This window comes from Lacinutrix sp. MEBiC02404 (assembly GCF_053601575.1).
On the sequence record NZ_JBSHNV010000168.1, the window covers coordinates 1 to 56424 of the forward strand.

Consider the following 56424-nt stretch of genomic DNA (forward strand, 5'->3'; position numbering starts at 1 on the left):
TTAAAAAAAAGAGGAGAGCAGGTAAAAATCAACTTTTATATTTAGCTATAATATGCTTAGAAATCAATAATGCTCTCGTTTTGAATATAAGTGTATCGAGAAGTGCTCCTTCCTTTAGTTAAAGGAAGGTGGGTTTTATTGTAAAATAAAACTCGGATGGTTTGTAGTAAAATAAGCGAAGCGCGTTTTATAAAACGATTACTTCTTCATGATATCCTCCATAATCTTCAAATGATGTGTGGTATGCAATACCAAAAATTTAGTAACTCTTTTTTTATTAATATGCCCGAATAGCGGATGTTTAAAATAAGCGTTCTTGTCTAAGTCGGCTATTGTACTAATATTCGTTTTTGCTAGTTGTAATTGACTAACAAGATCTTCTTTTAAAATGACTTCTGGTGGTTTTACATATTTTGGCGCTTTTGCTTTTCCTCTAGGGAAAAAACCAAGTGTAAAGAATACTTTTCCTAGAAAGCTAAAGTTGTTTTTAAAAGTATTTGGATCGGATTTTTGAAGCGAGATAACAACGCTATTAATTACTTTTAGGCTGTGATCTATATGCCAAGCGATATCACTTTTAGAAACTTTTGGGTTAGAAATAGTGTGATTTTTTAGATGCGATTCTAAGGTGTTAATGGCAAGATTAATTTTTTCTAAAGGCATGAAGTTGTTATTTATAAATGGGAAGATACTTATTTAATAACTAAAATGTGAAATTAGGTATTGGATGTATGCTGTTTTTAGCAAGATGTTTATTCTTAGTGAGCTCTTTCCTTTAGGTAAAGGAAGGTTTGAATTAAAACAAACGAAGTACATTTTTTTAACTCCTCTTTCTTAAAATTTCTAAAGCGGAAATTTTAATTCATTCTCCTCTTTAAAAGAAAGAGGAGAGCCATTAAAAACTGACTTTTATATTTCGCTATAATGTTCTTAGAAATCAAGAATGCTCCTGTTTTAAGTATAAGTGTATCGAGAAGTGCTCCTTCCTTTAGGTAAAGGAAGGTGGGTTTTATATAATAAAACTCGGATGGTTTGTGGTAAATTAAGCGAAGCGCATTTTTAAGATTTAGAATGTTGCAAACAGATTGCCGTGTCGTTCCTCCTCGCAAAGACCATAAATGATTAGCCCGCAATAAGGATTGTAATGGCATCCTTTTTTGAGGCACGAGAAAAAGATATAGTGTAAAGCCTGGTTGGTTTTGGTTTTTTCGACCAAAAGCTAATTGCCCAACTTCTCGATACATCCCGATAAAAATCGGGACACTCGAAGTGACAGCAAAAAAAAATCCCAAACACGAATGCTTGGGATTTTAGAATTTAATTTCAAAGAATGAGATTGCCACGTCGCTAAAAAGCGCCTCGCAATGACATTTTTTTAGTATCTGTAATGCTCAGGTTTGTAAGGGCCTTCAACCGTTACGCCAATATATTCTGCTTGGTAAGGTTTAAGTTCTGTAAGCTCAACACCAATTTTTGCTAAGTGTAATTTTGCTACTTTTTCGTCCAAAGCTTTTGGTAACATATATACATCGTTTCCGTATGCTTCTTTGTTCGTCCAAAGTTCAATTTGCGCTAAAGTTTGGTTTGTAAAAGAGTTAGACATTACAAAACTAGGGTGACCAGTTGCACAACCTAAGTTTACTAAACGACCTTCGGCAAGTAAGATGATATCTTTTCCGTCAATGTTATATTTGTCTACTTGAGGCTTGATAGTATCTTTTGTATGCCCATGCTTTTCGTTTAACCATCCTACTTGGATTTCGTTATCAAAGTGACCAATGTTTGCAACAATAACTTTGTCTTTCATTGCTTCAAAATGCTCAGCACGTACTATATCTTTATTTCCAGTAGTTGTGATAATAATATCTGAATTACCAACAACCGTTTCTAATTTCTTTACTTCAAAACCGTCCATTGCAGCTTGTAATGCACAAATTGGATCGATTTCAGTTACGGTTACAATACTTCCTGCACCTTTAAAAGAAGCAGCAGTACCTTTACCAACATCACCATAACCACAAACGGTTACACGTTTTCCTGCTAACATAATATCTGTTGCACGACGAATTGCATCTACTGCAGATTCTTTACAACCGTATTTGTTATCAAATTTAGATTTAGTAACAGAATCGTTAACATTAATAGCTGGCATTGGTAATGTTCCGTTTTTTACTCGCTCATATAATCTGTGAACTCCAGTTGTAGTCTCTTCAGATAAACCGTTGATTCCATCCGCTAATTCTGGGTATTTATCTAAAACCATGTTGGTTAAATCACCACCATCATCTAAAATCATGTTTAACGGTTTTCTGTCTTCACCAAAAAATAAGGTTTGTTCAATACACCAATCAAATTCTTCTTCTGTCATATCTTTCCATGCATACACAGCAGTTCCAGCAGCAGCAACAGCAGCAGCAGCTTGATCTTGTGTAGAGAAAATGTTACAAGAACTCCAAGTAACATCTGCTCCAAGAGCTTGTAAAGTTTCAATTAAAACAGCAGTTTGAATAGTCATGTGTAAACATCCTGCAATACGTGCTCCTTTTAATGGTTGCGTGTTTTTATACTCTTCACGTAAACTCATTAGTCCAGGCATTTCTGCTTCGGCTAAATCCATTTCTTTTCTTCCCCAAGCCGCAAGCGACATATCTTTTACCTTGTTAGGTACGTAAGCAACAGTTTTTGTACTCATATTATTTTTTATCTTGTTTTAAAATTGCACTTGCCTTTGGCTTTATGGCTTAAATAACTAAATTCGCTATATAAAAATTTGCCAAATTCGCTTTAGACGATGCAAAGATAATCAATAACTTTTAGAATATTAAATGCCTATTTATAAAACTCTTACACCAAACTCACAAACTACTGTTAAAATCTGGAAGATTACAGAGTCTTATGAAGATTTACTAGCGCCTATTACGTTGAATCCAGAAAGCATGCAACGGGTTTTAGGGATGAAAAGTGAATTGCATAGACGTGGTTTTTTAAGTGTGCGCCATTTACTTGCTGCTTTTGGTTATACCGATGCCGATTTAATTTATGATCCGAATGGAAAACCACATTTAAAGGATGGTAAGCATATTTCTATTACGCATTCGTTTACGTTTTCGGCAGTGGTAGTTAGTGATACTGTTGTTGGTATTGATGTGGAAAAGCAACGCGATAAAATTGGTGTCATTGCACATAAGTTTTTAGATTATGAAAATCTGTATTTAGATAAAGAGGCTTCCACTTATATAAATAAACTAACCGTTATTTGGTGTATTAAGGAATCGCTTTACAAATTATTTGCTACTCCGGGATTGAGTTTTTTACAGCATACGTTGGTTATTCCGTTTACCGTGGAAGAAGGAAGTACTATTGCTTGGATTGATTACGAAGGGAAAAAACATAGATACCAAACTACATTTTTTGAGTTTGAAGGTTTTACTTGTGCTTATGCATTACCAGCTTAGATGAAGATATATCAAGACATATTAGTTTCTATTGCTAAAGAGGAAAGGGGTTTAGCGGTTTTAATCGATCCGGATAAAACAAAACCGGAGGACTTAGGTCGTTTTATGCAAAGGCTAAACAACTCTATTGCAACGCATATTTTTGTTGGTGGAAGTACTGTGGAAGCTTTTGTAACAGAAAACCTAGTTCTAGAATTAAAGAAACACACGCATTTACCTATTGTATTGTTTCCAGGAGATGTATCGCAAATTACCAATCATGCCACTGCTATATTATATCTATCTTTGTTGTCTGGTAGAAATTCGGAATATTTAATTGGAAAACACGTAGCCTCGGTATCTAAATTAAGAGATAGCCATTTAGAAGTGATTCCTACCGGTTATTTGCTAATAGAAAACGGAAAAGAAACAGCTGTACAGCGAGTAACACAAACGCAGCCAATGCCAATTAATAATGTACAAGCTATTGTAGATACTGCAAAAGCTGGAGAATTTCTTGGCATGCAGCTTATCTATTTAGAAGCAGGAAGCGGCGCAGAAAAAGCGATTCCTGCATCTATAATTAGTGCGGTAAAAAAAGATTTAAAAATTCCTTTAATTGTTGGTGGCGGAATACGAAGCAAAGAGCAATTAGATACAGCATACCTCGCTGGAGCAGATTTAGTGGTTATTGGTACTGCTTTTGAAGAAGATGAAACATTCTTTAATGAATTAAAAAAATAAATAAATATGGAAATATCTGTAGATCTTACGCTTTCTCCTTTGCAGGATGATTATGAAAAACATGTAATTAATTTTATAAAAGCCTTACGTGATTCCCCATTTAAGGTTTTAGAGAATCCGTTGAGCACCCAAATATTTGGCGATTATGATGCATTGATGCCTTTTTTAACGCAGGAAATAAAACGTTCTTTTCAAGATGTCGATATTTCTGTATTGACTATGAAAGTTGTTAAAACAAATAGAAGTGATTATGAACCACATTTTTGATTTCTTTTTCGGTCAGTATTATGATTATGAAACATTAGATATTGTATTAGAAATTGTTGCTGTTATCTTTGGATTTCTATCGGTATGGTTTTCGAGAAAAAACAACATTTTGGTATTTCCAACAGGAATGATAAGTACTTGTATTTTTGTGTATTTATTATTTAAATGGCAGCTTTTAGGTGACATGATGATTAACGCCTATTACTTTATAATGAGCGTGTTTGGTTGGTACATTTGGACACGTAAAGTAGATGCTAGCCATATGACGCCAATTTCTAGAACTACCAAAAAAGAACAAAAAATAAGTGTAGCTATATTTTTAGCAACGCTAGTTTTTGTTTTTATTATTTATAAAGCATTTGATAAATGGAATGGTTGGGTCGCTTATGTGGACACTATTACTACAGCCATCTTTTTTGTTGGTATGTGGCTAATGGCAAAACGTAAAATAGAAAACTGGATCTACTGGATTATTGGCGATCTTATTTCTATTCCTTTGTATTTTTATAAAGGATTTACCTTTACAAGTTTTCAATATTTAGGATTTACATTTATAGCAATATTAGGATATATAGCATGGAAAAAAAGCTTAAGCAAGAACCAAGTAGCTGCATAAAAGTCGTTTTATTTGGACCTGAATCTACAGGAAAAACAACTTTGTCAAGGCAATTAGCTAGACATTATCATTCGGTTTGGGCACCAGAATACGCTAGGGAATACCTGCAAGATAAATGGAATAACGAGCGTAAGACTTGTGAAGCAAAAGACTTGTTGCCAATTGCTATCGGACAAATGAAACTAGAAAACGCATTAGCTAAAAAAACGGATTCTGTTTTAATTTGCGACACCGATTTACTGGAAACCAAAGTGTACTCAGAAACGTATTATTCAGGGATTTGTGATCCTATGCTTGAAAAATATGCTTTAGAAAACACGTATGATATATACTTTTTAACGTATATTGATACGCCTTGGGAAGCAGATGATTTAAGGGATAAGCCGGAAGAACGTTTAAGTATGTTTCAAGCTTTTCAAGAAACTTTAATAAAGTATGACAGGCCTTATGTTTTATTGAAAGGCGATAAGAAAACACGTTTAGAAATTGCTGTAAAGCATATTGATAAATTACTAAATAAAAAGAAGTGAAATTTACAGAAAAAGATATCCAACAAATAGAATCTAAAAACCTAACTGTAGAAAAAGTTAATACGCAAATACAACTTTTTAAAACAGGTGTTCCGTTTGTAAATTTAAAAGATGCAGCAAATATTGGTAATGGTATTTTAAAGTTTTCTGAAACAGAGAAGAAGGAAGCAATTCAATTTTTTGAAAATAAAAGAAACCATAAAAGCATACTTAAATTTGTTCCTGCTTCTGGAGCGGCAACTAGAATGTTTAAATTCTTGTTCCAATTTATACAAGAGTATGATGGGAAGGAAGAAAGTGTAAATTCATATATTAATAGAAATAAAGCCTCCGAGTTGTCTTTGTTTCTTGTAGGTGTAGAAAAACTCCCTTTTTATAGTGAAGTTCTAACTAAGGTAAAAGAACGTATTCCTAATTTTAATACCCTTTCGCAGGATAAAAAAAAGCTGGAGTTTATTAAAACGATCTTAGAGACAGACAAACTTAATTATGGTTTTTATCCAAAAGGATTACTTCCTTTTCACCAATACAAAGATCATGTTTCCACAGCTTTTGAAGAGCATTTGTTTGAAGCAGCGCTTTACGCATCCTCTAATAATGAAGCAGATTTACATTTCACTATTTCAGAAATACATAAACATATTTTTGATGAAGAGTTTAAGCGAATAGAGAAGATTGTAGAGGCAAAAACGAAAACTAAATTTAATATTTCATTTTCCTACCAATGTCAATCTACAGATACTATTGCTGTAACGCCAAAAAACGAACCTTTTAGAGAAGATAAGGAAGATTTGTTGTTTAGGCCTTCTGGGCATGGCGCACTTTTAAATAATTTAAACAAGTTAGATGCAGATATTATTTTTATTAAAAACATTGATAATATTGTAGTTTCTAAATATGAAAGCGAAGTGGCCGAATCCAAAAAAATGCTTGGCGGTTTATTAATGAAATTGCAGGAACAAGCATTTGTTTATTTAGAAAAACTGGAAGAAAATAACCTTTCGGAATCGGAATTAATTACCATTGCAGAATTCTTAAAAAATGAACTACATGTTGTAATTAATATAGAGTTTGAAAAATATTCTAAAACGTATCAAATTGAATATTTAAAGGAAAAATTAAATCGTCCTATTCGTGTTTGTGGCATGGTGAAAAATGAGGGAGAACCTGGAGGAGGACCATTTTGGGTGAAAGATGAAAGTGGAAATGTTTCCTTGCAAATTGTAGAATCTGCACAAATTGATAAAAAGAATAAAACCCAAAAGAAAATATTAAAAAATGCAACTCATTTTAATCCTGTAGATCTTGTTTGTGGTATTAAAAATTATAAAGGCGAAAAGTTTGATCTGGACAAATATGTAGATCGAAAAACAGCATTTATTACTATGAAAACGAAAACCGGAAAAGACTTAAAAGCTCTAGAACTTCCGGGGCTTTGGAATGGTTCTATGGCACATTGGAATACCATTTTTGTGGAAGTTCCACTAATAACTTTTAATCCTGTAAAAACAGTTACAGATTTATTAAAAGCAGCACATCAAATTAATGCGTAATGTTTAGTGAAAAGCAGTTAATTAGCGAGTTAAATTATAAAGCCATACGAAGTTCTGGTGCTGGAGGACAACATGTAAATAAAGTGTCTTCCAAAATAGAACTAACTTTTAATCTGGAAGATTCTCAAGTTTTTAATGACGAGGAAAAAGAGCGTTTAGAACGTAAATTAAATAAGAGACTAACGAAACAGAATGTGCTCATTATTCAATGTGGTGAAAGTAGAAGTCAACATAAAAATAAAAAAATAGCAATACAACGGTTTCTTCAAATACTACGAGAAGGTTTAGTTGTTCCCAAAAAACGCAAACCAACAAGAATACCAAGAGCGGTAAAAATAAGACGCTTAAAATCAAAACGTTCTAATTCGGAAAAGAAAACCAATCGAAAAAAACCAAACATCGATTAAAAAATTATGGATTATTGCTTGTTAATTATTGATTCTTAATTACATTTGCAGCGTTCTCAAAAAAGGGGTGCTTTTTATAGTTAGTAATCATTTCGATTTTTAACTTGTAACGGCTGAGATCATACCCATTGAACCTAGAACAGGTAATGCTGTTTAGGAAAGTCGTAACACATTTGTGTTACTGTGTCATGCTGAGCTTGTCGAAGCATCTCACAAAAAAAATCAATTAATAACAACAAAAGAATAATTACCTCTTTTTATTCGATTATAAACATAATCGTAATGAAAAACCTATTTCTTTTTTTAACACTTTTAGTGTTAACCGTCAGTGCAAACGCACAAGAAAAACCTCAAGACTCTACAAAACTAGAACAACTAGACGAAGTCTTAATTAAAGCCGTTCGCGTGAACGCAACATCACCAATTACACACACCAACGTAAGTAAAGAAGAGCTTGCAAAACGTAATCTAGGACTCGATATTCCTGTTCTATTAAACTTTTTACCATCGGTAGTTACTACCACAGATGCGGGAGCAGGAATTGGTTATACCTACATTCGTGTTCGTGGTATTAATGCACAATCTACCAATATTACTCTTAATGGTATTCCATATAACGATTCAGAATCGTTAGGGACTTTTTGGGTAAATCTTGGTGATTTTGCTTCTTCTGTAGAAAGTCTGCAGTTACAACGTGGTGTTGGTACATCTAGTAATGGTTCTGGTGCTTTTGGAGCTAGTATTAATGTGTTAACAGATGCGGTTTCAGAAGTTGCAAATGGAGAAATTTCTAATTCCTTCGGAAGCTATAATACCAGAAAACACAATGTGAAATTTAGTACAGGAAAACTAAATAACCACTTTGAAATTGCTGGACGTTTATCACAAATAAAATCCGATGGTTATATCGATAGAGCTTCGTCCGATTTAAAATCGTATTTCCTACAAGGTGCTTATGTAGATGATAATCGTTTAATAAAAGCAATCACTTTTAGTGGAAAAGAGGTCACCTACCAATCTTGGAATGGTTTAGAAGATTTAGACCTTTTAAAAAATGATAGAACTTTTAATACCGCAGGAATGTATACCGACGAAGCTGGTAACCCGCGTTTTCATGAAAATGAAGAAGACAATTACCAACAAGATCATTACCAATTACATTACACAGAACGTATAAACAATAATTGGTCTACAAATTTAAGTTTGAATTATACGCATGGTAAAGGTTATTTTGAGCAATATAAGGAAGATCAAGATTTTGAAGATTATGATTTAGAGGAAATTATGGTTGGTAGCGAAACCATTAATACTACAGATTTAATTCGTAGACGTTGGTTAGACAATGATTTCTATGTTGTTAATGCGAATGCGAATTTTAAGAAAAATAAATTAGATATGATTTTTGGAGGATCGTATAGTACGTATTCTGGGGATCATTTCGGAGAAATTATTTGGGCAAGAAATGCAAGTTCTAGCGAAATAAACGATACCTATTATGATGGAAACGGAAAGAAAACGGACGCAAGTTTCTTTACCAAAGCAACGGTTAAGTTGAATGATAAAATCTCGCTTTTTGGTGATTTACAAGTCCGATTAGTAGATTATAAAACGACAGGATTAACTTCGGATAGAGTTGCTTTAAGAGTGGATGAAAACTATAGTTTTTTTAATCCGAAAGCCGGAATTACCTATGAGTTGAATACAAATAACAACATCTATTTTTCGTATGCCAGAGCAAATAGAGAACCAAATAGAGACGATTTTGAAAACAATGAAACCGTGAAGCCAGAACAGTTAAATGATTTCGAATTAGGCTTTAGACACCAATCGGAAGTGTTTAGTATTAATACCAACTTGTATTATATGTTATATAATGAGCAGTTGGTTTTAACAGGAAATAGAGATAATGTTGGTAATCCAATACGTACCAATAGTGGCGATAGTTACCGATTAGGTTTAGAGATTGAAGCTGCTGTAAAACCGCTAGAATGGTTAACGATACAACCATCTATTACAGTAAGTTCTAATAAAAATAAAAGCACGGTTGTTTCTAGAGATGGTAGTTTAGCAGATTTAGGAAAAACAAATATTTCCTTTTCGCCAGAAGTTGTGCTATCTAACGCATTGGTATTTAATCCAATGAATAATCTTAATCTTTCTTTGTTAACCAAGTATGTTGGTGAACAGTTTATGGGAAACACAGATAGTGAAGCATCTAAATTAGATAGCTATTTTGTAAATGATATTAATGTGTCTTATAAATTAGATACCAATGCATTTGTAAAATCTATTACTTTTTCTGCTTTAGTAAATAATATCTTTAATGAAAAGTATATATCCAACGGGTATTACTACACATATGATGATACTTGGTCTGCACCAGATGCAACGACTACGATGGAAGGAGCAGGTTATTATCCGCAAGCAACCAGAAATTTTTTAGTTGGTGCTACACTGAGGTTTTAAAATCTAAGCATATAATTAGTTTACAGAACTTGTTTCCGAATCTAAAACAAAACGTTCCAGTATTTATACTGGAGCGTTTTTTTAGTTAAGCGGTTTCGTTTATCTTGTTTTTGAATTTATTTTGAGGAAGAAAAACGATTTCCATTTTTGAAGCGGTATACTTATTCCTAAAAACGGAAAATCATAAGTACTTCTGTTAGACAAAAAAAAGCCATTCTAATGAAAGAATGGCTTTCCAATTAATTAACACTTTAATTAATTTTAAAATTCCCAAGGCTAAGATACAAATAATGTAGAATATTTTCTATATAAAATTATATTTTTTTATAATTTAATTTTAGGTAAGAAAAAACTGTTTCCTTTTTTTTAGGGGAAGATGGATTTCCATTGCTAAAAACAGAAAGACGGAAGGATTTATTTTAGTTTGAATAGCATCGGTAAAATTGTAATCCATCCAAAAATAAAAAACCACCTTCTTTTTTTTGGAAACGAAAAGACAGAAAGTTTTTTACCACAAAAGATACTGTTTCATCTAAATAGTTAGTTTTCAATTTATTAATGTTTTAGTTAATTGAAAAATTAACTAGTCTAAGACATAAAATAATATAGAGTATTTTCTATGTAATGTTAGTTTTATTGCTTTTTTATTATTAGGTTTGATAAGTCAATGGTTTAAAAGAATTGCCAAAGCATATACAAATTAAGAATTCTTCAGGGGTATTGCATGAAAACTATCGCATAAAAGTTAAAGATGGGCTATACCATATAGATGTGAAAACTGGAGAAATTCTAGATTTAGAGTATATGGTTTCACCTAAATAATAATAACTATGAAGAATATTTATTTAAAGAGATTTTTGGCTTTTTTGATTGATTTTATTATTGTCAGTTTTATTTATAATATACTTGATGATATGCTTTCGCTATCCTTTGAAATAACAGAATTAACTTTATTTGAAACCAAAATAAAGCTGCGTTTTAGTTTTATGATTTTAACGTTTTATATTTATATCCTATTGTTTGATGTTTTTAATAAAGGGATAACGTTTGGGAAAATGATTTTTAATTTATCTATAGATAATACGGATAGTGATAATCTTGAAGTAGTAGATTTATTAAAAAGATCATTGCTAAAAATACTCACCATAATTATTTTACCAATATCTATTCTTTTGTATCTATTTAAAAATAAGTATCTCTTACAAGATAAATACTCGCCTTTAAAGGTTGTTTAAATGGATAAGGAAGAATACAAGTTAAATCTGGTTAAGTAGAAAAGTACTAAAGGAATAATTTAGTACTTTTTGCTTAAAAAAGGATTATGCAATTGTTGGGGTTCTTTAAAATTTGCACTAATTGTTATAGACCCTAATAATATTACCGCTTACTTCTACAAAATAAGGTTTTAAACCGTATTGCCCTGTTGTACTTCCGTTTGGTTGTCCTGTTAAAATGTCATACACATTCTCGTCATCACAACCACAAGTTGCTAATACGCCTTCTACTGTTAAAACAGAGCAAGATTGGTAGTAATGGTTTGGATCGCTTAATTCAAAAGCAGTATAAGAACTTCCGGAATAGTAAACTACAATACCACTTAACCCAAAACCATAGACTACTGCATGATTACCTGGAAATTTTAAACTATTGTACTGCGGAAAACTTGTGTTTATTGTGGTTCCAGTATCAAAATTTTGATCTGGTAAATATTCGTTAGTGTTGTCGTTATCGTTTTTGCTACAAGCAATTAGCATAAAGCCTGTTATAGCAGTTAAAAGTAACTTTTTCATTAGGTTTTTTTTGTTTAGCAAGGTACAAAAAATGTACTTTGAATTAAATATTTTGTATCTTTCCTCAAGGCATTTAAAATTTTAAAATACTTGTTTGAGCTAAAGTTCTTTTAAGTACATTTTTCCATATGTAATTAAAAATTTTGTACTTTTGTAGTACAATCTCGTGTATGCGAGATTTTTTTATGCGGAACACTTACGCAGATATTGCTTAAGAAGATTTCAGCATCTTTTATATTAAACGACGAAGTTATGAGTAAAGTATCTTATTATACAGCAGAAGGATTAAAAAGATTAAGAGCAGAGCTTAAGCAGCTTAAAGATGTGGAGCGCGTTAAGGCTTCTAGAGCAATTGCAGAAGCAAGAGATAAAGGAGATCTAAGTGAAAATGCAGAATACGACGCTGCAAAAGAAGCGCAAGGTATGCTGGAAATGCGTATCTCTAAATTAGAAGATCAACTTGCTGGAGCTCGTGTTATTGATGAGTCGCAAATGGATAATTCTAAAATTTTAGTGCTTTCTAAAGTGAAAATAAAAAACCAAACCAATGGCATGGAAATGTTATATACTTTGGTTGCAGATGGTGAAGCAGATTTGGCTGCCGGAAAAATATCAGTAAACTCACCTATTGGTAAAGGTTTATTAGGTAAAGTGGTTGGCGATGTTGCCGAAATACAAGTGCCAAGTGGTATTATGAAGTTTGATATTATAGAAATTTCTAGATAAATAATTTCTTTTTTATTTCCACAAAGGTGGAAATCTTTCAAGCAAATTTTTTAGACTCCTATTTTTAACAGAAAACAATTCGGTTTTAAATAGGAATTTTTATATTTACATATAAACCTTTTTTTATGGCTTCTATATTTACAAAAATTGTTCAAGGTGAAATACCTTGTTATAAGGTTGCGGAGACGGATGATTTTTTAGCATTTTTAGATGTGAACCCGAATGCTAAAGGACATACACTTTGTATACCTAAAAAGGAAGTAGATAAAATCTTTGATCTTGATGAAGAAACATATACTGCTTTAATGCAATTTTCGCGTAAAGTGGCCATTGCTTTAGAACAAGCTGTGGATTGTAAACGCGTTGGTGTTTCTGTAATTGGTTTAGAAGTACCACATGTGCATGTGCATTTAATTCCGTTGCATACTATGAAAGATGCAACCTTCCAGCAGAAAACAAAACTAACTACAGAAGAGTTTCAAGATATAGCAAAGGCTATTCAATCGTATTTATAAAAATACTGCTAGTAAAATTCCAGAAAAAACGAATACTACAAATAGCGAAATAAGTAACCAAGCTTTCTTTTTTAGTTTGGTAGACGCTGTTTTGGGTGTGAATGCTTTTTGTTGGTACGCAAAAACACGCTCTATATCTTCGGTCCACATTACAGGAAAAATATCTGTATTACAGGTTTTACAATGTATGGCTTCCGTGGTTTTGTTGGTAATAGATTTATAGAGTGATGTTTCTATAAATTTTTGCTTAAAGGTTAATTGTAAGCCATTGGTGTTATAGCATTCTGGACAATTATTGTTTAAGGCTACTTCCTTTATTGTAATTAGTTTTTTATCCATATTTAAATGCTTTTTAATGCAATTTGCATGGTAGTACCTTTGCCAATTTCAGAACGTAAAACTTTAATTTTACCATCATGAAACTCTTCAATAATACGTTTTGCTAAGGATAGTCCTAAGCCCCAACCTCTCTTTTTTGTAGTATAACCGGGTTCAAAAACAGCTTTGAATTGGTTTTTAGCTAAACCTTTTCCAGAATCTGTAATCTGAATACTGATATTATTTTCTAATTGTAAGATTTCAATTTTAAGTTTCCCTTTTCCTTTCATGGCATCAATACCATTTTTCACAAGGTTTTCAATAGTCCAACTATATAGCTGCTTGTTTAAATTTACGAAAATTTTATTTTCTGGCACTATTATCTCGAAATCAATTAGTTTAGATAGTCTGGTTTTGAGATAATCTGTTGTCGCTAGCGTTTCTTCTACAATATCTGTTTTCTCTAATTTTGGCAAAGAGCCTATTTTACTAAAACGTTCTGTAATGGTTTGTAATCTGCTAATGTCTTTTTCAATTTCTTGAATGTACTCCGGATTGACATTTTCTATTTTTAAAATTTCTGCCCAACCAATTAGAGAAGATAAAGGCGTGCCAATTTGATGTGCGGTTTCTTTTGCCATTCCGGACCATAATTTATTTTCGATGGCTGTTTTATTACTTCTGTAAAAAAAGTAAACTACGGCGCCAAATAAAATAATTATTAACAATAACGCTAAAGGATAATACTTTAGTTTGTTTAGTAAAGGAGAGTTCGCATAATAAAGTGTTTGGTTCACTTCTTTAATATTTATAGGTGTATTCTCTTCGCTAAATGCATGTATTAGTTTGCTTAAATTCTTTTTTACATAAGCCGAATCTGCTTTGGTACCTTTTCCTATATTACTAAAAGAATAAATGGAAGAATCTTTATTTATAACAATAATTGGCGTGGTATTATTGCTCGATAAAATTTTAAAAATTAAATCGGTATTTACATCAATGTTTTCATCAATAGCATTCTCATCAATTACTTTAAATAATTCGTTTTGAGCAAAAGTCCAATTTTCCATTTTAATCCGCTCTTCTGTTTTAAATTTCTGAAAGAAAAGATACGTATTCATTAAAATAAGAGAAATAATAGCAAAGGATGCTATTACAATAACCCATCGAATTAGATTTCTGTTTTTTGAAAAACCCATAATTTAGTTTGAAAATATTTTTAACGGCTATCGGAACTTGTTTCCGGATTGAAATTTTAAATATAATGCAATTCTGTTAATATTATTGTGTAGTTGTTAGTAAATAGGTTTTTTGTTGCGCATCAAAAGCCTTAGTTTTGTAGAAATTATTGTGAACATGTTATCATTCGAACCAAAAGAACTTACTACAGGAAAATTGCATGGGTATTTACTAAGTGCAGTTGCGCCAAGGCCTATTGCTTTCGCAAGTACTATAGATGCTGATGGCAATCCAAATTTATCTCCTTTTAGTTTTTTTAATGTGTTTAGTGCAAATCCACCAATATTAATATTTTCGCCAGCTCGAAGAGTCCGAGATAATACCACAAAGCATACGCTTGAAAATGTAGAGGCTATAAAAGAAGTCGTTATTAATGTGGTGAATTATGATTTGGTGCACCAAATGTCTTTAAGTAGTACCGAATACGCAAAAGGTGTAAATGAGTTTGAAAAAGCTGGATTAACGATGTTAACATCAGACATCGTAAAACCTTTTCGTGTTGCAGAATCTCCAATACAAATGGAGTGTAAAGTAACCGAAATTGTAAAGTTAGGAACCGAAGGAGGCGCTGGAAATTTAGTGATTTGCGAAGTGGTAAAACTTCATGTTTCAGAAGCTGTTTTAAATGAAGACCAATCTATTAATCAAGAATTATTAGATTTGGTAGCAAGAGCAGGAGGAAGTTATTACAGTCGTGCAAAAACTGGTTTTTTCGAAATACCGAAACCACTTTCCTCTTTGGGAATTGGTCTAGATAATGTACCTGAAGAAATTAAAAATAGTACGATTTTAACAGGAAATGATTTAGGCATGTTAGGTAATGTTGAAAACTTACCGGAAGAAAAAAGCATTCAGGCTTTTAAAAATGAACATAATTTAAGTTCTTTACCCACGGAAATAAAACATAAAAAGGCAAAAGATTTTTTAAGTTTTAATGATGTAGAAAGCGCTTGGAAAATGTTATTATCGTAACTTTGCGATATCAAATTAGACGAATATTTAATAATTATATAGAAGATGGAAGTACAAGGAAAAGTAAAAATGATTGGAGAAACTCAAACTTTTGGAAGTAATGGGTTTAGAAAGAGAGAATTAGTAGTAACAACAGACGAGCAATATCCACAACATATACTAGTAGAGTTTGTGCAAGATAAAACAGATCTTTTAAACAACTACAAAGCAGGACAAGCTGTAAAAGTAAACATCAACTTAAGAGGTAGAGAATGGGTTAATCCTCAAGGAGAAACTAAGTATTTCAACTCTATTCAAGGTTGGAGAATTGAAGCTGCACAAGGAGAAAGTGCTTCTGGCGAAATGCCTCCAGTGCCACCAGCAGAAGCTTTTGAGCCGGCAGCAAATGTAAATGAAGAAGATCACGACGATTTACCTTTCTAAAATTCTTTTTAGGTTCCCGTTTTGACGGAAATCTTAAAAAATATGCCTCGAGAACTTAATTGTTGTCGAGGTTTTTTATTTTTACAAAACCATGCAATATTTAACTAGTAAAATAGAATTTCCAAATGTTCAAGAAGCAGACGAAGAAGGTTTGCTTGCCATTGGAGGCGATTTAAGTGTAGAAAGACTTTTGCTAGCATACAAAAGTGGCATTTTTCCTTGGTTTAATGAAGGAGATCCTGTTTTGTGGTGGTCTCCAGATCCTCGATTTGTTTTGTTTCCAGAAAAGCTTAAAGTTTCAAAAAGCATGAAACAAGTACTAAGAAAATCAGATTTTACAGTTACTATTAATCAAGATTTTTTGAGTGTTATTAAAGCGTGTTCTATAGCAAAACGCGAAGGACAATCGGGAACATGGATTACAGATTCTATGGTGCAAGCGTACTTAAAATTACACGAATTAGGCTATGCGAAATCGGTGGAGGTTTGGCAAAATGAGGAACTCGTTGGAGGGCTTTATGGTTTAGATTTAAACAATGGTATTTTTTGTGGAGAAAGCATGTTTGCAAAAGTAAGTAATGCCAGTAAAGTTGCTTTTATAAGCTTTATACAAAACACCAATTATAAACTCATAGATTGCCAAGTATACACAAACCACTTGCAAAGTTTAGGAGCTGAAGATATCTCTAGAGAAGATTTTTTATTTTTCTTAAAGTGATAAAAATCATGTTGTTTGTAATAGATTTTTCTGAAATTAGTGATTAATAAAATATTATGCTAACACAAGAAGATTTTCAACAAAGTAATAACCCAACAGATTTTAAAGAATTACTTCGGAAATCATTATCCGAAGAAGAATATAGAAATCTCATGTATTCTGTTGATTACGAAAACCAATTATTACAACTACAAGCCGAATTAGTAGATTTACAACAATGGGTTGCAAAATATAATAAGCGCGTTTGTGTTATTTTTGAAGGTAGAGATGCTGCCGGAAAAGGTGGTACAATAAGAAGATTTACAGAACATCTCAATCCTCGTTCTATGCGAGTTGCAGCACTTACCAAACCTACAGATGTAGAGCGTGGTCAATGGTATTTTAGAAGATATATTAAGGAATTGCCAAATCCTGGTGAACTCGTTTTTTTTGATAGAAGTTGGTATAATCGTGCCGTTGTAGAACCCGTTATGGGGTTTTGCTCTGAAGAAGAATATAACAAGTTTATGGTTCAGGTTACCGAGTTTGAACATATGCTTTATGAAGACGGTGTAGATATTATAAAATTTTGGTTTTCTATTTCTAAAGAAGAACAAGAAAGAAGATTTGCTTCCAGATTAGAAAATCCATTAAAGCAATGGAAATTTAGTGAAGTGGATAAAGAAGGACAAAAACTTTGGAATAAATACACACATTACAAAGAAGAAATGTTTGGTAAAACACATACTTCATTTAGTCCATGGATAATTTTAAAAACTAATAATAAAAAGGAAGCACGCCTAGAGAGTATTCGTCATGTATTATCCAAATTTGATTATGATGGAAAAGGGAATTCTGGAACCACCACACTTCCAGATCCAAACGTTGTACAACGCTATCACAGAATGATTAAACAAATAGATTAAAGAGGATGAAAATATCGGATAAAAGCTTAAAAAAATTAAACAGTAAAAAGGGGTTGAAGTATTTTTTACTGGATGAGAATATGACAGCAATGAAAGCTGTTCGATTGTTGAATTATGAAAGTAGGCTTAAAAAGTTACAAGTAGAACTCCGGAAATTACAAGAATACGTCGAAAATAACGGAGAAAAAGTAGTAATTATTTTTGAAGGACGTGATGCCGCAGGAAAAGGTGGCGCCATCCGGAGAATTACGGAACACTTAAATCCTCGTGAATTTAAAGTCGTAGCCTTGCCAAAACCAACAGAAGAAGAACTGGGAGAATGGTACTTTCAACGGTATATAAACAATCTTCCTAGAAAAGGAAAAATAGTGTTTTTTGATAGAAGTTGGTATAATCGAGCAGTTGTAGAACCGGTGAATGGTTTTTGTACCAAAGAAGAATATGACATTTTTATGAATCAGGTTAACGATTTTGAACGTATGCTTATTGAATCGGGAACACGAGTTATAAAGTTTTATTTTTCGATTTCAAAAAATGAACAAGCCAAGCGCTTTGCAGATATTAAATCTAGTCCAATTAAAAAATGGAAATTTAGTAAAGTAGATCAAAAAGCATTAGAACTTTGGGATTCGTATACGGATTATAAAAACCTGATGTTTGAAAAAACAAACACAGAAATCTCTCCATGGATTATCATAAAAGCAAATCGGAAAAGTTTGGCTAGAATTGAAGCCATGCAAAAAGTGTTAGAGTTAATTCCGTATAAAACCAAAAAATAAAGATTGTAAGGTAAGCAATGTTTTAAAAGTGAAATTCCAATAGTGAAATTTAAAATTATACTATAGTACTTCGTTACTTCGAGTGATTTCGAAGTATGAGAAATTGTATCGAGAAGTAAAGTTATTCCAATATATGTGCTCGATACTAAATTCTTGAAAATAGAATTTCACTCCGTCTTATGATGGTTTTATCCAATTAGCTAAACTTCTTCATATCTAAAACATCCAATTTCATGATCGTTTATCATGCCAGTTGCTTGCATATATGCATACATCACTGTAGAACCAACAAATTTGAAACCTCGTTTTTTTAAGTCTTTACTAATAGCATCGCTAATTGCGGTATTTGCAGGAGCGTCTTTGTAGTTTTTATGTTTGTTTTTTATTGGTTTGCCATCTACAAAAGCCCAAATATATTTTGAGAAGCTTCCAAACTCTTTTTGAATTTCCATAAATAGTTTTGCGTTGCTAATCGTGCTTCTTACTTTTAATTTATTCCTAATAATGCCTTTGTTTAAAAGTAATTCTTGCACTTTATCTTCGTTGTATTTTGCGATTTTTTTATAATCAAACTGATCAAAAGCATCATGAAAATTTTCCCGTTTTCGTAAAATAGTAATCCAACTTAAACCAGCTTGAAAGGTTTCTAAAATTAGAAATTCAAAAATAGTTTCGTCGTCATAAACAGGAACGCCCCATTCGTGATCGTGATATGCTTCGTATAAATCATCTCCAACACACCAACCACATCTATGTTTTGTCATAATCGTATATTTTTAGAAATCCATTCCAACATTTAACGTAAAAGATTTAAAAACAAATAACCATTTTAGTCATATGTGTTTTACGGACTGTAAGTTTTTGTTATAAAGATAGACATAGATATGATAAAAATCATAATTTATAAATACATATACATGTATTTTTACTTCTAGAAATAAAGAATATGAACAATATAATTAAAGACAGTTTAGCAAAAAGTATTAGCTATTCAGAATACACCACATTAGTTAATGATTTAGTGGAAAATAAGGATACTACAGGAACAGATAAATCTGAAAATCTTGTAGAATATACCATGCTTAATGCCAAACGAATGAAACGTTGGGATAAAACGTTGAAAGTGAACGAAGCTGTTAAAGAACAAATTGAAAAAATAGATAAAAAAATTACTTGGTTAGTACTTACCGAAAGCTGGTGTGGTGATGCTGCTCATGTAGTTCCTGTAATGCAAAAAGTAGCAGAACTAAATCCTAATATTAATGTGAAAGTGGTATTACGTGATGAAAACGAAGCATTAATGAATAGCTTTTTAACCAATGGCGGAAAGTCTATACCTAAATTAATTATGGTAGATGAAACTTCTGGTGAAGTGATAAATACTTTTGGACCAAGACCAAGTGGTGCTACGCAATTGGTAAACGATTATAAAGAGAAGCATGGTATGTTAACTCCAGAGTTTAAAGAAGATTTACAACGTTGGTATAATAAGGATAAAGGACAAAATGCAGTGGATGATTTGGTGGCGTTGTTAGGTGAGTAGTAAAAAATCGCTTTGCTTTTTTTGTTTTCAAACGCTCGGAATTTTCTAGGGAAAACCGACCTCTCTTTAGCTAAAGAGCGGAGCGTATACGAGAAGGTTTATTTTTAAGTATCCTGCGAGGTTTTTAAAACCTTGTAGGTGTTACTTTTAGGTGTGAAAAACGGGCGTTATTTATTTCCCTTCAAAATAAAAAGTAATCGTCCCAATTTGAGCGCCATCTGAAGTATTACGATTAAATCTAGCTTTTTCAGCATACTCTAAAGCATGCTCAATAAGGCAGCTGTTGGAAGAACTGGAAGCATTATTATAAGATGTACTTGTAACTTTTCCAGAAGTGTTTACCGTAATATTTACTACTATTTTACCGCTTGCCTGGCATAAATAAATAGGTGTTGGTAAGTATCTGTGTTTTCTATTTACTAAAGAATAACTAACGGAACTTTTGGCGTTATTGTTTTCATCTAGTTGCTTTTTAAGAATGTCATTTACTTTACTAAAAGATTTTAATTCTTCTTTCTTTACAGTGGAAGGTTTTTCTTTGGCCTCTTTTTTACTACTAGCTCCATAATCCGAATGACTTAAATCAGGTCTAACATAATCTTCTGGAGGAGCAATTCTTCTTTGCACAGAAGCCTGATTTTTACTTTTTTCATTTTGGTTGTATGCTTGGTTGGTTTCCGCTTTAGTCGCTTTTTCTTGTGCTTCTAATTCGGTTTCTGTGATTTCCCTTGCAGGCTCTATTTCGTAGAAGGTTTCAGCAACTTCTTCATTATGTTTTAAAATATGAAAATTAAACATACCCAATATTATCGTTCCTGAGATAAGAAACGTAATAGACATCGCTTTATGTTTATTATTGAATTGCATGTAGGTTAATAACGTGTTTTATTACGTGGTGGCACTTAAAGATACGTTAAAAATGAAAAATTAGATTTTTTAAGAATCTAATGCTTCAATAAAAGCTTCGATGGTAACTGCATTATCTACATTATAATCACCAATTTTTGTTCTTCTTAAAACGGAAAGATGTCCTCCCGAATTTAAAGCTTTTCCAAAGTCGTGTGCTAAAGATCGAATGTAAGTTCCTTTACTGCAAACTACTCTAAAATCTACTTCGTTATTCTCAAAACGCGTAATTTCAAAAGTCTCAATAGTAATTTTTCTAGACGGTATTTCTACTTCTTCGCCAGCTCTTGCGTATTCATATAAACGTTTTCCATCTTTTTTTAATGCGGAAAAAATTGGAGGAAATTGATCTATCTCACCTGTGAATTGATTCGTGGTTTCTACTACTAAATCCTTTGTAATATGATCTGTAGGGAAGGTTTCGTTTATTTCAGATTCTAAGTCGTAGGAAGGCGTTGTTCCTCCTAAAACAATAGTTCCTGTGTATTCTTTAATCTGCCCTTGAAATGTATCAATTTGCTTGGTCATTTTCCCTGTGCAAATAATCAGTAATCCAGTAGCTAAAGGATCTAAAGTTCCTGCATGACCAACTTTAATTTTTTTAATGTTGAAGGTCTGTCTAATTTCCCAACGTAGTTTATTTACCACTTGAAAAGAGGTCCAGTTTAAAGGTTTATCTATTAATAAAACTTGTCCGGTTTTGTAGTCTTCTTCGATTAGCATATTAGTTTAAAAGTGAAAAAATTATAGCGATAACACCAACAATTGCGCAATAAATGGCAAAATAAGAAAGCTTGCTTTTCTTTACTAAAGAAATCATCCAAGTACAGGCAAATAACCCAGCAATAAAAGCGGCAATAAACCCTGCGGAAAGCGATGTTAAGTTATGCGTTTCATTAATTAAATCCCCACTTAAAAGATCTTTAGCAATTTTTCCGAAGATTAAAGGAACAACCATTAAAAAGGAAAAACGTGCGGCTTTCGTTTTATCATTTCCTAATAAAACAGAAGTAGAAATAGTTGCACCAGAGCGTGAAATTCCTGGTAGCATGGCAATTGCCTGAGAAATACCGATTATAAAAGCATTTTTAAAAGTCACCTTTTTATTGGTGTCTTTTGCTTTATCTGCTAAAAATAGTAAAGCTGCTGTTACTAGTAGCATACATCCAACAAGTAAAATGTTACCTCCAAATAAAGCTTCAAGTTGTTCTTCAAAAAACAAACCTACTACAACGGCAGGAAGCATAGAAAGAGCAATTTTAGATACAAATTGTAAATCTTCGTTCCACTCGAATTTGAAAACACCTTTAAGTAAACTAAGGATGTCCTTTCTAAAAACAACAATGGTGCTTAAAGCAGTTGCAAAGTGTAAAACGACGGTAAAGAGTAGGCTTTCTTCTGGAACCGAATTGTCGCCAAGTATGGCTTTACCAAGTTCTAAATGGCCACTGGAGGATACAGGAAGGAACTCTGTTAATCCTTGTATTATTCCTAAAATAATGGAGTCTATAACATTCATGTTGGCAAAAGTATTAAAATACTATTACCAAATGTTATTTTGGACTTGTAATTTGAAGATTAAACGTTTGTTTTTTTACTTTTATTTGGATTTAAGAGAATCGCGTAAATTTGAAATCCAAATCCAATAAGTACTAAAGTTGGTGCCAATCTAATTCTTCTCCAGCTAAAAATTTCAGGATTAAAAACGTTGGGATCATCGCTTCCTCCGCCAGACATTAAAATAAAACCTAGCGCAATACAAGCTAAACCAATAAACATGAATTTATAGTTTTTTCTTCCGAAGATAAATTCACTTGTGTTCTGTTCTTTACGTTTTTGTTCTCCCATTTTATTTAAATTCTGTAATCGTATTCGGTTTTACTTGCGCAAAGTAACGGTTTTATTTAAAATTTTTAAGTTAAGAGAATCTAAAATTATTCCTTTTCCTAATTAATACAACTGATCTGTTTTCAAATTCAAGAAACGTTGTGTGGCAAAAAAAGTGGAAAACCATGTGATTATAATTCCTAAAAGAAAAATACCAGCAAATAAAGCACCAATTAAAATAGGATTACGCATTAAATCTAGTTCTGGAAAAGTTAAGTTTAAATAGTATAAAACAACGGCCATTCCTAATAAGGCTATGATTGCTCCAATAATTCCTAATTGCACACTTTTCCAAACAAAAGGTCTGCGAATAAAACGTTTAGTTGCGCCAACCATTTGCATGGTTTTTATGGTAAATCGTTTTGCATACACAGCCAAACGAATAGAACTATTAATTAATAACACAGCGATTAAAGTGAAAATCCCACTAAGTATTAAAACCCAAAAGCTTATTTTTTTAACGTTGTTATTCATTAAAGTCACCAAATCATTATCATAACGTACTTCGTCTACAAAGTTTTTGTTTAATGCTTCTTTAGCTATTTCTTCTAAATGTTCAGACGTTACGTAATCTGCTTTTAAATGCACATCAATAGAGTTTTGTAAAGGATTGTAGCCTAAAAACTCCATGAAATCCTCGCCGTTTTCGGCTTTCATAGATGCTGCAGCTTGTTCTTTGGTTACGTAATCTGTAGATTTCACGTAATCTGCCAAAGCCAAACTCTTCTCCAATTGCTTGGTTTCTACCTCTTTTGCACTATCTTTTAAATAAATAGTTACCACTACTTGCTCTTTAAAATGATCGGAAACCTTTTTAGCATTAAGAATAAGCAAACCTAACAGTCCTAATAAAAATAGGACTAAAGCAATACTTAATACAACCGAAAAGTAAGAGGATATTAGTTTACGTTTCTGGTATTTTTCAAAAGATGCGCTCATAAAAAGGATTTGTTAATGATGTAAAAATAATAAAGAAAATGAAAAGAAACTTTAAAAGATGCAAGTCTTTTATTTTCCAATAAAAATGTCTTTACCAATATTTCGAGAATCTCATAAATTGAAGCTTAATTTTAATAATTAAGCAACTAGTTTCTATACTGTAATTATTATAACGTTTAAACTTTTAATAGTGTTGTAATACCTTTAACTTTGGTGTACAAGTAATTCTGTAATTCCTACGTATTTGATTCACGATTTAAAAATTTCTCGTCCTGGTTTGTGGTTTCCCACCATATGGATTTATTTAGTTCCTTTTAGTTTGGAGTCCGATTTTTGGTACGATACTAATTTTTGGATTGGTTTGCTATTTGTTACTTTTCCTTTGAATTATTTGGTATACGGCTTGAATGATTATAACGATTATCTTTCCGATGAAATCAACGAGAGAAAAGGAAACTTCCTGTTTGGAGCAAGATCAACAAAACAACAATTAGCTTCCATTATTAAAAAAGTAGTGCTCATAGTATCTCCTTTTGTTATCTATTTCACTATTGTTTCCGGGTTTAAAATGCTGCTATTATTGTTATTTATGATAGTAATAAATATAGTGTATAATTTTAAACCTTTCCGCATAAAAGAGCGTCCGCCTTTTGAAATTTGTATTCAAATGGGTTATGTTTTTACTGCTTTTTTTAGTGTGCAACTTAATGGTTTACAAGATTTACCTTGGCAAACTATTGTATACCTAACTTTGTTTGCCTTTCAAGCACATATTGCAGGAGAAATCATGGATATTGAACCAGATTTACAAGCAGGAAAGAAAACTACAGCCACCGTTATAGGAAGAAAAAACACAAAACTAGTAATGTTATTTCTATTATTGGTTGAAACATTTATTCTTTCCTATTGGTTTGAAGACTATATTTTAGCAGGATTTTTAGCGATTTTCTCCTTGTGGCTAGTTTTGGATACTTTTGTGTTTTTTAAAGAAAAACCATATACGCTTTCGCAAATGAAACTCTTCGGAATTGCAATGAATGTCTCTGCAATTTTATCCATGATTTGGATATTATATTCTGGAAAACTGATGCAACCCGTATTTTGATTACGCTTCCTTTTACAGTCTTAGAATAAACCGTAAATTTGCGCTTTAAAAAAAGTAGTTGGGCACTAGTAATACGTAATTAGTAGCTTCGCTTTTTCAAATTTAAATTATCTTTTGCTTATTAATACTGTTGTCTCTTGGAGTGCAGTCGAAAGGTAAAAATGAAAAGACATATAAAATGCAATACCATTTCAACAAGATTGAAGCCAAATGGCAAAAATATTGGGCAGAAAACCAAACGTTTAAAGCCTCAAATACTAGTGATAAACCAAAATATTATGTTTTAGATATGTTTCCTTATCCGTCAGGAGCAGGATTACATGTTGGTCATCCATTAGGGTATATCGCAAGTGATATTTATGCGCGTTACAAACGTCATAAAGGGTTTAATGTTTTGCATCCACAAGGGTATGATAGTTTTGGTTTGCCTGCAGAGCAGTATGCTATTCAAACAGGTCAACATCCTGCAGTTACCACAGAAACGAATATAAAAACCTATAGACGACAGTTAGATCAAATTGGTTTTTCTTTCGATTGGTCTCGTGAAGTGCGTACCTCAAGTCCAGAATATTACAAATGGACGCAATGGATTTTTATTCAGCTTTTTGACTCTTGGTACAATAATGAAAGTGATAAAGCGGAAGAAATTTCAAGTTTAATTGCTGTTTTTGCTTCGGAAGGAAATGCAAATGTTAACGCAGTTTGTGATGATAATATCGAAGTGTTTTCCGCGGAAGCATGGAATAATTTTAGCCAAAAAGAACAAGAAGAAATTCTTCTTAAATATAGATTAACCTATTTAGCAGAAACCGAAGTGAACTGGTGTCCTGCTTTAGGAACGGTTTTAGCAAATGACGAAATAGTAAATGGGGTTTCCGAACGTGGTGGACATCCTGTACTGCGTAAAAAAATGACGCAATGGTCGATGCGAATTTCGGCGTATGCAGAGCGTTTATTACAAGGACTAGATACTATCGATTGGACAGATTCTTTAAAAGAAAGTCAAAGAAACTGGATAGGCAAATCGGTTGGAGCATCGGTAACTTTCAATGTCATTGCGAGTGAAACGAAGCAATCTGTTACTTCAGAAAAAGAAGTTATAGAGGTTTTCACAACAAGACCAGATACTATTTTCGGAGTTAGTTTTATGACTTTAGCTCCAGAGCATGAATTAGTATCTAAAATCACAACTCCAGAGCAAAAAGCAGCAGTAGATGCTTATATATTAGCAACTGCAAAACGTAGCGAACGCGATAGAATGGCAGATGTGAAAACCATTTCTGGTGTATTTACAGGAGCGTATGCAGAACATCCTTTTAGTAAAGAGCCAATTCCGGTTTGGATTGGAGATTACGTTTTAGCGGGTTACGGAACAGGAGCAGTCATGTCTGTGCCTTGTGGAGATCAAAGAGATTACGATTTTGCAAAACATTTTAATATTGAAATTCCAAACATTTTTGATGGAGCAGATATTTCTGAAGAAGCATTTGCATCCAAAGACAATGTGAAGATTGCAAATAGTGATTTCCTTAACGGAATGAACTATAAAAAAGCATCCAAACGTGCTATTTACGATTTGGAGCAATTAGGACAAGGAGAAGGGAAAACAAACTATAGATTGCGTGATGCTGTGTTTTCTAGACAAAGATATTGGGGAGAACCATTTCCAGTATATTATGTGAATGGAATGCCACAAATGATTGATAAAGCGCATTTACCAATCACATTACCAGAAGTAGAAAAATATTTACCAACCGAAGAAGGCGAACCACCTTTAGGTCGTGCAGATGTTTGGGCTTGGGATACGAATACAAATACAGTGGTTAGTAATGACCTTTGTCATTCCGCACTTGATGCGGAATCCACTCCAGACAACGGCATCTATCCCCTAGAACTAAACACGATGCCAGGTTGGGCAGGAAGTTCTTGGTATTTCTTTAGTTATATGGAAGAAAAAGCCAAAAGAGGCGAAGACTTTGCTAGTGAAGATGCACTTAACTACTGGGAAAATGTTGATTTATATATTGGAGGAAGCGAGCACGCTACCGGACATTTATTATACTCTCGTTTTTGGGTGAAGTTTTTAAAGGATAGAGAATTTGTAAAAGTAGAGGAGCCTTTTAAAAAGTTGATTAACCAAGGAATGATTTTGGGGACTAGTGCTTTTATTTATCGTGAAGATGGAACGAACACATACCTTTCTCAAGGTTTAATTAAAGATAAAAAAGTAGCTCCAATCCACGTAAAAGTACAATACGTGAATGCATCGGATGAATTAGATATTGAAAGTTTAAAGAATGATGCGGAGTTTGGAGCAGATTATAAAAATGCGGAATTCCTTTTAGAAAATGGCGTTTACAAAGTAGGTCGCGAAGTTGAAAAAATGTCGAAGTCCAAATACAATGTTGTTAGTCCAGATGCGATTTGCGAACAATATGGAGCAGATAGTCTTCGTTTATACGAAATGTTTCTTGGTCCTTTAGAGCAAGCAAAACCTTGGAATACAGCAGGAATTACAGGAGTGCATGGTTTCTTGAAAAAACTATGGAAATTATATGTTGGTGAAAACGGATTAAACGTGAATGATGCAGCGCCAACAAAAGACAACTTAAAGACATTACATAAAACCATAAAGAAAGTAGAAGAAGATATCGAGAATTTCTCTTTTAATACTTCGGTTTCTACTTTTATGATCGCGGTTAATGAGCTTACTGCGCAAAAATGTACGAGCAAAGATGTGTTAGAACCTTTATTAGCTTTAGTTTCTCCGTATGCACCGCATATTGCTGAAGAATTATATAGTCAGTTAGGTAATGAAGGATCGATATCTACTGTGGCTTTTCCTGAATTTGATGCTAGTCATTTAGTAGAAAGTAGTAAGAATTATCCGATTTCTTTTAATGGTAAAATGCGTTTCACTATTGAACTACCAATGGATTTGAGTAAAGACGAAATTGAAAAAGCAGTAATGACCAATGAAAAAACGATTGCGCAATTAGAAGGGAGAACTCCTAAAAAAGTTATTGTAGTTCCTGGTAAAATTGTAAATATTGTAGGGTAATATGAAATTTAGATTCGTATGTTTTATTTTTTTGTTCGCTTTTATAGGATGTTCTAATGATGATAATGTGGAACCGGATTCTTATATATTTGAAAATATTATTGGTTCATGGGCATATGACACGATAAAAATTAATGGCACTTTATATTCTTATGATCATACCGAAGGATGTACTAAGGATTTGTTTCAGTTTTATTTTGAAGAGGGAAAAGAGTTTGATTTCGAAGAAGATGTAGTTTTAAACTGTGGTAGTTGTGCTCCTTGTGCTTTAAGTAGTACAAATTTAAGATGGCATTTACAGGCAGATATTATTGATCTTTATTTTGGAGAACAACTTGTGACTAGTTTAAAAGTACTTGAAGTAGACGAAACCTTAATAAGATATAGACGTTTTTATGATTACGATCAAGATGGAACAATAGATGAAATAGAAGTGGTTGGTGTACCATATAATCCATATGATTAACACATTATTATAATTTAATATTAATACAATAGTCTAAATAATATACATTTAATGGATTCTTTCGAAAGAGAGAATCCATTTTTTTATACTTTAGAATAAAATAATAATTATGAAATGGCTTTACTTCTTTGTTTTTCCGCGAAAGCGCAAGACAAGGTTTTTCCAGAAGATTATTTCGGCATTTATAAAGGCGATTTAGAAATCACTAATGCTAAAGGAAAACAAAGTATTGGTATGGAATTCCATTTAATGGCTTCCGATTCGGTAGATACCTATATCTATAAAATTGTTTATATTATGGATGGAAAAAGGAACGATCGTAATTATACGTTAAAGGCAATAAATAAAGAAAAAGGTGCGTTTGCTGTGGATGAAAATAATGGGGTATTATTATCTGCAAAATATATAGATAATACGCTGTATAGTGTATTTGAAGTGCAAAAGAACTTACTAATTACCACCGAACGATTTTACGCCGATAAAATGATTTTTGAGATTGTATTTTCTGGTAAAAATCTCGAAGAAAAAAGTGGCGGCGTGAGTGAAGAAATCCCCGAGGTTATTAGTTATCCCGTAACAGTAACACAAAAGGCAACTCTTATCAAGCAATAAACTGGTATTAAACTAAATTTTATAGAATAATTATATGGGCTTAAAACTAAAGAGAAATGATAAAATTGGATTGTTTTTCTTTGTCGCTTTTGTGCTTAGTACCACGTTAACATGGCTTTTTGAAGAACGATTTAATGAACAACAATGGAGAAGTGAACGTACTACACGATATAAGTTGGCAGCCGATATTATGGAAAGTGAATTACTAATTGGTAAAACCAAAAAAGAGGTTATTGCATTATTAGGGCCAGCATCACCTTCTACACTAACAGGAAGCGAACACCTGCTGTATGCTTTAGGAAAACCACCTAGTTTTTTGGAATCAAAAGCAGAAAAACTTGTTATTATTTTTGAAAATAGTTTTGCAATAGAGGTCATTCATTTGCAAGAATAACTTTTTTAGGTAAGAAATAAAACAAGAAATAAAAGGTGAGTAGTTACATTTCTTTTCATTAAAAACTGACAAAATTTCTTAACGAATATTTGGCTTATTTTTTGCTATACTAATAGTATATTTAAACACTAAAACGAAAATAAATGATTGGATATTATATATTAATAGGAGCAATAGCGCTTGTAAGTTGGTTGGTAAGTAGCCAATTAAAGAAAAAATTTAAAAAATACGCACAGGTACATTTGCGTAATGGATTAACTGGTAGAGAGATTGCCGAAAAAATGCTTGCAGATCATGGTATTACAGATGTAGAAGTTATTTCTACTGCAGGACAATTAACAGATCATTACAATCCGAAAAATAAAACAGTAAACTTAAGTGAAGTGGTTTACAATCACGCCAATGCGGCTGCAGCAGCAGTTGCCGCACATGAATGTGGTCACGCCGTACAGCATGCGCAAGCATATAGTGCACTCGGTATGCGATCTGCCTTAGTACCAATAGTTAGTGTGACTTCTGGTATGTCACAATGGTTGGTTATTGGAGGATTAATTCTTGGTGGAGCAGCAGGAATGGGAATGGGGTATTGGGTTGCCGTTGCTGGTTTAGTATTTATGGGCTTTGCTACTTTGTTTAGCTTTATTACTTTACCTGTAGAATATGATGCAAGTAACAGAGCTTTAGCTTGGTTGAAAAATAAAAACATGTTAACACAGGAAGAATATGCAGGATCTGAAGATGCCCTTAAATGGGCTGCTAGAACCTATTTAGTTGCAGCAATTGGTGCGTTAGCTTCCTTGTTATATTGGGCACTTCAAGTGTTTGGTGGAAGAGATTAATAAAAACATATAGAGTAAGAAAAAAGAGACGTTAATTTATTTTAATGTCTTTTTTTTTATTACTTTTCAAATTAATATAAAACAAACATTTATGGAAAATCAAAATATAAATCCTTTTCAAGAGGAAGAACCTAAAGTACTTGTTGTTACATTAGAGCAAGTAGATCGTGTTGCTTTTTTTAAACAAACCTATGCACATGTTGCTGGTGGTGTTTTAGTGTTTATTCTTTTTGAATATTTATTATTGCAAAGTGAGGCTATTGTGAATTTTGCGTTATCCATGACCGATGGTTTTAAATGGCTAATCATGCTAGGAGGCTTTATGTTTATTACTAATTATGTGGAAAAAATGGCTTTAAAAACGCCAGATAAAAACAAGCAATATTTAGCGTTTGCAGTATACATTTTGGCCGAAGCATTTATTTTTGTTCCAATGATTTATATTGCAGCTTTTTATATGGACTCTGGTCCTGAAATATTACAGCAAGCCGCAATTGTAACCTTATCTTTATTTAGTGGTTTAACTGCCGTAGTTTTTGTAACGAAAAAAGATTTTTCGTTTTTAAAAACAGGCTTAACAATTGGCTTTTTTATTGCAATAGGATTAATAGTAGCAGGAACGCTTTTTGGGTTTAACCTAGGCCTGTGGTTTTCTGTAGGTATGTGTTTATTGGCTGGTGGTTCTATTTTATACCAAACCTCTAACTTAGTAAATAAATATACAGAAGATGATTATATACCAGCAGCATTAGGCTTATTTGCTTCTTTAATGTTATTATTTTGGTATGTATTACAAATTTTTATGTCGAGAGATTAAGTCTTAAATATAATAATAAAAGCTCCTTTTAAAGGAGCTTTTATTATTTAAAAACTAGTATTATCTAAAGAAACAAGTTTGTTTTTTAAAGCGTAAATAACTAGACCAGCAACATTTTTAGATTCTGTTTTAAGTAGTAAGTTGTTACGATGACCTTCTACAGTTCTTGGACTTATAAAAAGTTTTTCGCCAATATCAACAGTTGTATATTGTTTGCAAATAAGTTCTAAAACTTCAATTTCTCGTTTGGTGAAATAATTAGTGTCAAACGTAGATTTTATTTTTTTGTCTTTAGGGTTGGTAATACTTTCATGAACATATTGCATGACCTTTCCATCGTAATAAAAGCCTTTTTCATAAACCTCTTCAATGGTTTTAATCATTAAGGCAGGTGTACTGTTTTTTGCTAAATAGGCAACAGCACCAATCGAAATCATATTTAAAATAAAAGGTTTGCTAAAATAACTAGTAAGTGCAATTACTTTAATTTCTGGAAATTCTTTATGAATAATTTTAGTGACTTCCACGCCATTTAAATTGGGCATTTTAAGGTCGGTAACTACAATTTCTGGCAGTATTTTGGCGTCCCGTAATTGTTGTATTAGCTCTTCGCCGTCTTTAGCGTCAAAAAGAATGTTAATGCGTTCTTCGTTACCCAAAATGGCTTTTAATCCTTGAAGGAATAAAAGTTCATCATCTGCTAATGCTATATTTATTTTATCCATGGTATTTGCATTGTATTATAAAAAGGCTACCATTGTTTTCTGTACTTTCCATTTTAAGCGATCCGTTTAAAATTTTAACGCGGCTATTTATGTTTTGTAACCCAATGCCACTTTTTTTACTAATTTCTTTAACATTAAAACCAACACCATTATCTTGATAACGTATTTTAAAGCCAGTGGTATTTTGTTCCATATAAATGGCTAATTCATTGGCTTTTCCATGTCTTATAGAGTTGTTCATTAATTCCTGAATAATTCTAAATACATGTAATTGGTTGGTTCTAGTTAATTTACTTAAATTTTCAATGTTATGCTCTATTTCTAATGTAGTATTAACCGAAAAGTCATCAAATAATTCTTCTAAAGCAACTTTAAGTCCAAATTCATCTAAAATAGGAGGCATTAAATCATGTGCAATTTTTCTTGAACTCTCTAGAGTTGTAGCTGTTATTTCAAGTATTTGGTTTAACGAAGCTTTCTGTTTATCATTAATAGATTTATCTGTTAAAAGCACATTGGTAGACAAGCTAATTATATTGAGCTTAGAACTAATGGCATCATGCAGGTCTTGCGCAATACGTTTGCGTTCTATTTCTTGAATAGCAATAGAAGTTTGTAATATTTTTTGCTGATTTTCTAACTTCATAGCAGATTTTTCAAGTTCTTTTTGCACTATTTTTTGCCTGGAATAATGAAAAAACAGAATTAACCCAGTAGTAATTAAAACTAAGAATATGATTCCGTAAACCAGGGTTTGAATAATTAATTTTCCGTTTTCCATAAGCTCTTCCTCCATTCTATTAAAATTAGTATTAAATAGCCTACATAAAACACTTTATTCAGGAGCCATACATTAATAGATAATGATCTGTCAACAGCAGAAACCATTAAATTACCTAAGATAAAAATCAGTGTACTAACCGATAAATAAATAAGAACAGCGGCATTTATGTACATGAATTTTCCAGTTTTACCTAAGGAGTTATACAAGTGAATAATGGAGTATACCACCAAAGGAAATGAGCTTATAAGGATTTCTAATAAGTTGAATCTATTAAATAATGATATATTATTAAAATATTGAATACTTAAAATTAAAGCAACTAGAATAAAAATTAGATTCACCCAATTTTGTTGTTTTTTAGTAAAAAACTCTCTATAAAATAAGGAGAGGAAAATAAACTGAAAAATAAAATAGAAGTGGGATAAAAACAAATTGTCTTTTTTCAAACCTAGACTTCCCTGAATATTAATTAAAATAATACTACCAACTAATACGCAAAAGGTGAGCGCTAAATAGATGCTATAATATTTTATCGCTTTATTTTTTTTGTCTTTTAAATAGCTATATGTATATAATGTTGCGTTTATAAAAAGTAATATAATGCTAAGGTTTTGTAAAACACCATCAATTAATTTCATTTCCTTTTTTAAGGTTTGTATAAAGGACTAGTGGGATCACAATTATCTGGGCATGGAGTAGTAAAATCGTATACACCACTTCCTTTAATAGCTTCCTCTTTTTCTTCTGTTGTTTCGGGACATACTTTATTTATTACTAAATCTTTATGTATTCCTTTTTTATCTTTTAATGTGCCTACAAGAAGTAATTTTTCAGTTAAAGCGGAAGGTTTCTCGTTCGCAGGACGTTCAATTGCCATATAAGCACGAACGCTGGAATCTGTTAAATCCTTTTTAATGAAATAGTTACCATCCGATTTTTTGGTTAAAACGGCCATCTCTATTAGGCAATCTATAAGATCAACGGCAGGAATTAGAAATGCTTTAGCATGAGATTTATTCTCTTCTTGCCATTTTTTTACCCAGTCTTTTGCGTCACAGATTTTAATTGTACTCATAATTTAAGGTTTATTTATTAATAGACTTTAAAGCTACAAGATATTTTTATTAAAACAGATAAAAATAAAAAAACAGGTATTTCTACTCGGTTTTTATATCAAGTAAATTCGCTTATGCATAAGCGCTTAATAATCAGTACTTTTGATTTATTATTAACCAATTAAATAAATATATTATGGATCCATTTATGGCACAAATTATTTTGTTCGGAGGCACTTTTGCACCACGTGGGTGGGCATATTGCGACGGACAATTATTATCAATTTCGCAGTACAGCGCTTTATTTTCTTTAATAGGGACTACTTATGGGGGAAATGGAAGAACAACATTTGCTTTACCCGATTTAAGAGGTAGAGTTCCTGTACATGCTGGGACAGGTCCAGGGCTACCAACTATAAAGTTGGGGGAAAAAGGAGGTGAAGCAACTGTGATACTTAAAACGACCGAAATGCCTATGCATAATCATGTTGCAATTACTCGCGCTGTGAGCCCAATTCCTAGAGGAGGTGGAGCAGTAGCAAATCCGGAAAACGCTTACAATGCAGATGGTGGTGTTTATGCAGCGGGAGCAAATGCACAAATGGCTGCAGATGCTACAGTTGTCGGGGATGCTGGTGGTAGTCATCCACATAACAATATGCAGCCTTATACCAGTATAAATTATATTATAGCATTACAAGGTGTTTTTCCATCTAGAAGCTAAAAATATAATATAATCAAACTGAATTAAAGGATGCTGCCAAATTGTTTTTTGTCGGTATCCTTATGCTATTAATTTTAAATATGTTTATTATGAAAAAAGAATACAATTTAAAAAAAGCAATCTTCAAAAGTATTCCTGTTTTTTGTCTTTTGCTATTGTTTAGTTATTCTGTAAACGCTCAGAATATAAATTTTACTATTGATATGGCGCAAGATGATGGCGTAAGTATTACGGAAACACTAATAGTAGGATCTGATACGTATGTGTTGCTAATTGATGTTCCTGATTCAGGAGCTGAGACTTTATTTGAATTAAGTAGTGGTGATTGGGGGTTTTATTATGGTAGTGGCGGGGATAATGTAAATACATTTACTCTTACACTTACTAAGAATGGGATTTCTACAAATTTTAAATTAAATGGAATCGATTATGATACGGTAGAGGATGGATTTATATCCATTTTAAATCAAGATAATGCAGAGATTTCAGGGAGTCAACAATATCTAGTGGGTTTTGGTGCAATTAATATAACGAATCCAGCTAATGCTGCAGATATTAGTGGTTTTAAGATTATTCAACCGGATGTTTCTGATAATACCGATTTTGTATTCCATAATATTAATGTGGATATAATACAAGCTTGTGTTCCTCCAGCAGGAACAGCAACTTTTGTGAGTCAAAATTGCGGAGCAGGAACATTTCTTGCTCAAGTGAGTGTAACAGATTTAGGAGGTGGCACACCATCTATTTTTGATGGTACAACAGCTACCACAGTTCCTGCAACAGGTGTTTACAATTTTGGACCTTACCCAACAGGCACGCCAATAAATTTTACTTTACAACATGGAGGTGATACGGATTGTGATGTAAATTTAGGCTCCATATCAGATACGTGTCCGCCACCTTGTTTAGCTCCAATAGGAACAGCGGCCTTGAGTTCTCAAGATTGTGTAGCTGAAACATTTTTTATTGAAGTAGATGTAACAAATTTAGGAAGTGGAGGAAATCCAGTAATATTTGATGGTATTTCATCTATACCTATTACAGCTACAGGAATTACTATACTAGGACCTTATTCAAGAGGAACAGTAATACCAATTATTTTACAACACGGCAGTGACATTACTTGTGATGCAGATTTAGGAATGGTTTCTTCTACATGTGATGAAATTATTTTCACTATAAATACCGCTGTCGATGATGATGTAGCGGGTGTTATAACAGAAACAATTGTTAAAGATGGAGATACTTATGTGTTAACAGTAGATCATCCTGGTAGTGAAACACTAGATAAACTTACTTCAGATTGGGTTTTTTATCTTGGTTCTAGTGGCGCAAATACAATAGAGCCATTTGTTTTAAATATAACAAAAAATGGATTTCCAACTAATTTCACTTTAAAAGGGATAGAGTATAATACTGGAGAAGCGGGTATAATAACTCTTACAAACCAAGATGACGCTGAAATAGCTAACCCTATATTATACCCTACGGGCTCTGGAACAATAAGTATTTCTAATACAACAAATGCTTCAAATATTTCAAGTTTTAATATTGTGCCTAATGATGCGGATGATTTAATTGATTTCGGATTTGATAATATTAAAGTAGATATTTTGGATACTTGTGTGGCAGGAGTTGCAACAGCAATTTTAGGAATTCAAGACTGTTTAACTAGAGAGTTTTTTGTAGCTGTAGATGTTGCCAGTTTAGGTAATGGAAGTCCAGCGATATTTGATGGTACAATAAGTACTCCAATTACTACAACAGGAACGATGAATTTTGGGCCTTATGCGTCTGGAGCATCCGTAAACTTTACATTACAACATGGAAATGATGTTACCTGCGATGTCGATTTGGGAGCTGTAACCTTTACGTGTCCAGTACCTGCTAATGATTTATGCACAGGAGCTATTGCTGTAACATGCGGTGAAACGGTTACTGGTTCAACAATTAACGCGACAGATAGTGGAGATAACCCTTCTAATGATGTGTTTTATTCGTTTACCGATACCGTACTGCAGGATGTTGTTTTATCGCTTTGTAATTCTACTTATGATACATTTATTAGAGTATTTGATGATTGTCCACAATCTAATCAAATTGCATTTAACGATGTTTCCAATGATTGTCCTAGTGGTCAATCTGTAGTTACTTTTACTGCGCAACCAAACATAACATATTATATTATGTTAGAAGGTAATGACATGGATGCTGGTGAATATGAGATGATCGTAAACTGTATTCCAAATGAACCAGCTCCAGGAAATGACTTATGCGCAAACCCAACAGCACTTATACTTGCTGCAACATTAACAGGAGAAACTACAGCGGGAGCAACCGATAGCTCAACAGGTGAAGATGATGATACAAGTTGTAACCCATATACATTTAAAGCCGATGTTTGGTACACTTTTGTAGCGCCATTATCTGGAGAGGTTACCATAGAAACAACAACTTCGGGTACATCTACAGCGGCTAGTATTGCTTTATACCCAAATTGTGGGCAATTAGATGCTGAAGCATTAGGGTGTGATATTGGAGATGCTACAGGAGCAAGTCTAGTTGTTACAGGTTTAACTTCTGGTGTCACTTATTATATTAGAGCATGGAGTGATGGTGTTGCCGGATTAAGCAGACGACGTCTAGAAGGTACTTTTGATATCATCGCATTTGATCCAACGGCATTAGCAATAACCGATTTGGATAACGATACTTCATTTAGTTATTATCCGAATCCAGTAAATGCAACGCTAATATTGAATGCTAATAGAGAAATATCTAATGTGAAGGTCTTTAATATGATAGGGCAAGAAGTATATAATAAAATAACAAATAGTTTAGAATTGGATGTCGACATGTCTAATTTACAAACCGGTGCTTATTTTGTTAGCGTAACTATTGGTGATGTAACCAAGACCATACGCGTGATAAAAGAATAGCTAATTAGTAAAAATAGTTTTAAAAAAGCTCCTAAAGTAATTTAGGAGCTTTTTTTATATCTTAATTTGTCGGTCAATTTGTTGGTCTAAAGAGATGAAGGTTTCTGTTCTTGATACGCCTTCAATAGATTGAATGTCTTTGTTTAAAACATGCATAAGGTGTTCATTGTCTTTACAAAGAATCTTAATAAAAATACTCCAGTTTCCTGTGGTGTAATGACATTCTAAAACTTCAGGTATTTTTTTAAGTTGTTTTACCGCTTCAGGATTGCTCATGGCTTTGTCAAGATATACACCAATATAAGCCATGGTAGTATAGCCCAATACTTTTGGGTTTATTATAAATTTTGAACCTGCTATTAATCCAGATTTTTCTAGTTTACGAAGTCGTTGATGAATAGCTGCACCAGAAATACCAACACCTCTAGCAATTTCAAGAATTGGTGTTCTTGCATCTTCCATTAAAGCACGTAGTATTTTCTTGTCTATACCATCTATAAGAATGTTGTTATCTATCGTTTTCATTACAATTTGTTTGTATTTCCGTAAAAACGGAAAATTGTTTCATATTAAAACATAAATGTACAGAAATGATTTGAAACTGAAATAAGATTTCGCGTTAAGGATTGAAGTGGCATCCTTTTTTGAGGTACGAGAAAAAGATATAACGGAAAGCCTGACATTTTTTTCCTGCAAGGTTTTAGAAACCTTGCAGGTTTAAAAAATGAAACGCCATAAAAATTTTAAACGTGTAAAGGATTGTAGCCTAGATACGGCACTTCTTTTTCGTGAAAAACAATACCGTACTCTTCTAATTCTTTTAATATTGGTGTGTACACCTCTTTATTAATTGGGATTTGTACACCTGGAGTTGTGATTTTTTCGTTTAGAATGGCTAGTGTTGCTATTGCTACTGGTAAGCCAACGGTTTTTGCCATTGCGGTATAGGTTTGGTCTTCACCAATGGTTACCATGGTTGCATCTATTTGGTGTTTTTTACCATCTAATTCGTACCCAAACTTGTGGTACATAACAATCATATCTTTATCGTCTGGATCTAATGTCCAGCTATCCATTAATATTTTTTGTAGAATTTGTGCAGGAGTTGCTTTTTTAAGCGCTACCATTTTAGTTTTACTAAAAAGGTCTAACTCTAAATATTTATCCCAAACCACATCATCTTGGTCTATTTTAAGTGCGTGTCTAAATTTTAGCTCTACAGAATCTGTAGGACTGTATGGTAAAAACGCATTTACAAAATCACGATAGCTCATGTTTTCGCTATCGTCTATGGTGTAGCTATCATCTGTCATACCTAATTGCACAAATACATTCCATGCTCTAGAAAAACCAACGCGTCTAATAGTGCCTCTGTAAAGCGTTTTTATAGTATCTAAACCATAAACACTTTGGTATTTTAGGGAATCTCTATTGGCATACCCTTCAAATTTACCATAGCCTTCTACTTCTAAAAATTCGGTACGTCTAAAAAGTCTATTGTATGGTATGTATTTATAGGTGTCTTCTTGTAGAAATTTTCCGGCGCCACCTTGACCTGCTAATACTACGTTTCTAGGATTCCAAGTAAATTTGTAGTTCCATAAATTATTATCACTTTCTGGAGCAACTAGTCCGCCAGTAAAAGATTCGAATAAAATCATTTCGCCGCCTTTTTCTCTAATTTTATCAATGACTTGCATGGCGCTCATATGATCAACTCCTGGATCGACACCAATTTCATTCATAAAAACAAGCCCTTTGTCTTTTGCAGCTTTATCTAATGCTTGCATTTCTGGACTTATATAAGAAGCAGTAACCATATTTTTATTAAAAGTAATGCAGTCTTTGGCAACTTCTATATGAAATCTAGCAGGTAGCATAGAGACTACAATATCTGCATTTTGTATGGCTTCTTGACGGGAATTTTTATCAAAAACATCTAATAAAATAGCTTGGGCATTTTCATGATCCCCAATTAATTTTTTAGCGTGTGTAAAGTTTATATCGCCAACTATAATTAATAAGTCTTCTGTATTTGATTTGTCTAATAAATATTTAATAAGGTAAGAGGATGATTTTCCGGAACCAATGACTAAAATCTTTCGCATAATGAGAATTGTTGAGTAATTTTGTAGTTACGAATGTAATAAATACTGTGGCTAAATTAAACGAAATACATAATTATATGAACAAAAAATTATTAATTACCGGTGCTGTTTTTGGTGTAATAGGAATTATACTAGGTGCATTTGCTGCGCATGGCTTAAAAGAATTAATTTCGGAAGCGTCTCTACAGTCTTTTGAAACTGGTGTGCGTTACCAAATGTATCATGCCTTTTTACTTATAATATTGGGAAGTGTACAAGTGATACCAGAAAAAGCCAAAAAGACTATTTTTATACTAATAGTAGTAGGTGTTTTGTTTTTTTCAGGATCCATTTATGGTTTAGCAACAAATGCACTAACCAGTGTTGATTTTACTAAAATTGCATTAATTACACCTTTGGGAGGCCTTTTGTTAATTATGGTTTGGGTTATAATGTTGATAAACTTTTTAAAACTAAAGGCGGATAATTAAGGTTTTAGATGGCTACTTTAAAATAAAGTTTTAATTTTGCATCTTAAACAACACAATTAAAATATGGTTAATCATACTCAAGTAACGAAAACGATTTCGTTAGAACAATATGGAATCAAAAATGCAAAAGTTAATTATCAACTTTCACCAGGGCAGCTTCATGATATTACTGTTGAAAAAAAACAAGGTGTTACGGCTTCGTCAGGAGCGCTAGCAGTAAATACAGGAGAGTTTACTGGTAGGTCACCAAAAGATAGGTTTATAGTTAAAGATGATGTCACTAAAGACAGGGTATGGTGGGGAAACATTAATATTCCTTTTGATTCAGACAAATTTGAAAAGCTATATAATAAGGTAGTAGACTATTTATCTAACAAAGAAATTTTTGTAAGAGATAGTTATGCTTGTGCAGATAAAGATTACAAATTAAATATTAGAGTAATAAATGAGCATCCTTGGACGAACATGTTTGCTTATAATATGTTTTTACGCCCAACGGAAGAAGAGCTAAAAGACTTCACTCCAGAATGGACTATAGTAAATGCTCCAGGTTTTATGGCAGATCCAGAAGTAGATGGAACACGTCAACATAACTTTGCTATTTTAGATTTTACTAGAAAAATCGCTTTAATTGGTGGAACTGGTTATACCGGAGAAATTAAAAAAGGAATTTTTTCTGCATTAAACTTTATACTTCCAGTATTTAAAAATACATTACCAATGCACTGTAGTGCAAACGTAGGTAAAGATGGAGATACTTCTATTTTCTTTGGTCTTTCTGGTACCGGAAAAACAACATTATCTACAGATCCAGATAGAAGTTTAATTGGTGATGATGAACATGGTTGGACTGCTGATAATTCGGTGTTTAATTTTGAAGGAGGTTGCTATGCTAAAGTCATTAACTTATCTCAAGAACAAGAACCTGAAATTTATGCTGCAATTAAAAGAGGAGCTATTTTAGAAAATGTAATAATGGATGATAAGGGAGTGGTAGACTTTGCTGATACTTCTATAACACAAAATACAAGAGTTAGTTACCCTATTTATCATATTGAAAATATACAAAAACCTTCTATAGGTAAAAACCCAAAAAATATATTCTTTTTAACAGCAGATGCTTTTGGTGTGTTGCCTCCAATTTCGAAGTTAACTCCTGGGCAAGCTGCATACCATTTTATTTCTGGTTATACTGCTAAAGTTGCAGGAACAGAAGCAGGAATTGATGAACCATTACCAAGTTTTTCTGCTTGTTTTGGAGCGCCTTTTATGCCGTTACATCCAACAAAGTATGCGGAAATGTTAAGTCAGAAAATGAAAGATTCTGGAGTTAATGTTTGGTTGGTAAATACCGGTTGGACTGGTGGTCCTTACGGCGTTGGATCTAGAATGAAATTAAAATATACTAGAGCAATGATTACTGCTGCTATGGATGGAAGTTTAGAAGCTGCAAATAAAGATAGTTATCATGTACATTCTGTTTTTGGATTGAAACAACCAAGAACCTGTCCTAATGTGCCAACCGAAGTGTTAAGTCCGAGAAGTACTTGGAATAATGACGAAGGGTATTACAAGACAGCTTATAAATTATCGGACTCTTTTAGAGCTAACTTTAAACAGTTTGAAGCCAATGCAAATCAGGAGATTATGGATGGAGCTCCAAATGTGGAGAAATAAATAGGTGAACTACGGTAATATTTGTTGAAGAGTAATAGTAGTGTTTTTTTTATAACTTAACTTTATACCTATAAATTATAAAGCTATTAATTATGAAAAAAACACTACTTTTTTTGGCTACTGTTGTAGCCATGCAAATTGAAATTCAGGCACAGTCAACTGCTGTGCCAAATGCCGATTTTGAACAATTTCTAATCGCAACTACTACTATTAATGGACCATTAGATGGTTTTATTTTAAACAGTGAAGCAGCAGCAGTTACTGGAACGCTTAATTTAGGTGGATCTCCACCTTATAATGCTATTAATGATTTCGCAGGTATTGAAGCATTAACAGGTATTACAGGTTTGGTTATTACGTATAACGCCGCGGTAACAAGTTTAGATGTTTCTGCTAATTCAAGTTTAACATCTCTGGACACGGAAGGGTGTACTTCTTTGAGTAGTATTATAACAGGAGCAAACACCACTTTAAGTCAAGTGCTTATTCCAGGATCTCCAGTTACAAGTTTAGACTTGTCGGGAAATACTAGTTTAACTGAAGTGGATGTAAGACAAACCGGTTTAGTTACTTTAGATATGCGAAACGGTAACAATGTTAATGTAACGGCATTTGATTCTCGTTTTACTCCAACACTTACTTGTGTTTTTGTGGATGATAAAAATGCAGCATATTTATCTACTTGGATGACTGGTAGTGGAACTTTTGTGGATAATGAAGCAGAATGCAATACACTTTCGGTTGCAAGTGAAGGAGGATTAGCGTTTGATATGTTTCCAAATCCTGCTAAAAACAGAATCTATGTGGCATCTAACTTACAAGAATCTCAGATTCAGATTTATGATATCACTGGAAAGTTAGTCTTCAAAACGCAAATGCAGTTTGGGGAGAATGCTTTAGATATTAGTGCGATGGCTCCAGGAGTTTATTTAGCAAGAATATTAGCAAGCGGTAAATCGTTAACGAAGAAATTAATAATTCAGTAAATGAATTAAAGTATGAACCAAAAAAAATCGCAACATGTACATGTTGCGATTTTTTTTTGGACTAGTTTTAAACTATTTCCCTTTATTTATTTTGTTGATGTACTTTTCTAAAGCCATCGTCATAGAAGGTGTTTCTGGCGTTGGTGCCGAGATGTCTACACGCAGTCCATGCTCTTCTACCGCTTTAATAGTAGTGTTACCAAAAACAGCTATTCTAGTATCATTTTGTTTAAAGTCTGGAAAATTCTTGAATAAAGAATCTATTCCTGAAGGACTAAAGAATACTAAGATGTCATAAAATACGTCCTCTAAATCAGATAAATCACTGATTACTGTTTTGTAAAAAACAGCCTGTTTCCAATCCACGGCTAAACCATTTAGTATTTCAGGAACTTCTGGTTTCAGTTTATCTGTAGTTGGTAATAAGAATTTTTCGTCTTTATATTTTTTTATGGTTGGAGATAACTCTGAAAAAGTTCGCTTACCAACATAAATTTTACGTTTTCTATATACTACGTATTTTTGTAAATAGTAAGCTACAGCTTCCGACTGGCAGAAGTATTTCATGCTATCAGGTACTTTAAAACGCATTTCGTCTGCAACTCTAAAAAAGTGGTCTACAGCGTTTCTGCTTGTTAAAATAATAGCAGTGTAATTGCTTAAATCTATTTTTTGTAATCTGATTTCTTTTGCAGGAACTCCTTCTACATGAATAAAAGGTCTAAAGTCTATCTTCACTTTTTGCTTTTCTTGCAAATCAAAATAAGGCGAATTTTCTATTTTAGGTTCTGGTTGAGATACTAAAATGGTTTTGACTTTCATATAATAGCTAGCTTTTTTAAACCTTACTTGTAATCTATAAATAACTTATATAATACGAGATAAGGCGAAATTTCAAGAGTGCAAAGATACAAAATAAAATACAACAAATTGGATTTTATCAAACTTTGATAGGTCTTGTAGGAAGCAGCTATACTAATGCAATTAATTAGTAAAAAAACAAGACCAAGAATTTGTAGTATAATAGGTGACGGTGTGACGCTAAATAATAAAATGAAGTTAACGGGTATGAGCAGTAAACCAATAAAGTTTTTATAGCTCATTTTTTGAAATACATAAAAATCTAAAATGGTTTCTACATCAAATAAGCTTCCTAATAAGCGTTCTATAGATGTTTTTGCCAATATTATTACTGCAATTCCTATAAATACTTTAATTAAAAAAGTGGGGATGTCTTCAATTTCTCCAACAAAACTTTGGTACATCAAAACACTAAAAATAGAACTAGAGATTAATAAGTTTATAAAAAGTAAGGCATCAAAACCGTCAATGGCTTTTATCTCTCTAGAGTATACTTTTAAATATCTAAAATTACCTAGTATATAAACAAAATCATTAAAGCGTTTTGTAAACAGCACTTTTGCAGTGGCAACTAAAACTAGACAAAGTACTAGTAATATGGTGAAAATTTCATTAGATATAATTTCGCGAAGCATACGGTAAAATTATTATAAATAATCCTATTCTTCTTCCATTTTTTAAGGAAAATTTAAAAAAAAGTAATTTTTAAATAGCTTACATTTGCTAAAATTAAATGCCTTTTATGCAAGACGCTATTGTCATCATACCAACATACAACGAAATAGAAAATATTGAGGCTATTATTAAAGCGGTGTTTTCTCTTGAAAAAGCATTTGATGTTTTGGTGGTTGATGATAATTCTCCAGATTTAACAGCGCTAAAAGTTAAGGAACTGCAAGCGCAATTTCCGGAGCGTTTACATCTAGAGGTGCGAAAAGAGAAATCTGGATTAGGTACCGCATACATTCATGGTTTTAAATGGAGTTTGGCAAGAACGTATCGTTATATTTTTGAAATGGATGCAGATTTTTCGCATAATCCAAAAGATTTAATTCGCTTATACCATGCATGCCATATAGATGGAGTAGATTTGGCTATTGGTTCCCGTTATGTAAAAGGTGTAAATGTGGTAAACTGGCCAATGAGTAGAGTTTTACTCTCTTATTTAGCTTCCAAATACGTGCGTTTTGTCACTAGAATGAAAATTCATGATACTACCGCTGGATTTATTTGCTATAAAAGGGAAGTGTTAGAAGCATTTGATTTAAATACCATAAAGTTTACAGGATATGCGTTTCAGATAGAAATGAAATTTAAAGCATATTGTAAAAAGTTTAAAATAAAAGAAATTCCAGTTATTTTTACAGATAGAACAAAAGGAGAATCTAAATTAAGTTCAGGAATCATTTCTGAGGCTATTTTTGGTGTCATCTCTATGAAATGTAAAAGTCTATTTATAAAGTAAAATTAAGACATGCAATACAAACAAACACTTATTAAGAACGCAAAGATTGTGAATGAAGGAACTATCTTTCATGGTGATATTCTTATTGAAGGCGAATACATTAAAGAGATAAGTGAATCCATTAGTGCGAAATCTGCAGATGTTCACATTTTTGATGCAGAAGGTAATTACCTGCTTCCTGGTGTTATTGATGATCAAGTACATTTTAGAGAACCAGGATTAACGCAGAAGGCAAATATAGAAACGGAATCTAAAGCTGCAATTGCTGGAGGAATTACGTCTTTTATAGAAATGCCTAATACCAATCCGCAAACCACAACCATAGAAAAACTTAACGAAAAATTTGAGATAGCCAGAAAAACGTCGTCTGCTAATTATTCTTTTATGTTTGGTGGTACTAATGATAACCTGGAAGAAATTTTAAAAGTAGATCCGAAACAGGTTGCGGCATTAAAATTATTTTTAGGTTCGTCTACAGGAAATATGTTGGTAGATAATCCTGAAGTTTTAGAAAAAATATTTTCTAGCACAAAACTACTTATTGCTGTGCATTGTGAAGATGAAGCAACGATTAAAAAAAATCTTGCGAAATATGTTGAAGAATTTGGTGAAGACATACCAATAAAACATCATCCAGATATTAGAAGTGAAGAGGCTTGTTATATCTCATCGTCTAAAGCAATAGAACTTGCAAAAAAAACAGGAGCTAGACTACACGTTTTTCATCTTTCTACAGCGAAAGAGACGAGTTTGTTTTCGAATAAAATTCCGTTGAAAGATAAAAAAATTACTGCTGAGGTTTGTGTGCATCACTTGTGGTTTACAGACGAAGATTATGATGCTAAGGGAACTTTTATCAAATGGAATCCTGCGGTGAAATCGCAAAAAGATAAAGATGGTTTATGGAAAGCATTGTTAGACGATAGAATAGATGTTATAGCAACAGATCATGCACCACATACTTTAGAAGAAAAGAATAATGTGTACACCAAAGCACCTTCTGGAGGTCCGTTAGTACAGCATGCGCTTCCTGCAATGTTAGAAATGCATCACAAAGGGAAAATCACGTTAGAGAAACTAGTAGAGAAAATGTGTCATAATCCTGCTATATTATTTCAAGTAGAAAAACGTGGATATATAAAAGAAGGTTACTTTGCAGATTTAGTAATAGTAGATTTAAGTAATCCTTGGACCGTTAAAAAAGATAATATTTTATACAAATGCGGTTGGTCTCCTTTTGAAGGTACTACCTTTAAATCTAGAATTACACACACCTTTGTAAATGGAAGTTTAGCGTATAAAAACTTTAAGTTTTATGATGTTAAAGCTGCTAAACAATTAACTTTTAACAGATAATGAGAAACGTATTATATACATGCTTTGTGTTGCTATTAGTATCTTGTTTTAATCAGAATAAGCCTAAAAAACCAGATAATCTTATTTCTAAAGATAAAATGGTTCGTGTAATTGTGGATATGTCTGTGTATAGTTCTGCCAAAGGAGTGAATAAAAAAGTGCTTGAAGAAAAGGGTGTTAAATTACAAGAATATATTTATGAAAAGCATAACATAGATAGTGCGCAATTTGCTGCTAGTAATTATTACTACACGTACAACCCGGAAACATACGAAGACATCTACAAGCAAGTTAGAGATAGTTTAACCAAACTGAAAGCGGAGTACACTGCCTTGGACAAAATAGAAACTAAGGAAAAGAAAAGAAAAGATTCTCTAAAACGCACTAAATTAAAACTAATGCCTGAAAAAGGTGCCTCTTTAAAAGACTCGGTAACGAGTGCTGCGTTTAATAAAAACAAAAAGGCACTATTAAAAAAGAATTAAATTATTGTTCTTTTAAAAATAAATTAGAAACCGTTTCTATACTTTTTTCTAACGGTATAAATTTAAAGTCTAAAGCATTTATAATTTTTTGGTTACTATAATTGGTAATCGTTAAAGCCGTTTTAGCATTTTGTTTTGTTAAGCTTCTTGGTTTTCCTGTTAAAAAACTTTTTAACCAATCTGTTCGCCAAGCCATTTCAAGCATTAAGGAAGTAGCTCTTTTTTTTGGCGCTTTTACTTTTAAATGTTTAGCGGCAATTTCTGTAAAATGTTGAAAGCTTATATTTTTAGCGACTATAACAAAACGTTGGTTAATAATATTACTTTGCATTAGCTGTAACATAGCCGTTACAACATCTTTTACATCTACATATCCAGTAGTTCCAGTAACGTAATAAGGGAATTTGTTATGCGCTTTTTTAAAGAGTAAACCACTACCGCTGTTCCAGAAACCAGCACCTATAATAATCCCAGGATTTACAATTACAGCATCTAATCCTTCTTGGGTGCCACGCCAAACTTCCATTTCTGCACCATATTTTGTAATGCTATAAACACTATTATCAGCTTCCGGATTCCAAAACGTTTCTTCGTCTATAAAACTATTGTCTTCATGGTTTCCTAGAGTAGCAATAGAACTTACATAGCACAATTTTTTAATATTTTTTGCAAGACATAAATTAACAATATTTGCAGTGCCTTCAATATTCGTTTTTCTAAGTTTATGGTAGTCTTTGGGATTAAAAGAAATAAGAGCAGCACAATGATATACCTGTGTGATATCTTGAAATACATCTATTAAAACAGGAATGTCTAATATATCGGCTTCTATCCATTCGATCTTATTAAAAACAGTACTAACATCTTCCGTGAAATAAGAAAATACTTTTTTTACGGTCTGTAGTTTTTCTTCACTTCTATAGATAGCGCGAACCTTTTGATTGTTCTTAACCAATTCATAAAGCAAATGTGATCCTACTAGACCTGTTCCTCCTGTAACTAAAACCATAAAACAAAAATAGTCTTTTTTGTTATTCTCTTTCCTCTTTTGAAGGATAAACATATCTTTGCTAGACTTTAGAATAATATACAAGAAATGAACTATAATATAGTAGAAGAATTAACGTGGAGAGGAATGGTACATGATATCATGCCCGGAACAGAAGAGCAATTAAATAAAGAGATGACAACGGCTTATATTGGTTTTGACCCAACGTCAGATTCATTACATATTGGTAGTTTAGTTCCAATTATTTTATTAATGCATTTAGAAAAAGCAGGACATAAGCCAATTGCGTTGGTTGGTGGAGCAACAGGAATGATTGGAGATCCTTCTGGTAAAAGCGATGAACGTAATTTACTAGACGAAGCGACTTTAAATCATAATGTTGCAGGAATTAAAAAGGTGTTATCTCGTTTTCTTAACTTTTCTTCGGAAGAAAAAAATGCACCAATTTTAGTGAATAACTACGATTGGATGAAAACATTTAGTTTTATAGACTTTGCGCGTGATGTTGGTAAACGAATTACCGTGAACTACATGATGGCAAAAGATTCTGTAAAGAAACGTTTGTCTGGTGAAGAAGGAAACGTTGGTATGTCTTTTACAGAGTTTACCTACCAGTTAATTCAAGGATATGATTTTTACCACTTATACAAACAGCACAATTGTTTGTTGCAAATGGGAGGAAGTGACCAATGGGGAAACATTACTACTGGAACAGAGTTAGTAAGACGTATGAATGTTGGCCAAGAAGCGAAAGCGTTCGCCATGACATGCCCTTTAATAACCAAAGCCGATGGTTCTAAATTTGGTAAAAGTGAAGGAGGAAACATTTGGTTAGATACCGATAAAACTTCGGTATACAAGTTTTACCAATTTTGGTTAAATAGTAGTGATGAAGATGCCGAAAAGTATATTAAAATATTTACCTTTTTAGATAAAGATACTGTGGAAGCTTTAATTGTGGAACATAAAGAAATGCCGCACGTTCGTTTATTACAAAAGCGTTTAGCAGAAGAAGTAACCACATTAGTACATTCTAAATCTGATTTTGAAAATGCCGAAAAAGCATCCAACATCTTATTTAGTAAGTCTTTTAAAGAAGATATAAATACCTTAGATGAAAACACTTTTTTAGATGTGTTTGAAGGTGTGCCTCTAGCAGAAGTTGCTAAGCAAGAAATTGAAGAAGGTTTAGATATGATTGCTGCATTGGCTGCACAAACGAACTTTTTAGCATCGAATGGAGAAGCACGAAGAGCTTTAAAAGAAAACTCGGTTGCGGTTAACAAAGAAAAGGTTAAAGAAGACTATAAGATTACTAGTGAGGACCTAATTAATGGTACTTATGTCGTTATTAATAAAGGAAAACGTAATACCTATATTATAAAAGCTATTTAGGTTTTTGTTAATAATGCTCCTTCCTTTAGTTAAAGGAAGGTGGATTTTGATAAAATCAAATTTCGGATGGTTTGTGGAAAAAGAGCGAAGCTTTTTTTAATTACTATTATAATAGGCAACAAACCCGTATTCGAATGTTTTTTATCAAAATATAGAAGACTTATAGAATAAAAAAGCCTGACTATTTTCATAATCAGGCTTTAAAAACTAACCAATTTACTAAAAACTAATTTTTCTTTTTCTTAGCATTTAAATAGTCGGTGTTATTTCTAAATACTTACAGAATTAGTGTTTTATTTTTTCCCAATTTTCATCTGCCTTTATTTTTAATTCGTTAGGATTTTCTGCATGCCAAAGATCCAAGGTGTTAGTTCCCCAAGCATTATAGAAAAGATATAATTTACCATCACGAATTTCATAGGTTTCTGGATCGATACTTACTTTTTGCGACTTTACTCCAACAGCATACGCACAATAACCACCATATTGCGGCATATATTTTTCCGGATTTTTAATAAACGTATTTAAGTTTTCTTGGGTTGTAAAAAGGTAAGTTACGGTATCCTGCGTTGTTGCGTATTTTTTATTTCCTTCTACTGCTTCGTTGTTAAAGTATGCAACGACATCATAACCTGCAGCAGCTTTTCCTTTTTTTGTGTTATAATCTATTTCTTGTGCGAATATAGTTCCTGTTGTGATAAAAAATAAAAAGATAAGCGTTCTCATAAGTTGTTTTTCTATGAGTCGTTTTAATGGAATACTAATTACATAAGGGAATTACAATACCATCAGGTTACAGCCTCTTATGTCGCTATTATCAAACCTTCCTAGTATTTCAAAAGAACCATTGCTGCTTACTTTTGCTAAATCTTGGGTTGCTATAAAAGAACAGGAATTTATATTTGCTAAATCGATTACGTTTAGTCCTCCAGTTTTTCCAGGCGTTTGAATGGATAAGGCATCTTCGGTGTCACGTGTTAAAACTTGCATCCAATTAGGACAATTAAAAACGCCATTTCCGGTAGAATATGCCTGACTTAATAATTCGGTCATACCATATTCACTATGTATCTTTTGCACGCCAAAGCCTTGTTTTAAAATGTCGTGTAATTCTTCACGTATTAATTCTTTTCGTCTTCCTTTCATACCACCAGTTTCCATAATAATGGTGTTTTTTAATGCAAAGGAATGGTTTTCTACTAAATCTAATAATGCAAAGGAAACACCAATAAGTAATACTTTTTCACCTTGTTTATCTAAGGTTTCTAATTTGCTTTTTAAAGCGGAAAGATTATCTAAATAAAAGCCGCTTTCGGGTTTGTTAGACTTTTTAATCATATCATTAACCATATAGACTAGCGAAGAACCTTCCCGTTCTAAGTAGTTAGGTAATAAAGCAAGAATGGTGTAATCCTTAATGTCACCATAAAAGTGTTTAAAACCGCTTCGGAAGCTTTCCTCATAAATAGAAATATTGGTCACTTGATGTTTGCTAGTTACGCTTCCTGTGGTACCACTACTTGTAAATGTTTCTTCAATTTCTTCCGAAGCACTTAATATAGCATGTGTTTTAAAAAATGAAATTGGTAAAAACGGAATCTCTTCAATACGTTTCACATCGCTAGGATGGATGTATAATAAATCGCAAAAAGAACGATATACAGCATTGTTTTCAAACTGAAATTTAAAAACTTGCAAGGCTACAGTTTCAAAATCTGTTTGGTTTTTAATGTTGAAAATATCTTTGGAGTGTATCATGACTATTTTGTCCGTTCAAGTGATTTTTAGTTGTTGAAATACTAAAAATTATATCGAGAACAAAAGTAGGTAAAATAAAAAAGCGTCACTCTATGAGCAACGCTTTTTATATGATGTAAAATAGAAATTATTTAATCACTAATTTTTTAGTAGTGCTATTTCCATTTTGAGCAATTCTTAAAATGTAAACTCCAGCGTTTAAGCTAGAAACATTTAAAGTTTGGTTTGTAACGTTTTTTACTAATACTTGTTTTCCTAAAACGTCAAAAACAGAAACGTTTACCGCTTCGTTGTTGTTTATTTTAATGTTTACCGTTCCATTTGTTACTGGGTTAGGGAATACAGAGAAAGTTGCAGCTTCATTTTGGTTTACAGAAAGAGTAGCTGTAAAGTTACAAGTAGGTAGCGTAAATCCGTTCGTGTTATCTGTAGTCCAGTTAGTGGTGTCATTTACTGCAGCTCTTAAAGTAGCTGTATTTCCAATTGTTGTAGAGCAGTTATAAATGGCATTGTCTACTTCAGGGCTTAAAGCAATTGAAAAACCTACTAAAGAAGCTGGTTGTGCTGAAGTGTTCGAGCTTGAGGCGTCTGTATCCCAACTACTATTCATGTTTATTCCGGCATAGAAACCAGAATCATCACTAGCGTCAGGTATATTATTAGGGTCGTAAGCTAAAACCTGATCTCCAGATCCAGAAAGATTAATACCAGAGTTGGCAAATGTACCGAAGTTAGCTGCTCCTGCTATATCTGTTATTAAAATCTCTGTTCCTGCAACTATTGTACTAGCAGGTGAAGTCCATGTGGCAGTTCCTTCATTTGATCTAAAACCTCCAGCGGCTTTCCAACCATTATCAGTAAATATAATTATCGTGTTCGCAGGGATTTCAACAAAAGTTACAAACGAAAAGCTATCTGTGTCATCCGAATTATAGCCAGTGAAAGCTATGTCTCCAGTTTGTAGTTGTGCATTAGCCGTAAGGATACATGACAATGTAAATAATAATAAGTAGATTTTTTTCATAATATATTAATTGTTTTTAGGGGTAATACGGCAAATAGTATGCCATTTAGTTATGTGATATAAAATAACCTCTCTGGTTATTTGGTCAAATATATTGCAAAAAAAAAGGCTGGTAAAAAATTACCAGCCTTTTAACAATAACTTAATATTGGCGTTATTTTATCACTAATTTTTTAGTGGTAACATTCCCATTTTGAGAAAGTTTTAAAATATAAACACCACTTGTTAAAGTAGCAACATTTAAAACATTGTTGTTTACTGTTTGGCTAATTACTTGTTTACCAAGAATATCAAAAACAGTAACAGCAATACCTTCGTTAGATTTGCTTGTAATGTTTACTAAACCGTTTGTAACAGGATTAGGGTAAACGTTAAATTTGTTTGCTTCAAAAGCATTCACAGATAAAGAGAAATCATTAGCAGCACCAGGAGTACCTAAGTCACCATTTCCAAGATCATTAGTAGCTATGCCCCAATTTGCACCATTATCATTATCTGTACCATTTAAAGCTGTGATAGATAATTCCATAGCTGCACCAGAAGGATCCGGGAAAGTGGAACCATTATCCCAAATAACAGAATCAATATCTGAGCCAGAACATTCTAATATTAAACCATCCGTTCCGTTACCTAATGAAATATCATTGGCGTAGTTGTAGTCTAAAGCTGGAGCAGTAGTTGCTTCATTACCAATTACAATGTATCCCATTGCAGGAACTATAAGAGAACTTCCAATAGTATGAACTTCTAAAGCAGAAGCTTCATCTTTAATTATCCAACCAATCATATCTATAGGAGTTCCAGTAGTATTATATACTTCAAAGTACTCTCCTGCAGGATCAGAGGCAGCAGCAGGGTTTTGCATAACTTCAGTGATTATTATAGCTCCAGTACTAGGACAAGTAGCAGAAGGTACACAAGTAGGACTTCCAATTGTAGTGTCTAAATTACAGCTACTATTTCCAACATCACCTGTAATAGTAACTTCTAAGTCTACACCTTCTGTTATTCCATTAATCGTTATAGTTCCAGCAACCATTGTGCTTGGGTTGTCACCACCAACAGTACCTTCATTAACCATAATGGTATATGTAGAAGTGTTTCCTCCTGTAAATGCTAAAGTTGCATTATACGTATCTGTTCCAGCGGTTTCTGCAACACAAGTAGCCGTTTCAGCACCTAGTTCTAAAGTACAAGGAAATGCTACCGAAAAATTTACTGTTGCATTTACTGCAGGAATTATAGGATTGTTAGAATTATCTACTAATTCCATAAATACAGTAAAAGATTCTCCATCAGCAATAGCTATAGGTTGGTCTGTAGTGTCATATTTAAATTCATTAAAAGTACCAGAAGGAGTTGTTAGTGTTTGACGAATATGTCCGTCACCTGTACCATTAGCTACGTTAAAATTTTGAACATCAATAGAAACATCTACATTAGTAGTTCCTGAAGGAAATACAGCATTATCTGAAGGGCTAGTAATTGCTATAAATGGATCTGAAGAGATTCCTGTAAGGATAAGATTTCTTAATCTAACACCTCTTTCAGCAACACCATTGTTTGATATTTTAATCTGTACTTGGCTAGTAACACTGTTTAAAGTAAACGTTCCACCATCGATATAAGAAGATCCAGTTGTTACAGTAGATAATTCTGTTTGTGTGAAACTTGTTCCGCCATCAAAAGAAATTTCAATTTTAGCTGGGTTATAATCACCACCTCCATAAGAAGCAACATCTAAACTGAATTCTGCAGATGCATAAGCAGAAAGATCATAAACAGCGGTAAGGATTTCATCTGAAGGATCTCCAGATTCTACTAAATAGTAAGACCCTTTGTCAATTGATTGTGCAGTTACATTATTAGTATCAGACCATCCGGCAGAAGGATAAGCACCACCACCACCAGCGTTAAATACTTCAATTTGCCCAAAAGAAGCCGTTGCAATCAAAGTAAATAATAAAAAGTAAATTTTTTTCATAATTATGTTGTTTATAGTTAAGAAAACAAATATAGGGAGAAATCTGATTTTATCTATAGGAATTTTAAATATTCACAGTAATGTAACATTAGCTATCTACTTATATGTTAGATTTATAAAATACAATATCTATTTGAATGCCTGTCTGGTTGTTATGTTAATCCTTATGTTACTATATTGTTATTTGTATGTAAATTGCTGTTCTTGTTTCCGATTAATTTTATCTTTACATTATCTTAAACTTTAGTTTAAATAAGCAAATGAAGAAGAAAGACATTAAAATATTATTGGTAGATGATGAACCAGACATTTTAGAAATAGTTGGTTACAATCTAACTGCCGAAGGATACCAAGTTATAACTGCAGAAAATGGTTTGCAAGCAGTGAAAAAGGCTAGAAAAGAAAAGCCTCAACTTATTATTCTAGATGTAATGATGCCAGAAATGGATGGTATTGAAGCATGTGAACAAATTAGAAAAATAGAAAGCTTAAACAATACGATTATTACTTTTCTAACCGCAAGAGGTGAAGATTACTCTCAAGTTGCTGGTTTTGATGCTGGAGCAGATGATTATATCACAAAGCCAATAAAACCAAAAGTTTTAGTGAGTAAAGTAAAAGCTTTGTTACGCCGTTTTAAAGAGGTAGATGCAAGTGAAAGTATTGTGAAAATTGGTAGTTTGATTATTAACAGGGAAGAATATAAAATAGAACTTAAAGGAGTAGAAATCATTTTGCCCAGAAAAGAGTTTGAATTACTATCTTTACTAGCATCCAAGCCTGGTAAAGTTTTTAAACGTGAAGATATTCTGGATAAAGTTTGGGGAAATGAAGTCGTTGTTGGTGGAAGAACCATAGATGTGCACATTAGAAAACTTAGAGAGAAAATTGGCGATGATTACTTTAAGACCGTTAAAGGTGTTGGTTATAAGTTTGTAGAATAATGCAAAGAAAATTAAAGAAAACGTACAAATTTGCTTTTAAAACAGCATTGTACATCACTGTTTTTTTAACGCTCTTGATGAGTGTTTTTTTGTATAAATTTTATCTTCTAGATTGGATTCAAATTGTCTTCATAGCTTTAACTTGTTTTGTTTCTTCTTTTATAATTATTCAATATCGTGTAGAACAATTTATTTATAAACGTGTAAAAAAGGTGTATGATGATCTTACGCTTTTAGAATCTTCTACTTTAAAAAAAGAAAGGATTACCACAGATATGGCAACGCTTACAAGAGAAATTGATAAGTATGCTAAAGACAGAAAACTAGAGCTAGAACTTCTTAAAGTACGTGAAGAGTACCGAAAAGAGTATCTAGGTAATGTGTCGCACGAACTTAAAACCCCATTGTTTACCGTGCAAGGTTATATCCTTACTTTATTGGATGGTGCTGTAAAAGATAAAAATGTACGTGACAAATATTTAAGTAATGCCAATAAAGGAGTAGAAAGGCTAATCTATATTGTTCGGGATTTAGATATGATTACCAAATTAGAAATTGGGGATTTAAGTTTAAATATCGAGGCATTTGATATTGTAGCTTTAGTGCAAAGTGTTTTTGAGCTATTTGAAATGAAAGCATCAAAAAAGCATATCACCTTAACTTTTGATATGGATTATAAAGAACCAATTTTAGTAAAGGGAGATAAAGAGCGCATAGAGCAAGTACTTACAAATCTTATAGTGAATTCTATTAAATACGGAAGCCAACAAGGTACCACAGAAGTTAGTATTGAAAACCTTATTAAAAATAAAGTTATTGTTCGCGTAACAGATAATGGAGAAGGTATTGAGAAAAAACACATACCAAGATTATTTGAACGTTTTTACCGAGTAGATAAAAGTGGTTCGCGTAAAGAAGGCGGTTCTGGACTAGGCTTAGCAATAGTAAAACATATTATTGAAGCGCATGACGAAAAAATTTACATAGAAAGTGAATTTGAAGTAGGGAGTGAGTTTTCTTTCACACTAGAAAAGGTCGAATAATTTTTTATAATTCACTTGGTAATCAAAATGCTTTAAACCAGAATAAGTAGCTGTATTTTGTAGTTTGCTAATGGTGAAATCTTCCTGTTTGCAACTAGGTACAATGCCTAAAGTGTCCAGTCTTTCTGCTAAATATTCTTGTTCAAACTGACCAGGAGTTGGTATAAAAAAAGCTTCTTTTTCTAATTTTGCTAAATCCATTATGGTAGTATATCCAGAACGTGATAAAACCAAAGCACTTTCATTTATAGTTTGTTCTAGCAAAGCACTAGTCATAAAGTTATAAAGAATTATATTGTCTTTTTTTATTTTAGTTTGTATCGGTTCAATAACGCCTTTAACAAAAACAATACTTCCTTTAAAAGCTTTTAACTCTTCTAAAAGTTTTACTTCTAAAAATGTTCGTTGTGGTTCTGGTCCAGATAATAAAACCAATAAATCCGTTTTTATTAGTACTTCTTTTTTATGGAATCTACTTAAAGGTCCAAGATATTTTGTAGGTAATTCTGGCACATCCACATGACCAAGTTTTCCGCTTAAATTAGGTTCTCCTAAATTATCAGGAACCCAACAAACATCAAACTGTTGCATTACTTTTTGATGCATTTTAGTACTTAACCACGTCGTGCTTCCGCTTAAAACCTGTAGTTGATGACTT

Annotated in this window: 60 protein-coding genes (1 of these 60 only partly in view); 35 read left to right on the forward strand and 25 right to left on the reverse strand. The window is 32.7% G+C overall.

The window, feature by feature from the left end; all coding sequences use genetic code 11:
- Window positions 1-198: 198 nt before the first annotated feature.
- The gene (locus tag ACVCXO_RS08715; RefSeq protein ID WP_452229203.1) at window positions 199-663 is read right to left on the reverse strand and encodes a DUF1569 domain-containing protein; all 465 of its coding nucleotides are present in this window, start codon (window positions 661-663) and stop codon (window positions 199-201) included.
- A 712-nt stretch (window positions 664-1375) separates the two neighbouring features.
- Window positions 1376-2692 (reverse strand): adenosylhomocysteinase, encoded by a 1317-nt coding sequence (ahcY, locus tag ACVCXO_RS08720; RefSeq protein WP_452229204.1) that lies wholly within the window; start codon window positions 2690-2692, stop codon window positions 1376-1378.
- A 133-nt stretch (window positions 2693-2825) separates the two neighbouring features.
- Here ahcY and ACVCXO_RS08725 point away from each other — a divergent pair, with 133 nt between their 5' ends.
- From ACVCXO_RS08725 to ACVCXO_RS08765, 9 genes are all read left to right on the forward strand, one after another.
- Window positions 2826-3455, forward strand: a complete 630-nt coding sequence (locus ACVCXO_RS08725; protein WP_452229205.1) for a 4'-phosphopantetheinyl transferase family protein — start codon at window positions 2826-2828, stop codon at window positions 3453-3455.
- Window positions 3456-4178: a geranylgeranylglyceryl/heptaprenylglyceryl phosphate synthase gene (locus ACVCXO_RS08730; protein WP_452229206.1), complete on the forward strand. Its 723-nt coding sequence runs from the start codon at window positions 3456-3458 to the stop codon at window positions 4176-4178.
- Between the two features lie 6 nt (window positions 4179-4184).
- Window positions 4185-4445, forward strand: a complete 261-nt coding sequence (locus tag ACVCXO_RS08735) for a hypothetical protein (protein ID WP_452229207.1) — start codon at window positions 4185-4187, stop codon at window positions 4443-4445.
- Window positions 4429-5061, forward strand: a complete 633-nt coding sequence (gene pnuC, locus ACVCXO_RS08740) for a nicotinamide riboside transporter PnuC (RefSeq protein WP_452229208.1) — start codon at window positions 4429-4431, stop codon at window positions 5059-5061. The genes ACVCXO_RS08735 and pnuC overlap by 17 nt, the downstream gene beginning before the upstream one ends.
- A complete protein-coding gene (locus ACVCXO_RS08745) occupies window positions 5022-5591 on the forward strand; it encodes an AAA family ATPase (RefSeq protein ID WP_452229209.1) in 570 nt (189 codons plus the stop codon). The genes pnuC and ACVCXO_RS08745 overlap by 40 nt, the downstream gene beginning before the upstream one ends.
- On the forward strand, window positions 5588-7144 hold the full coding sequence (locus tag ACVCXO_RS08750; RefSeq protein WP_452229210.1) for a DUF4301 family protein: 1557 nt from the start codon (window positions 5588-5590) through the stop codon (window positions 7142-7144). Before ACVCXO_RS08745 ends, ACVCXO_RS08750 begins: the two co-directional genes overlap by 4 nt.
- A complete protein-coding gene (arfB, locus tag ACVCXO_RS08755; RefSeq protein WP_452229211.1) occupies window positions 7144-7551 on the forward strand; it encodes an alternative ribosome rescue aminoacyl-tRNA hydrolase ArfB in 408 nt (135 codons plus the stop codon). Before ACVCXO_RS08750 ends, arfB begins: the two co-directional genes overlap by 1 nt.
- A 282-nt stretch (window positions 7552-7833) precedes the next feature.
- A complete protein-coding gene (locus tag ACVCXO_RS08760; protein WP_452229212.1) occupies window positions 7834-10017 on the forward strand; it encodes a TonB-dependent receptor in 2184 nt (727 codons plus the stop codon).
- Between the two features lie 830 nt (window positions 10018-10847).
- Entirely contained in the window at window positions 10848-11252 is a 405-nt protein-coding gene (locus ACVCXO_RS08765; protein ID WP_452229213.1) for an RDD family protein, read from the forward strand.
- Window positions 11253-11369: 117 nt separating this feature from the next.
- Here the strand turns inward: ACVCXO_RS08765 and ACVCXO_RS08770 are convergent, their stop codons facing one another.
- Entirely contained in the window at window positions 11370-11807 is a 438-nt protein-coding gene (locus tag ACVCXO_RS08770) for a hypothetical protein (RefSeq protein ID WP_452229214.1), read from the reverse strand.
- 252 nt (window positions 11808-12059) lie between these two features.
- On the opposite strand from ACVCXO_RS08770, the gene greA reads away from it, so the two are divergent.
- Both greA and ACVCXO_RS08780 read left to right on the forward strand, forming a co-directional pair.
- Window positions 12060-12533 (forward strand): transcription elongation factor GreA, encoded by a 474-nt coding sequence (gene greA / locus ACVCXO_RS08775; protein WP_452229215.1) that lies wholly within the window; start codon window positions 12060-12062, stop codon window positions 12531-12533.
- Window positions 12534-12658: 125 nt separating this feature from the next.
- Complete coding sequence (locus tag ACVCXO_RS08780) at window positions 12659-13048, forward strand: HIT family protein (protein ID WP_452229216.1); 390 nt, start codon at window positions 12659-12661, stop codon at window positions 13046-13048.
- On the opposite strand, the gene ACVCXO_RS08785 is transcribed toward ACVCXO_RS08780, so the two are convergent.
- Window positions 13043-13387, reverse strand: a complete 345-nt coding sequence (locus tag ACVCXO_RS08785) for a hypothetical protein (protein ID WP_452229217.1) — start codon at window positions 13385-13387, stop codon at window positions 13043-13045. The two genes, ACVCXO_RS08780 and ACVCXO_RS08785, sit on opposite strands and share 6 nt — an antisense overlap.
- A gap of 2 nt (window positions 13388-13389) precedes the next feature.
- The gene (locus tag ACVCXO_RS08790; RefSeq protein ID WP_452229218.1) at window positions 13390-14565 is read right to left on the reverse strand and encodes a sensor histidine kinase; all 1176 of its coding nucleotides are present in this window, start codon (window positions 14563-14565) and stop codon (window positions 13390-13392) included.
- A 157-nt stretch (window positions 14566-14722) separates the two neighbouring features.
- On the opposite strand from ACVCXO_RS08790, the gene ACVCXO_RS08795 reads away from it, so the two are divergent.
- From ACVCXO_RS08795 to ppk2 (ACVCXO_RS08815), 5 genes are all read left to right on the forward strand, one after another.
- A complete protein-coding gene (locus ACVCXO_RS08795) occupies window positions 14723-15577 on the forward strand; it encodes a flavin reductase family protein (RefSeq protein ID WP_452229219.1) in 855 nt (284 codons plus the stop codon).
- Window positions 15578-15622: 45 nt separating this feature from the next.
- Window positions 15623-16000, forward strand: a complete 378-nt coding sequence (locus ACVCXO_RS08800) for a DUF3127 domain-containing protein (protein WP_452229220.1) — start codon at window positions 15623-15625, stop codon at window positions 15998-16000.
- 91 nt (window positions 16001-16091) lie between these two features.
- Complete coding sequence (gene aat, locus ACVCXO_RS08805) at window positions 16092-16718, forward strand: leucyl/phenylalanyl-tRNA--protein transferase (RefSeq protein WP_452229221.1); 627 nt, start codon at window positions 16092-16094, stop codon at window positions 16716-16718.
- Window positions 16719-16774: 56 nt separating this feature from the next.
- The gene (gene ppk2, locus ACVCXO_RS08810) at window positions 16775-17623 is read left to right on the forward strand and encodes a polyphosphate kinase 2 (protein WP_452229222.1); all 849 of its coding nucleotides are present in this window, start codon (window positions 16775-16777) and stop codon (window positions 17621-17623) included.
- Window positions 17624-17628: 5 nt separating this feature from the next.
- Entirely contained in the window at window positions 17629-18402 is a 774-nt protein-coding gene (gene ppk2 / locus ACVCXO_RS08815; protein ID WP_452229223.1) for a polyphosphate kinase 2, read from the forward strand.
- Between the two features lie 200 nt (window positions 18403-18602).
- Here the strand turns inward: ppk2 (ACVCXO_RS08815) and ACVCXO_RS08820 are convergent, their stop codons facing one another.
- Window positions 18603-19166: a DNA-3-methyladenine glycosylase I gene (locus ACVCXO_RS08820; protein WP_452229224.1), complete on the reverse strand. Its 564-nt coding sequence runs from the start codon at window positions 19164-19166 to the stop codon at window positions 18603-18605.
- A 182-nt stretch (window positions 19167-19348) separates the two neighbouring features.
- Here ACVCXO_RS08820 and ACVCXO_RS08825 point away from each other — a divergent pair, with 182 nt between their 5' ends.
- Window positions 19349-19945 (forward strand): thioredoxin family protein, encoded by a 597-nt coding sequence (locus ACVCXO_RS08825; RefSeq protein ID WP_452229225.1) that lies wholly within the window; start codon window positions 19349-19351, stop codon window positions 19943-19945.
- A 171-nt stretch (window positions 19946-20116) separates the two neighbouring features.
- On the opposite strand, the gene ACVCXO_RS08830 is transcribed toward ACVCXO_RS08825, so the two are convergent.
- The 5 genes from ACVCXO_RS08830 to ACVCXO_RS08850 form a co-directional block, all read right to left on the reverse strand.
- Window positions 20117-20812, reverse strand: a complete 696-nt coding sequence (locus ACVCXO_RS08830) for a TonB family protein (protein ID WP_452229226.1) — start codon at window positions 20810-20812, stop codon at window positions 20117-20119.
- Window positions 20813-20881: 69 nt separating this feature from the next.
- Window positions 20882-21574, reverse strand: coding sequence for a tRNA pseudouridine(55) synthase TruB (gene truB, locus ACVCXO_RS08835; RefSeq protein WP_452229227.1), 693 nt, complete (start codon window positions 21572-21574; stop codon window positions 20882-20884).
- Between the two features lies 1 nt (window position 21575).
- The gene (locus ACVCXO_RS08840; protein ID WP_452229228.1) at window positions 21576-22370 is read right to left on the reverse strand and encodes an undecaprenyl-diphosphate phosphatase; all 795 of its coding nucleotides are present in this window, start codon (window positions 22368-22370) and stop codon (window positions 21576-21578) included.
- A 59-nt stretch (window positions 22371-22429) separates the two neighbouring features.
- Complete coding sequence (locus ACVCXO_RS08845; RefSeq protein WP_452229229.1) at window positions 22430-22699, reverse strand: DUF3098 domain-containing protein; 270 nt, start codon at window positions 22697-22699, stop codon at window positions 22430-22432.
- A gap of 102 nt (window positions 22700-22801) precedes the next feature.
- On the reverse strand, window positions 22802-23677 hold the full coding sequence (locus ACVCXO_RS08850) for a cell division protein FtsX (RefSeq protein WP_452229230.1): 876 nt from the start codon (window positions 23675-23677) through the stop codon (window positions 22802-22804).
- A gap of 244 nt (window positions 23678-23921) precedes the next feature.
- Here ACVCXO_RS08850 and ACVCXO_RS08855 point away from each other — a divergent pair, with 244 nt between their 5' ends.
- The 7 genes from ACVCXO_RS08855 (at window position 23922) to ACVCXO_RS08885 (ending at window position 30971) form a co-directional block, all read left to right on the forward strand.
- Window positions 23922-24782, forward strand: a complete 861-nt coding sequence (locus ACVCXO_RS08855; protein WP_452229231.1) for a UbiA family prenyltransferase — start codon at window positions 23922-23924, stop codon at window positions 24780-24782.
- Window positions 24783-24960: 178 nt separating this feature from the next.
- Entirely contained in the window at window positions 24961-27843 is a 2883-nt protein-coding gene (gene leuS / locus ACVCXO_RS08860) for a leucine--tRNA ligase (RefSeq protein WP_452229232.1), read from the forward strand.
- Between the two features lies 1 nt (window position 27844).
- Entirely contained in the window at window positions 27845-28309 is a 465-nt protein-coding gene (locus ACVCXO_RS08865; RefSeq protein WP_452229233.1) for a hypothetical protein, read from the forward strand.
- A gap of 114 nt (window positions 28310-28423) precedes the next feature.
- Window positions 28424-28921 carry a hypothetical protein gene (locus ACVCXO_RS08870; protein WP_452229234.1) on the forward strand — a complete coding sequence of 166 codons (498 nt, stop codon included), beginning with the start codon at window positions 28424-28426 and terminating at the stop codon, window positions 28919-28921.
- Window positions 28922-28955: 34 nt separating this feature from the next.
- Window positions 28956-29315: a hypothetical protein gene (locus ACVCXO_RS08875; protein WP_452229235.1), complete on the forward strand. Its 360-nt coding sequence runs from the start codon at window positions 28956-28958 to the stop codon at window positions 29313-29315.
- A 143-nt stretch (window positions 29316-29458) separates the two neighbouring features.
- Window positions 29459-30154, forward strand: coding sequence for a zinc metallopeptidase (locus tag ACVCXO_RS08880; protein ID WP_452229236.1), 696 nt, complete (start codon window positions 29459-29461; stop codon window positions 30152-30154).
- A 91-nt stretch (window positions 30155-30245) separates the two neighbouring features.
- The gene (locus ACVCXO_RS08885; RefSeq protein WP_452229237.1) at window positions 30246-30971 is read left to right on the forward strand and encodes a Bax inhibitor-1/YccA family protein; all 726 of its coding nucleotides are present in this window, start codon (window positions 30246-30248) and stop codon (window positions 30969-30971) included.
- 47 nt (window positions 30972-31018) lie between these two features.
- On the opposite strand, the gene ACVCXO_RS08890 is transcribed toward ACVCXO_RS08885, so the two are convergent.
- Genes ACVCXO_RS08890 through ACVCXO_RS08905 form a run of 4 tightly spaced genes read right to left on the reverse strand, consistent with a single transcriptional unit; the run spans window position 31019 to window position 33555 of the window.
- Window positions 31019-31696 carry a response regulator gene (locus tag ACVCXO_RS08890; RefSeq protein WP_452229238.1) on the reverse strand — a complete coding sequence of 226 codons (678 nt, stop codon included), beginning with the start codon at window positions 31694-31696 and terminating at the stop codon, window positions 31019-31021.
- The gene (locus ACVCXO_RS08895; RefSeq protein ID WP_452229239.1) at window positions 31689-32477 is read right to left on the reverse strand and encodes a sensor histidine kinase; all 789 of its coding nucleotides are present in this window, start codon (window positions 32475-32477) and stop codon (window positions 31689-31691) included. The genes ACVCXO_RS08890 and ACVCXO_RS08895 overlap by 8 nt, the downstream gene beginning before the upstream one ends.
- Window positions 32459-33118: a hypothetical protein gene (locus ACVCXO_RS08900; protein WP_452229240.1), complete on the reverse strand. Its 660-nt coding sequence runs from the start codon at window positions 33116-33118 to the stop codon at window positions 32459-32461. The genes ACVCXO_RS08895 and ACVCXO_RS08900 overlap by 19 nt, the downstream gene beginning before the upstream one ends.
- An 8-nt stretch (window positions 33119-33126) precedes the next feature.
- Entirely contained in the window at window positions 33127-33555 is a 429-nt protein-coding gene (locus ACVCXO_RS08905) for a hypothetical protein (protein WP_452229241.1), read from the reverse strand.
- Between the two features lie 176 nt (window positions 33556-33731).
- Between ACVCXO_RS08905 and ACVCXO_RS08910 the strand changes: the two genes are divergently transcribed.
- Together ACVCXO_RS08910 and ACVCXO_RS08915 are read left to right on the forward strand one after the other, a co-directional pair.
- The gene (locus tag ACVCXO_RS08910; RefSeq protein ID WP_452229242.1) at window positions 33732-34259 is read left to right on the forward strand and encodes a phage tail protein; all 528 of its coding nucleotides are present in this window, start codon (window positions 33732-33734) and stop codon (window positions 34257-34259) included.
- Window positions 34260-34348: 89 nt separating this feature from the next.
- Window positions 34349-37201 (forward strand): T9SS type A sorting domain-containing protein, encoded by a 2853-nt coding sequence (locus ACVCXO_RS08915; protein ID WP_452229243.1) that lies wholly within the window; start codon window positions 34349-34351, stop codon window positions 37199-37201.
- Between the two features lie 54 nt (window positions 37202-37255).
- Here the strand turns inward: ACVCXO_RS08915 and ACVCXO_RS08920 are convergent, their stop codons facing one another.
- Together ACVCXO_RS08920 and ACVCXO_RS08925 are read right to left on the reverse strand one after the other, a co-directional pair.
- The gene (locus tag ACVCXO_RS08920; RefSeq protein WP_452229244.1) at window positions 37256-37726 is read right to left on the reverse strand and encodes an Lrp/AsnC ligand binding domain-containing protein; all 471 of its coding nucleotides are present in this window, start codon (window positions 37724-37726) and stop codon (window positions 37256-37258) included.
- A 218-nt stretch (window positions 37727-37944) separates the two neighbouring features.
- Complete coding sequence (locus ACVCXO_RS08925) at window positions 37945-39309, reverse strand: saccharopine dehydrogenase family protein (RefSeq protein WP_452229245.1); 1365 nt, start codon at window positions 39307-39309, stop codon at window positions 37945-37947.
- A gap of 77 nt (window positions 39310-39386) precedes the next feature.
- Here ACVCXO_RS08925 and ACVCXO_RS08930 point away from each other — a divergent pair, with 77 nt between their 5' ends.
- The 3 genes from ACVCXO_RS08930 to ACVCXO_RS08940 all read left to right on the forward strand — a co-directional run bounded on the left by ACVCXO_RS08930 (window position 39387) and on the right by ACVCXO_RS08940 (window position 42442).
- Window positions 39387-39779, forward strand: coding sequence for a DUF423 domain-containing protein (locus tag ACVCXO_RS08930; protein ID WP_452229246.1), 393 nt, complete (start codon window positions 39387-39389; stop codon window positions 39777-39779).
- A gap of 63 nt (window positions 39780-39842) precedes the next feature.
- Entirely contained in the window at window positions 39843-41456 is a 1614-nt protein-coding gene (gene pckA, locus ACVCXO_RS08935) for a phosphoenolpyruvate carboxykinase (ATP) (protein ID WP_452229247.1), read from the forward strand.
- A gap of 92 nt (window positions 41457-41548) precedes the next feature.
- On the forward strand, window positions 41549-42442 hold the full coding sequence (locus ACVCXO_RS08940; RefSeq protein ID WP_452229248.1) for a T9SS type A sorting domain-containing protein: 894 nt from the start codon (window positions 41549-41551) through the stop codon (window positions 42440-42442).
- Between the two features lie 72 nt (window positions 42443-42514).
- Here the strand turns inward: ACVCXO_RS08940 and ACVCXO_RS08945 are convergent, their stop codons facing one another.
- Window positions 42515-43264, reverse strand: a complete 750-nt coding sequence (locus ACVCXO_RS08945; RefSeq protein WP_452229249.1) for a uroporphyrinogen-III synthase — start codon at window positions 43262-43264, stop codon at window positions 42515-42517.
- Window positions 43265-43287: 23 nt separating this feature from the next.
- Entirely contained in the window at window positions 43288-43938 is a 651-nt protein-coding gene (locus ACVCXO_RS08950) for a DUF4271 domain-containing protein (RefSeq protein ID WP_452229250.1), read from the reverse strand.
- 107 nt (window positions 43939-44045) lie between these two features.
- On the opposite strand from ACVCXO_RS08950, the gene ACVCXO_RS08955 reads away from it, so the two are divergent.
- Genes ACVCXO_RS08955 through ACVCXO_RS08965 form a run of 3 tightly spaced genes read left to right on the forward strand, consistent with a single transcriptional unit; the run spans window position 44046 to window position 46609 of the window.
- Window positions 44046-44768 carry a polyprenol monophosphomannose synthase gene (locus tag ACVCXO_RS08955; RefSeq protein ID WP_452229251.1) on the forward strand — a complete coding sequence of 241 codons (723 nt, stop codon included), beginning with the start codon at window positions 44046-44048 and terminating at the stop codon, window positions 44766-44768.
- Window positions 44769-44777: 9 nt separating this feature from the next.
- Complete coding sequence (locus ACVCXO_RS08960; RefSeq protein WP_452229252.1) at window positions 44778-46124, forward strand: dihydroorotase; 1347 nt, start codon at window positions 44778-44780, stop codon at window positions 46122-46124.
- Window positions 46124-46609, forward strand: a complete 486-nt coding sequence (locus ACVCXO_RS08965; protein WP_452229253.1) for a DUF4296 domain-containing protein — start codon at window positions 46124-46126, stop codon at window positions 46607-46609. Before ACVCXO_RS08960 ends, ACVCXO_RS08965 begins: the two co-directional genes overlap by 1 nt.
- Before the next feature lies 1 nt (window position 46610).
- Here ACVCXO_RS08965 and ACVCXO_RS08970 read toward each other — a convergent pair whose 3' ends face one another.
- Window positions 46611-47618: an NAD-dependent epimerase/dehydratase family protein gene (locus ACVCXO_RS08970; RefSeq protein ID WP_452229254.1), complete on the reverse strand. Its 1008-nt coding sequence runs from the start codon at window positions 47616-47618 to the stop codon at window positions 46611-46613.
- Window positions 47619-47705: 87 nt separating this feature from the next.
- Here ACVCXO_RS08970 and tyrS point away from each other — a divergent pair, with 87 nt between their 5' ends.
- Complete coding sequence (gene tyrS / locus ACVCXO_RS08975; RefSeq protein WP_452229255.1) at window positions 47706-49013, forward strand: tyrosine--tRNA ligase; 1308 nt, start codon at window positions 47706-47708, stop codon at window positions 49011-49013.
- A 285-nt stretch (window positions 49014-49298) separates the two neighbouring features.
- Here tyrS and ACVCXO_RS08980 read toward each other — a convergent pair whose 3' ends face one another.
- The 4 genes from ACVCXO_RS08980 to ACVCXO_RS08995 form a co-directional block, all read right to left on the reverse strand.
- Window positions 49299-49739, reverse strand: a complete 441-nt coding sequence (locus ACVCXO_RS08980; RefSeq protein ID WP_452229256.1) for a YHS domain-containing (seleno)protein — start codon at window positions 49737-49739, stop codon at window positions 49299-49301.
- 51 nt (window positions 49740-49790) lie between these two features.
- Window positions 49791-50771, reverse strand: coding sequence for a LuxE/PaaK family acyltransferase (locus tag ACVCXO_RS08985; RefSeq protein WP_452229257.1), 981 nt, complete (start codon window positions 50769-50771; stop codon window positions 49791-49793).
- Window positions 50772-50898: 127 nt separating this feature from the next.
- A complete protein-coding gene (locus ACVCXO_RS08990; RefSeq protein ID WP_452229258.1) occupies window positions 50899-51795 on the reverse strand; it encodes a T9SS type A sorting domain-containing protein in 897 nt (298 codons plus the stop codon).
- A 154-nt stretch (window positions 51796-51949) separates the two neighbouring features.
- Window positions 51950-53779: a T9SS type A sorting domain-containing protein gene (locus ACVCXO_RS08995; protein ID WP_452229259.1), complete on the reverse strand. Its 1830-nt coding sequence runs from the start codon at window positions 53777-53779 to the stop codon at window positions 51950-51952.
- 260 nt (window positions 53780-54039) lie between these two features.
- Here ACVCXO_RS08995 and ACVCXO_RS09000 point away from each other — a divergent pair, with 260 nt between their 5' ends.
- Together ACVCXO_RS09000 and ACVCXO_RS09005 are read left to right on the forward strand one after the other, a co-directional pair.
- Window positions 54040-54723 carry a response regulator transcription factor gene (locus tag ACVCXO_RS09000; RefSeq protein ID WP_452229260.1) on the forward strand — a complete coding sequence of 228 codons (684 nt, stop codon included), beginning with the start codon at window positions 54040-54042 and terminating at the stop codon, window positions 54721-54723.
- Complete coding sequence (locus ACVCXO_RS09005; RefSeq protein ID WP_452229261.1) at window positions 54723-55766, forward strand: sensor histidine kinase; 1044 nt, start codon at window positions 54723-54725, stop codon at window positions 55764-55766. Before ACVCXO_RS09000 ends, ACVCXO_RS09005 begins: the two co-directional genes overlap by 1 nt.
- Here the strand turns inward: ACVCXO_RS09005 and ACVCXO_RS09010 are convergent.
- Window positions 55749-56424 carry the 3' portion of a glycosyltransferase gene (locus tag ACVCXO_RS09010; protein ID WP_452229262.1) on the reverse strand. The gene runs 377 nt beyond the window's last position, so only the last 676 of its 1053 coding nucleotides appear in the window; the start codon falls outside the window, past its right edge; it ends in the stop codon at window positions 55749-55751. The genes ACVCXO_RS09005 and ACVCXO_RS09010 overlap by 18 nt on opposite strands.

Excerpts from the sequence above, each read along its gene's own strand:
- ACVCXO_RS08715 (WP_452229203.1), bottom strand. The coding sequence starts at position 663 with ATGCCTTTAGAAAAAATTAATCTTGCCATTAACACCTTAGAATCGCAT.
- ahcY (WP_452229204.1), bottom strand. The coding sequence starts at position 2,692 with ATGAGTACAAAAACTGTTGCTTACGTACCTAACAAGGTAAAAGATATG.
- ACVCXO_RS08725 (WP_452229205.1), top strand. The coding sequence starts at position 2,826 with ATGCCTATTTATAAAACTCTTACACCAAACTCACAAACTACTGTTAAA.
- ACVCXO_RS08730 (WP_452229206.1), top strand. The coding sequence starts at position 3,456 with ATGAAGATATATCAAGACATATTAGTTTCTATTGCTAAAGAGGAAAGG.
- ACVCXO_RS08735 (WP_452229207.1), top strand. The coding sequence starts at position 4,185 with ATGGAAATATCTGTAGATCTTACGCTTTCTCCTTTGCAGGATGATTAT.
- pnuC (WP_452229208.1), top strand. The coding sequence starts at position 4,429 with ATGAACCACATTTTTGATTTCTTTTTCGGTCAGTATTATGATTATGAA.
- ACVCXO_RS08745 (WP_452229209.1), top strand. The coding sequence starts at position 5,022 with ATGGAAAAAAAGCTTAAGCAAGAACCAAGTAGCTGCATAAAAGTCGTT.
- arfB (WP_452229211.1), top strand. The coding sequence starts at position 7,144 with ATGTTTAGTGAAAAGCAGTTAATTAGCGAGTTAAATTATAAAGCCATA.
- ACVCXO_RS08760 (WP_452229212.1), top strand. The coding sequence starts at position 7,834 with ATGAAAAACCTATTTCTTTTTTTAACACTTTTAGTGTTAACCGTCAGT.
- ACVCXO_RS08765 (WP_452229213.1), top strand. The coding sequence starts at position 10,848 with ATGAAGAATATTTATTTAAAGAGATTTTTGGCTTTTTTGATTGATTTT.
- ACVCXO_RS08770 (WP_452229214.1), bottom strand. The coding sequence starts at position 11,807 with ATGAAAAAGTTACTTTTAACTGCTATAACAGGCTTTATGCTAATTGCT.
- greA (WP_452229215.1), top strand. The coding sequence starts at position 12,060 with ATGAGTAAAGTATCTTATTATACAGCAGAAGGATTAAAAAGATTAAGA.
- ACVCXO_RS08780 (WP_452229216.1), top strand. The coding sequence starts at position 12,659 with ATGGCTTCTATATTTACAAAAATTGTTCAAGGTGAAATACCTTGTTAT.
- ACVCXO_RS08785 (WP_452229217.1), bottom strand. The coding sequence starts at position 13,387 with ATGGATAAAAAACTAATTACAATAAAGGAAGTAGCCTTAAACAATAAT.
- ACVCXO_RS08790 (WP_452229218.1), bottom strand. The coding sequence starts at position 14,565 with ATGGGTTTTTCAAAAAACAGAAATCTAATTCGATGGGTTATTGTAATA.
- ACVCXO_RS08795 (WP_452229219.1), top strand. The coding sequence starts at position 14,723 with ATGTTATCATTCGAACCAAAAGAACTTACTACAGGAAAATTGCATGGG.
- ACVCXO_RS08800 (WP_452229220.1), top strand. The coding sequence starts at position 15,623 with ATGGAAGTACAAGGAAAAGTAAAAATGATTGGAGAAACTCAAACTTTT.
- aat (WP_452229221.1), top strand. The coding sequence starts at position 16,092 with ATGCAATATTTAACTAGTAAAATAGAATTTCCAAATGTTCAAGAAGCA.
- ppk2 (WP_452229222.1), top strand. The coding sequence starts at position 16,775 with ATGCTAACACAAGAAGATTTTCAACAAAGTAATAACCCAACAGATTTT.
- ppk2 (WP_452229223.1), top strand. The coding sequence starts at position 17,629 with ATGAAAATATCGGATAAAAGCTTAAAAAAATTAAACAGTAAAAAGGGG.
- ACVCXO_RS08820 (WP_452229224.1), bottom strand. The coding sequence starts at position 19,166 with ATGACAAAACATAGATGTGGTTGGTGTGTTGGAGATGATTTATACGAA.
- ACVCXO_RS08825 (WP_452229225.1), top strand. The coding sequence starts at position 19,349 with ATGAACAATATAATTAAAGACAGTTTAGCAAAAAGTATTAGCTATTCA.
- ACVCXO_RS08830 (WP_452229226.1), bottom strand. The coding sequence starts at position 20,812 with ATGCAATTCAATAATAAACATAAAGCGATGTCTATTACGTTTCTTATC.
- truB (WP_452229227.1), bottom strand. The coding sequence starts at position 21,574 with ATGCTAATCGAAGAAGACTACAAAACCGGACAAGTTTTATTAATAGAT.
- ACVCXO_RS08840 (WP_452229228.1), bottom strand. The coding sequence starts at position 22,370 with ATGAATGTTATAGACTCCATTATTTTAGGAATAATACAAGGATTAACA.
- ACVCXO_RS08845 (WP_452229229.1), bottom strand. The coding sequence starts at position 22,699 with ATGGGAGAACAAAAACGTAAAGAACAGAACACAAGTGAATTTATCTTC.
- ACVCXO_RS08850 (WP_452229230.1), bottom strand. The coding sequence starts at position 23,677 with ATGAGCGCATCTTTTGAAAAATACCAGAAACGTAAACTAATATCCTCT.
- leuS (WP_452229232.1), top strand. The coding sequence starts at position 24,961 with ATGCAATACCATTTCAACAAGATTGAAGCCAAATGGCAAAAATATTGG.
- ACVCXO_RS08865 (WP_452229233.1), top strand. The coding sequence starts at position 27,845 with ATGAAATTTAGATTCGTATGTTTTATTTTTTTGTTCGCTTTTATAGGA.
- ACVCXO_RS08870 (WP_452229234.1), top strand. The coding sequence starts at position 28,424 with ATGGCTTTACTTCTTTGTTTTTCCGCGAAAGCGCAAGACAAGGTTTTT.
- ACVCXO_RS08875 (WP_452229235.1), top strand. The coding sequence starts at position 28,956 with ATGGGCTTAAAACTAAAGAGAAATGATAAAATTGGATTGTTTTTCTTT.
- ACVCXO_RS08880 (WP_452229236.1), top strand. The coding sequence starts at position 29,459 with ATGATTGGATATTATATATTAATAGGAGCAATAGCGCTTGTAAGTTGG.
- ACVCXO_RS08885 (WP_452229237.1), top strand. The coding sequence starts at position 30,246 with ATGGAAAATCAAAATATAAATCCTTTTCAAGAGGAAGAACCTAAAGTA.
- ACVCXO_RS08890 (WP_452229238.1), bottom strand. The coding sequence starts at position 31,696 with ATGGATAAAATAAATATAGCATTAGCAGATGATGAACTTTTATTCCTT.
- ACVCXO_RS08895 (WP_452229239.1), bottom strand. The coding sequence starts at position 32,477 with ATGGAAAACGGAAAATTAATTATTCAAACCCTGGTTTACGGAATCATA.
- ACVCXO_RS08900 (WP_452229240.1), bottom strand. The coding sequence starts at position 33,118 with ATGAAATTAATTGATGGTGTTTTACAAAACCTTAGCATTATATTACTT.
- ACVCXO_RS08905 (WP_452229241.1), bottom strand. The coding sequence starts at position 33,555 with ATGAGTACAATTAAAATCTGTGACGCAAAAGACTGGGTAAAAAAATGG.
- ACVCXO_RS08910 (WP_452229242.1), top strand. The coding sequence starts at position 33,732 with ATGGATCCATTTATGGCACAAATTATTTTGTTCGGAGGCACTTTTGCA.
- ACVCXO_RS08915 (WP_452229243.1), top strand. The coding sequence starts at position 34,349 with ATGAAAAAAGAATACAATTTAAAAAAAGCAATCTTCAAAAGTATTCCT.
- ACVCXO_RS08920 (WP_452229244.1), bottom strand. The coding sequence starts at position 37,726 with ATGAAAACGATAGATAACAACATTCTTATAGATGGTATAGACAAGAAA.
- ACVCXO_RS08925 (WP_452229245.1), bottom strand. The coding sequence starts at position 39,309 with ATGCGAAAGATTTTAGTCATTGGTTCCGGAAAATCATCCTCTTACCTT.
- ACVCXO_RS08930 (WP_452229246.1), top strand. The coding sequence starts at position 39,387 with ATGAACAAAAAATTATTAATTACCGGTGCTGTTTTTGGTGTAATAGGA.
- pckA (WP_452229247.1), top strand. The coding sequence starts at position 39,843 with ATGGTTAATCATACTCAAGTAACGAAAACGATTTCGTTAGAACAATAT.
- ACVCXO_RS08940 (WP_452229248.1), top strand. The coding sequence starts at position 41,549 with ATGAAAAAAACACTACTTTTTTTGGCTACTGTTGTAGCCATGCAAATT.
- ACVCXO_RS08945 (WP_452229249.1), bottom strand. The coding sequence starts at position 43,264 with ATGAAAGTCAAAACCATTTTAGTATCTCAACCAGAACCTAAAATAGAA.
- ACVCXO_RS08950 (WP_452229250.1), bottom strand. The coding sequence starts at position 43,938 with ATGCTTCGCGAAATTATATCTAATGAAATTTTCACCATATTACTAGTA.
- ACVCXO_RS08955 (WP_452229251.1), top strand. The coding sequence starts at position 44,046 with ATGCAAGACGCTATTGTCATCATACCAACATACAACGAAATAGAAAAT.
- ACVCXO_RS08960 (WP_452229252.1), top strand. The coding sequence starts at position 44,778 with ATGCAATACAAACAAACACTTATTAAGAACGCAAAGATTGTGAATGAA.
- ACVCXO_RS08965 (WP_452229253.1), top strand. The coding sequence starts at position 46,124 with ATGAGAAACGTATTATATACATGCTTTGTGTTGCTATTAGTATCTTGT.
- ACVCXO_RS08970 (WP_452229254.1), bottom strand. The coding sequence starts at position 47,618 with ATGGTTTTAGTTACAGGAGGAACAGGTCTAGTAGGATCACATTTGCTT.
- tyrS (WP_452229255.1), top strand. The coding sequence starts at position 47,706 with ATGAACTATAATATAGTAGAAGAATTAACGTGGAGAGGAATGGTACAT.
- ACVCXO_RS08980 (WP_452229256.1), bottom strand. The coding sequence starts at position 49,739 with ATGAGAACGCTTATCTTTTTATTTTTTATCACAACAGGAACTATATTC.
- ACVCXO_RS08985 (WP_452229257.1), bottom strand. The coding sequence starts at position 50,771 with ATGATACACTCCAAAGATATTTTCAACATTAAAAACCAAACAGATTTT.
- ACVCXO_RS08990 (WP_452229258.1), bottom strand. The coding sequence starts at position 51,795 with ATGAAAAAAATCTACTTATTATTATTTACATTGTCATGTATCCTTACG.
- ACVCXO_RS08995 (WP_452229259.1), bottom strand. The coding sequence starts at position 53,779 with ATGAAAAAAATTTACTTTTTATTATTTACTTTGATTGCAACGGCTTCT.
- ACVCXO_RS09000 (WP_452229260.1), top strand. The coding sequence starts at position 54,040 with ATGAAGAAGAAAGACATTAAAATATTATTGGTAGATGATGAACCAGAC.
- ACVCXO_RS09005 (WP_452229261.1), top strand. The coding sequence starts at position 54,723 with ATGCAAAGAAAATTAAAGAAAACGTACAAATTTGCTTTTAAAACAGCA.